The 57,671-nt window shown below is 71.1% G+C and carries 46 protein-coding genes and 3 pseudogenes (1 of these 49 running past the window's edge); 19 read left to right on the forward strand and 30 right to left on the reverse strand.

Going from position 1 to position 57,671, the window contains the following annotated elements:
* On the forward strand, nucleotides 1-987 hold a 987-nt coding region (locus tag ACY34I_RS27770), incomplete at its 5' end, for a hypothetical protein (RefSeq protein ID WP_462757972.1).
* Between the two features lie 188 nt (nucleotides 988-1,175).
* On the opposite strand, the pseudogene ACY34I_RS27775 reads toward ACY34I_RS27770, so the two are convergent.
* Nucleotides 1,176-1,519, reverse strand: a pseudogene (locus ACY34I_RS27775) (hypothetical protein).
* Complete coding sequence (amcA, locus tag ACY34I_RS27780; RefSeq protein ID WP_462757973.1) at nucleotides 1,516-1,683, reverse strand: multiple cyclophane-containing RiPP AmcA; 168 nt, start codon at nucleotides 1,681-1,683, stop codon at nucleotides 1,516-1,518. Before amcA ends, ACY34I_RS27775 begins: the two are co-directional and overlap by 4 nt.
* Before the next feature lie 375 nt (nucleotides 1,684-2,058).
* On the opposite strand from amcA, the gene ACY34I_RS27785 reads away from it, so the two are divergent.
* Nucleotides 2,059-3,285: a helix-turn-helix domain-containing protein gene (locus ACY34I_RS27785; RefSeq protein WP_462757974.1), complete on the forward strand. Its 1,227-nt coding sequence runs from the start codon at nucleotides 2,059-2,061 to the stop codon at nucleotides 3,283-3,285.
* 5 nt (nucleotides 3,286-3,290) lie between these two features.
* Here the strand turns inward: ACY34I_RS27785 and ACY34I_RS27790 are convergent, their stop codons facing one another.
* Both ACY34I_RS27790 and ACY34I_RS27795 read right to left on the reverse strand, forming a co-directional pair.
* Nucleotides 3,291-3,971 carry a YdcF family protein gene (locus ACY34I_RS27790; protein ID WP_462757975.1) on the reverse strand — a complete coding sequence of 227 codons (681 nt, stop codon included), beginning with the start codon at nucleotides 3,969-3,971 and terminating at the stop codon, nucleotides 3,291-3,293.
* Nucleotides 3,972-4,816: 845 nt separating this feature from the next.
* Nucleotides 4,817-5,362, reverse strand: a pseudogene (locus ACY34I_RS27795) (GNAT family N-acetyltransferase); the annotation flags it as partial.
* A 47-nt stretch (nucleotides 5,363-5,409) separates the two neighbouring features.
* Here ACY34I_RS27795 and ACY34I_RS27800 point away from each other — a divergent pair.
* Together ACY34I_RS27800 and ACY34I_RS27805 are read left to right on the forward strand one after the other, a co-directional pair.
* Nucleotides 5,410-6,006: a TetR/AcrR family transcriptional regulator gene (locus ACY34I_RS27800; protein WP_462757976.1), complete on the forward strand. Its 597-nt coding sequence runs from the start codon at nucleotides 5,410-5,412 to the stop codon at nucleotides 6,004-6,006.
* A gap of 395 nt (nucleotides 6,007-6,401) precedes the next feature.
* Complete coding sequence (locus ACY34I_RS27805; RefSeq protein ID WP_462757977.1) at nucleotides 6,402-8,210, forward strand: M14 family metallopeptidase; 1,809 nt, start codon at nucleotides 6,402-6,404, stop codon at nucleotides 8,208-8,210.
* A gap of 51 nt (nucleotides 8,211-8,261) precedes the next feature.
* Here the strand turns inward: ACY34I_RS27805 and ACY34I_RS27810 are convergent, their stop codons facing one another.
* The gene (locus ACY34I_RS27810; RefSeq protein ID WP_462757979.1) at nucleotides 8,262-9,779 is read right to left on the reverse strand and encodes an FAD-dependent monooxygenase; all 1,518 of its coding nucleotides are present in this window, start codon (nucleotides 9,777-9,779) and stop codon (nucleotides 8,262-8,264) included.
* Nucleotides 9,780-9,869: 90 nt separating this feature from the next.
* Between ACY34I_RS27810 and ACY34I_RS27815 the strand changes: the two genes are divergently transcribed.
* The gene (locus tag ACY34I_RS27815) at nucleotides 9,870-10,436 is read left to right on the forward strand and encodes a TetR/AcrR family transcriptional regulator (RefSeq protein WP_462757980.1); all 567 of its coding nucleotides are present in this window, start codon (nucleotides 9,870-9,872) and stop codon (nucleotides 10,434-10,436) included.
* Here ACY34I_RS27815 and ACY34I_RS27820 read toward each other — a convergent pair.
* The 7 genes from ACY34I_RS27820 to ACY34I_RS27850 all read right to left on the reverse strand — a co-directional run bounded on the left by ACY34I_RS27820 (nucleotide 10,350) and on the right by ACY34I_RS27850 (nucleotide 19,587).
* Nucleotides 10,350-13,457: an aminotransferase class I/II-fold pyridoxal phosphate-dependent enzyme gene (locus ACY34I_RS27820; RefSeq protein ID WP_462757982.1), complete on the reverse strand. Its 3,108-nt coding sequence runs from the start codon at nucleotides 13,455-13,457 to the stop codon at nucleotides 10,350-10,352. The genes ACY34I_RS27815 and ACY34I_RS27820 overlap by 87 nt on opposite strands.
* The gene (locus tag ACY34I_RS27825; protein WP_462757983.1) at nucleotides 13,454-14,293 is read right to left on the reverse strand and encodes an acyl-ACP desaturase; all 840 of its coding nucleotides are present in this window, start codon (nucleotides 14,291-14,293) and stop codon (nucleotides 13,454-13,456) included. The genes ACY34I_RS27820 and ACY34I_RS27825 overlap by 4 nt, the downstream gene beginning before the upstream one ends.
* Nucleotides 14,290-14,541 carry an acyl carrier protein gene (locus ACY34I_RS27830; RefSeq protein WP_462757984.1) on the reverse strand — a complete coding sequence of 84 codons (252 nt, stop codon included), beginning with the start codon at nucleotides 14,539-14,541 and terminating at the stop codon, nucleotides 14,290-14,292. Before ACY34I_RS27830 ends, ACY34I_RS27825 begins: the two co-directional genes overlap by 4 nt.
* 9 nt (nucleotides 14,542-14,550) lie before the next feature.
* On the reverse strand, nucleotides 14,551-15,405 hold the full coding sequence (locus tag ACY34I_RS27835) for a class I SAM-dependent methyltransferase (RefSeq protein WP_462757985.1): 855 nt from the start codon (nucleotides 15,403-15,405) through the stop codon (nucleotides 14,551-14,553).
* Nucleotides 15,405-16,970 carry an AMP-binding protein gene (locus ACY34I_RS27840; protein ID WP_462757987.1) on the reverse strand — a complete coding sequence of 522 codons (1,566 nt, stop codon included), beginning with the start codon at nucleotides 16,968-16,970 and terminating at the stop codon, nucleotides 15,405-15,407. The genes ACY34I_RS27835 and ACY34I_RS27840 overlap by 1 nt, the downstream gene beginning before the upstream one ends.
* 216 nt (nucleotides 16,971-17,186) lie before the next feature.
* Complete coding sequence (locus ACY34I_RS27845) at nucleotides 17,187-17,939, reverse strand: 2-keto-4-pentenoate hydratase (RefSeq protein WP_462757988.1); 753 nt, start codon at nucleotides 17,937-17,939, stop codon at nucleotides 17,187-17,189.
* Between the two features lie 127 nt (nucleotides 17,940-18,066).
* Entirely contained in the window at nucleotides 18,067-19,587 is a 1,521-nt protein-coding gene (locus ACY34I_RS27850) for an SLC13 family permease (RefSeq protein ID WP_462757989.1), read from the reverse strand.
* Between the two features lie 337 nt (nucleotides 19,588-19,924).
* Here ACY34I_RS27850 and ACY34I_RS27855 point away from each other — a divergent pair, with 337 nt between their 5' ends.
* Nucleotides 19,925-21,088, forward strand: a complete 1,164-nt coding sequence (locus ACY34I_RS27855; protein WP_462757990.1) for a pyridoxal-phosphate-dependent aminotransferase family protein — start codon at nucleotides 19,925-19,927, stop codon at nucleotides 21,086-21,088.
* A 51-nt stretch (nucleotides 21,089-21,139) separates the two neighbouring features.
* A complete protein-coding gene (locus ACY34I_RS27860; RefSeq protein WP_462757991.1) occupies nucleotides 21,140-24,070 on the forward strand; it encodes an FAD-binding and (Fe-S)-binding domain-containing protein in 2,931 nt (976 codons plus the stop codon).
* Nucleotides 24,071-24,137: 67 nt separating this feature from the next.
* Here the strand turns inward: ACY34I_RS27860 and aceB are convergent, their stop codons facing one another.
* Entirely contained in the window at nucleotides 24,138-25,739 is a 1,602-nt protein-coding gene (gene aceB, locus ACY34I_RS27865) for a malate synthase A (RefSeq protein WP_462757992.1), read from the reverse strand.
* A gap of 267 nt (nucleotides 25,740-26,006) precedes the next feature.
* Here aceB and ACY34I_RS27870 point away from each other — a divergent pair, with 267 nt between their 5' ends.
* On the forward strand, nucleotides 26,007-26,834 hold the full coding sequence (locus tag ACY34I_RS27870) for an IclR family transcriptional regulator (protein ID WP_462757993.1): 828 nt from the start codon (nucleotides 26,007-26,009) through the stop codon (nucleotides 26,832-26,834).
* Nucleotides 26,835-26,845: 11 nt separating this feature from the next.
* Here the strand turns inward: ACY34I_RS27870 and ACY34I_RS27875 are convergent, their stop codons facing one another.
* Nucleotides 26,846-27,379, reverse strand: a complete 534-nt coding sequence (locus tag ACY34I_RS27875; protein WP_462757994.1) for a gamma carbonic anhydrase family protein — start codon at nucleotides 27,377-27,379, stop codon at nucleotides 26,846-26,848.
* Nucleotides 27,376-28,164: a GntR family transcriptional regulator gene (locus ACY34I_RS27880; protein ID WP_462757995.1), complete on the reverse strand. Its 789-nt coding sequence runs from the start codon at nucleotides 28,162-28,164 to the stop codon at nucleotides 27,376-27,378. Before ACY34I_RS27880 ends, ACY34I_RS27875 begins: the two co-directional genes overlap by 4 nt.
* A 122-nt stretch (nucleotides 28,165-28,286) precedes the next feature.
* Here ACY34I_RS27880 and ACY34I_RS27885 point away from each other — a divergent pair, with 122 nt between their 5' ends.
* Genes ACY34I_RS27885 through ACY34I_RS27895 form a run of 3 tightly spaced genes read left to right on the forward strand, consistent with a single transcriptional unit; the run spans nucleotide 28,287 to nucleotide 31,768 of the window.
* Nucleotides 28,287-29,543 (forward strand): CaiB/BaiF CoA transferase family protein, encoded by a 1,257-nt coding sequence (locus ACY34I_RS27885; protein ID WP_462757996.1) that lies wholly within the window; start codon nucleotides 28,287-28,289, stop codon nucleotides 29,541-29,543.
* A gap of 3 nt (nucleotides 29,544-29,546) precedes the next feature.
* A complete protein-coding gene (locus tag ACY34I_RS27890; protein WP_462757997.1) occupies nucleotides 29,547-30,329 on the forward strand; it encodes an enoyl-CoA hydratase/isomerase family protein in 783 nt (260 codons plus the stop codon).
* A 5-nt stretch (nucleotides 30,330-30,334) separates the two neighbouring features.
* Nucleotides 30,335-31,768: an acyl-CoA synthetase gene (locus ACY34I_RS27895; protein ID WP_462757999.1), complete on the forward strand. Its 1,434-nt coding sequence runs from the start codon at nucleotides 30,335-30,337 to the stop codon at nucleotides 31,766-31,768.
* A gap of 1 nt (nucleotide 31,769) precedes the next feature.
* Here ACY34I_RS27895 and ACY34I_RS27900 read toward each other — a convergent pair whose 3' ends face one another.
* Nucleotides 31,770-32,558 (reverse strand): class I SAM-dependent methyltransferase, encoded by a 789-nt coding sequence (locus tag ACY34I_RS27900; RefSeq protein WP_462758001.1) that lies wholly within the window; start codon nucleotides 32,556-32,558, stop codon nucleotides 31,770-31,772.
* 168 nt (nucleotides 32,559-32,726) lie between these two features.
* Here ACY34I_RS27900 and ACY34I_RS27905 point away from each other — a divergent pair, with 168 nt between their 5' ends.
* Both ACY34I_RS27905 and ACY34I_RS27910 read left to right on the forward strand, forming a co-directional pair.
* The gene (locus ACY34I_RS27905; RefSeq protein WP_462758002.1) at nucleotides 32,727-33,326 is read left to right on the forward strand and encodes a TetR/AcrR family transcriptional regulator; all 600 of its coding nucleotides are present in this window, start codon (nucleotides 32,727-32,729) and stop codon (nucleotides 33,324-33,326) included.
* Nucleotides 33,323-34,951 (forward strand): acyl-CoA dehydrogenase family protein, encoded by a 1,629-nt coding sequence (locus ACY34I_RS27910; RefSeq protein WP_462758003.1) that lies wholly within the window; start codon nucleotides 33,323-33,325, stop codon nucleotides 34,949-34,951. The genes ACY34I_RS27905 and ACY34I_RS27910 overlap by 4 nt, the downstream gene beginning before the upstream one ends.
* Nucleotides 34,952-34,985: 34 nt before the next feature.
* On the opposite strand, the gene ACY34I_RS27915 is transcribed toward ACY34I_RS27910, so the two are convergent.
* Nucleotides 34,986-35,612: a YoaK family protein gene (locus ACY34I_RS27915; RefSeq protein ID WP_462758004.1), complete on the reverse strand. Its 627-nt coding sequence runs from the start codon at nucleotides 35,610-35,612 to the stop codon at nucleotides 34,986-34,988.
* Between the two features lie 159 nt (nucleotides 35,613-35,771).
* Between ACY34I_RS27915 and ACY34I_RS27920 the strand changes: the two genes are divergently transcribed.
* Nucleotides 35,772-36,452 carry a GntR family transcriptional regulator gene (locus ACY34I_RS27920; RefSeq protein ID WP_462758005.1) on the forward strand — a complete coding sequence of 227 codons (681 nt, stop codon included), beginning with the start codon at nucleotides 35,772-35,774 and terminating at the stop codon, nucleotides 36,450-36,452.
* 2 nt (nucleotides 36,453-36,454) lie between these two features.
* Here ACY34I_RS27920 and ACY34I_RS27925 read toward each other — a convergent pair whose 3' ends face one another.
* The 6 genes from ACY34I_RS27925 to ACY34I_RS27950 are packed head-to-tail and all read right to left on the reverse strand — an operon-like array spanning nucleotide 36,455 to nucleotide 43,760.
* On the reverse strand, nucleotides 36,455-38,242 hold the full coding sequence (locus ACY34I_RS27925) for a gamma-glutamyltransferase family protein (protein WP_462758006.1): 1,788 nt from the start codon (nucleotides 38,240-38,242) through the stop codon (nucleotides 36,455-36,457).
* Nucleotides 38,239-39,240, reverse strand: a complete 1,002-nt coding sequence (locus tag ACY34I_RS27930) for an ABC transporter ATP-binding protein (protein ID WP_462758007.1) — start codon at nucleotides 39,238-39,240, stop codon at nucleotides 38,239-38,241. Before ACY34I_RS27930 ends, ACY34I_RS27925 begins: the two co-directional genes overlap by 4 nt.
* Nucleotides 39,237-40,301, reverse strand: a complete 1,065-nt coding sequence (locus tag ACY34I_RS27935) for an ABC transporter ATP-binding protein (protein ID WP_462758009.1) — start codon at nucleotides 40,299-40,301, stop codon at nucleotides 39,237-39,239. The genes ACY34I_RS27930 and ACY34I_RS27935 overlap by 4 nt, the downstream gene beginning before the upstream one ends.
* Nucleotides 40,301-41,185 (reverse strand): ABC transporter permease, encoded by an 885-nt coding sequence (locus ACY34I_RS27940; protein ID WP_462758011.1) that lies wholly within the window; start codon nucleotides 41,183-41,185, stop codon nucleotides 40,301-40,303. Before ACY34I_RS27940 ends, ACY34I_RS27935 begins: the two co-directional genes overlap by 1 nt.
* A complete protein-coding gene (locus ACY34I_RS27945) occupies nucleotides 41,182-42,138 on the reverse strand; it encodes an ABC transporter permease (RefSeq protein WP_462758012.1) in 957 nt (318 codons plus the stop codon). Before ACY34I_RS27945 ends, ACY34I_RS27940 begins: the two co-directional genes overlap by 4 nt.
* Nucleotides 42,139-42,146: 8 nt before the next feature.
* The gene (locus ACY34I_RS27950) at nucleotides 42,147-43,760 is read right to left on the reverse strand and encodes an ABC transporter substrate-binding protein (protein ID WP_462758013.1); all 1,614 of its coding nucleotides are present in this window, start codon (nucleotides 43,758-43,760) and stop codon (nucleotides 42,147-42,149) included.
* A gap of 687 nt (nucleotides 43,761-44,447) precedes the next feature.
* Here ACY34I_RS27950 and ACY34I_RS27955 point away from each other — a divergent pair.
* Complete coding sequence (locus ACY34I_RS27955; protein ID WP_462758014.1) at nucleotides 44,448-46,283, forward strand: AMP-dependent synthetase/ligase; 1,836 nt, start codon at nucleotides 44,448-44,450, stop codon at nucleotides 46,281-46,283.
* Nucleotides 46,284-46,405: 122 nt separating this feature from the next.
* Nucleotides 46,406-47,308 (forward strand): IS5 family transposase, encoded by a 903-nt coding sequence (locus ACY34I_RS27960; protein WP_462758015.1) that lies wholly within the window; start codon nucleotides 46,406-46,408, stop codon nucleotides 47,306-47,308.
* A 49-nt stretch (nucleotides 47,309-47,357) separates the two neighbouring features.
* Here ACY34I_RS27960 and ACY34I_RS27965 read toward each other — a convergent pair whose 3' ends face one another.
* From ACY34I_RS27965 to ACY34I_RS27975, 3 genes are all read right to left on the reverse strand, one after another.
* Nucleotides 47,358-49,184, reverse strand: coding sequence for a serine hydrolase domain-containing protein (locus tag ACY34I_RS27965; protein ID WP_462758016.1), 1,827 nt, complete (start codon nucleotides 49,182-49,184; stop codon nucleotides 47,358-47,360).
* A gap of 8 nt (nucleotides 49,185-49,192) precedes the next feature.
* Nucleotides 49,193-50,992, reverse strand: coding sequence for a glycoside hydrolase family 3 protein (locus tag ACY34I_RS27970; RefSeq protein WP_462758017.1), 1,800 nt, complete (start codon nucleotides 50,990-50,992; stop codon nucleotides 49,193-49,195).
* 189 nt (nucleotides 50,993-51,181) lie between these two features.
* A complete protein-coding gene (locus tag ACY34I_RS27975; RefSeq protein WP_462758019.1) occupies nucleotides 51,182-52,654 on the reverse strand; it encodes a M1 family metallopeptidase in 1,473 nt (490 codons plus the stop codon).
* Nucleotides 52,655-52,786: 132 nt separating this feature from the next.
* On the opposite strand from ACY34I_RS27975, the gene ACY34I_RS27980 reads away from it, so the two are divergent.
* Nucleotides 52,787-53,101, forward strand: a complete 315-nt coding sequence (locus ACY34I_RS27980; RefSeq protein WP_462758020.1) for a DUF4326 domain-containing protein — start codon at nucleotides 52,787-52,789, stop codon at nucleotides 53,099-53,101.
* Between the two features lie 15 nt (nucleotides 53,102-53,116).
* On the opposite strand, the gene ACY34I_RS27985 is transcribed toward ACY34I_RS27980, so the two are convergent.
* Nucleotides 53,117-54,544, reverse strand: coding sequence for an MFS transporter (locus ACY34I_RS27985; RefSeq protein ID WP_462758021.1), 1,428 nt, complete (start codon nucleotides 54,542-54,544; stop codon nucleotides 53,117-53,119).
* Between the two features lie 86 nt (nucleotides 54,545-54,630).
* Between ACY34I_RS27985 and ACY34I_RS27990 the strand changes: the two genes are divergently transcribed.
* A complete protein-coding gene (locus ACY34I_RS27990) occupies nucleotides 54,631-55,158 on the forward strand; it encodes a winged helix-turn-helix transcriptional regulator (RefSeq protein WP_462758023.1) in 528 nt (175 codons plus the stop codon).
* Nucleotides 55,159-55,607: 449 nt separating this feature from the next.
* Nucleotides 55,608-56,093, forward strand: coding sequence for a hypothetical protein (locus tag ACY34I_RS27995; protein WP_462758025.1), 486 nt, complete (start codon nucleotides 55,608-55,610; stop codon nucleotides 56,091-56,093).
* A 509-nt stretch (nucleotides 56,094-56,602) separates the two neighbouring features.
* Here ACY34I_RS27995 and ACY34I_RS28000 read toward each other — a convergent pair.
* The 3 genes and pseudogenes from ACY34I_RS28000 to ACY34I_RS28010 form a co-directional block, all read right to left on the reverse strand.
* The gene (locus ACY34I_RS28000) at nucleotides 56,603-57,007 is read right to left on the reverse strand and encodes a DUF2267 domain-containing protein (protein WP_462758026.1); all 405 of its coding nucleotides are present in this window, start codon (nucleotides 57,005-57,007) and stop codon (nucleotides 56,603-56,605) included.
* Between the two features lie 324 nt (nucleotides 57,008-57,331).
* Nucleotides 57,332-57,581 (reverse strand): annotated as a pseudogene (locus tag ACY34I_RS28005) (hypothetical protein).
* Nucleotides 57,578-57,671 carry the final stretch of a DivIVA domain-containing protein gene (locus ACY34I_RS28010; RefSeq protein WP_462758027.1) on the reverse strand. 206 nt of this gene lie beyond the right edge of the window, so only the last 94 of its 300 coding nucleotides appear in the window; its start codon lies off the right edge, out of view; it ends in the stop codon at nucleotides 57,578-57,580. The pseudogene ACY34I_RS28005 and the gene ACY34I_RS28010 overlap by 4 nt, the downstream one beginning before the upstream one ends.

Raw genomic sequence — 57,671 nt, forward strand, 5'->3', positions numbered from 1 at the left:
TTAGCCCGCAAAGGGAACACGCAGGCGCACGAGGCGTTACGCGCGTATGTCCACGACGGGATCCGCTGGATCGACGCGCTGACCTCGCTGGCCCATAGCTGGCCGCCGGAGTGGTGGGACGACCTGTGGGAGACCGCCGCCAGGCGCATCAGGTCCGAAGACGCGGACGAGGTACTGCCAGCCTCTGAGCCATGGCTACGCTGGCGCGGTCGGGATTCCAGGATCGACACCGTACTGATCACCGCGCAGCGTAGCCGACGGGCTGCGCGAAATCGCCGGCCCGATCTGTCGACCGCCAGTGACATCGATCTGGTTGCGCTCCTGAAGGCGCCGGATACCGGCCGGGTCATGAAGGTATCCGCGCTGCACCAGATTCGACGCAGGGCACGGCCCGTACCGGAGTTGCTCGACGCGGTCGAGCGGTTGGCCGCCGAACGGCAAATCGGGCTGTTCGGTGCGCTCCGCGTCCTCGGCCCGAAGGTCGTCCCGGCTGCGCGGGGCTGGGCTGCCGACAGCGAACACCCGCTGTTCGGCGCCGCCGCACACCTCCTCGCCGAACATGGCGATGAGCAGGACATCCCGGCGATCCTCGCCGCACTCGATCGGCTCACCGACGAGTGGTGCGGCCACGACCGGCTCACCGAGGGGCTGGCCAGGATCCTTGTCGGATCCCCATCAGCCGCCCACGCTGACGTGCGGGCAACCCTGATCCGCCGGTTGCGCTGGTTGACCATGGCATCGCCGCACAGTTACGAGCGAGGCAGCTACCTGCGCACCCTGCTGATCCTCGATCCAGACAAGACGACAGGCGTACTGCCGTCGTATCTCCTCGACTGTGAGCCGGACGTTCGACTGTTGGCCGCTCAACACGCCCCGCTCACCGACCAGACGCGACGCTGGCTGCTCACGCTACGCGACGACCCTATCGAGGTGGCATCCGTGCGTCAGGCCGCAGCCGAGCGCCTGGGGCAACGGCTTATCGGATGACTGCTGTTCTGATGCGCGATCGATCCGGCGCACATCTGCGCGACGGGGAGTGATGAGGCGGGGGCCTGCGGTCAGGCAGGTAGCAGTAGGTGCGGTCGAGGTTTCAGAAGTTGGTTGGCTGGACCACAAGGGCGTGGAAGTGCTTGCGCTCGCCGGCTGATCGTTCTCGTTGAGGGCGCCAATGCCCGTCACGGTGACGTCTCCGCCCTGCGTGACTCGATCGTGTTGACCCGGTAGGAGCGGGTGTGCCGGGCGGGCCAGCCCAGGAACCGATCAAACATGTCACCGGCACTTCCCGTCTCACTCGGGTTGAGCCGGTGCAGATCGTCGATCGCGTCATGCAGGCAGCCGGCCAGGTAGAGGAACAGGCTCACCGGGCTGGCCTGGTACTCGGCGAGGAGTGCGAGTTTCGCCGCCCGCAGGGCCACGGCTGCCCGCACCGGCGGCACAGCCACAGCGGGCGCAACGGCAGATGCTCCACGGGCTCCCCCGCGATCGGATGCCCCACGATGCGGCGCTGGTCCTCGGTCATCGGCGTTCCCCTTCTCGGGCCTGCTGCTCGAACAGCCGACGCCACACGTGGGTGAGCAGCGGCGGATCAGCGGGCCGCGCCTGCTGCCGCCCTTGATCGTGCGTAAGCGGTTCAGACCGCCCGGGCTGGTCGGCCCTCGCGTTGCGCGAGACGTACACCGTCATGCCGGCACTCCCGCCTGAGCCGGTGAGCGGTCGGCTCGCCAGGGGAAAGGCGAGCCCACCGCCACACCACGGCGGCTGGGAGCAGCCCGCCGGTCACCCACCCACGCAGCCCGCACGGCAGTACGCAGGCGAGGAAAACGCACCCAGCGCGACAGATCGCTGCCCGGTAGCCGGGAACGGCGACCAAGGCCGTACTCCGGTGTGCCGGTCGTCGATCCCTCCATCTGCAGCTCCCTCCGAGGTGCTCGGACACCGGCATCGACATGCGCTGGTGATCTGATGTGAACTGAACGTAGGAGCGACCTGCATGGAGGACCGGGAAAATCCGTACCGGGTCCGGTGGCCATCAGCGGGCAAGGTGATGTTGTGCGAGGCATGACGGACGACATGACGATCGGCCAGCGCATCGCCTTCTACCGGCGGCGCCGCGGACTTTCGCAGGAGGTGCTGGCCGGCCTGGTCGGTAAGACCCACGAGTGGCTGCGCAAGGTCGAGACGAACCGCGCGGACCTGGACCGTCTCTCGGTAATCCGCGCGATCGCCAGAGCTCTCGACGTTTCCCTTGGTGACCTGATCGGCGCACCGAGCCTGTTCGAATGGTCCGACGAGTCAGGGCGCGACACGATCCCCGCGCTGCGAGCCGCGCTGCATGATTACCGACACCTCGCGCCCGCGCTGGCCAATCCGGCGGCCATCGAAGCTCCCGCATTGGAAAAGATCGAGACCGACGTCGCCGAGATCTGGAACGCCTACCAGCACTCCCGCTATGGCACCCTCGCGCGCCGGCTCCCCTATCTCATCCACGACTGTCTCACCGCCACCGAGGCCTACGGCGGGGACGAGGGTCGACGCGCCCATGCGATGACCGCCTACGCCCACCAGCTCGCCGCGCTGTTCCTCACCAAGCTGGGTGACGGCGACCTCGCCTGGACCGCCGCCAGCCGGGGACTGGCTGCGGCCAACGCCAGCAACGATCACGTGGTCATCGGCTCACTCAGCCGCTCCGCCGCGCACTCGCTCGTTTCCATCGGCGAGTACACCCAGGCCCTTGGCCTTGCCGCCACCGCGGCGCAGTTCATCGAACCATGGCTGGCCAGGCCCACCCCGCAGCTGCTATCGGTCTACGGCAGCCTGCACCTGGTCTGCGCGCTTGCCGCCGCCCGTGACGACGATCGCGCCTCCGCCGACACCCACATCACCGAGGCGGACGCCGCAGCGACCCGGCTTGGTGCCGACGGCAACCACCTGTGGACCGCTTTCGGGCCGACCAACGTGGCGATCCACAAGACGACCGTAGCCATGGAACTCGGTGACGTGCAGCGCGCCATTGCCATCGGCGCCCCGCTCGACACCACTGCACTCCCCGTCGAGCGTCAGGTCCGTCATGCCATCGAAACCGCGCGCGCCCTCGCCCGATGGAACCGCATCGACGATGCCCTCGCCGCCCTCCTGGACGCCGAGGCCATCGGCCCCGACCAGGTGAGCTATCACCAACTGTCCCGCGACCTCGTACGGGAGGTCCTCACCCGACCCCGACCACCCCGCCTGGCCGTCGAACTCAGCGAGCGAATGGGTGTCCGGCCAGGATCCCCCCGCTGGTAGCAGACTCAGACCAGCCTGCTCGTATAACCAGCCTCCACCAGGCGCTCGAAGGCCGTCCGGACCTCGTCCGGCATCTCCTGCGGGATCGCGAAACCGCGCTCCGCGTAGACGTCGATCCGCTGTGTGTCGCCGACCAGCATGTTCACCACCCGTCGCGGGTCGCCGATGCTGCGGACGTAGTCGTCAAGGCCCAGAGGATTCGACGCGCACACCACATCGACCTCTGGCCAGATCCGTTTGCAGGTGGCATAGGCACGACGCTGCTGATAGGGCCGGGACATGATCAGTACCGATCCCACCGAGATCCGTCGCTCAGCCAGCAACTGGCGCGAGTACTCGAGGTTCTGGGCGGTGTTTGTCGCGCGGGGCTCCAGGAGAATCGATTCCGCAGGCACCCCATGCTCGACCGCGTACTCCCGGTAGTGCACCGCCTCCCCACGTGGAAACCGTTCCACGGTCGTCGGCGCGTTCGCACCAGTGAACACGATGCACGGGAACAAGCCCTCGTGGAACAAGCGCGTCGCGATCACCGCGACACCGAGGTCGTGGCTGCCCAGCCCGATCCCGACGTCGCACGGGCGCAGCTCGTGGTGCATGTCGTGGTACTGCCACAACGTCTCCACGTCAGCCCGAATTTCCGGAGGGATGACCTCGGCCGGCATAGCAGTGTTCCGGTTCATCAGCACCGACCAGCGACAGCCGTCACCAGGTCTCCCCGTCGGGCCTCTAGCAGCTCAGGTAGCACGGCCGACATTCGGAGAATGGCTGGCTTCGCGTGGGTATGGTCCGAGCTGAGGTCCCTCATCCCGCAAGCGTAGGTGTATGGACGCCACAGGGCGACGCGCCCCCACCGGCCCCCACAATCCCGAGCAACGTTCGACACCAGCCCATCAGCAACGCCGCCGCGCCCAGGCCGAGCAGCAACCCGTTCAGCGTGGCGTCGGTCGCTCGCCTCGCGGCCAGGATGTCGGCGATCGCCTCGGCTCGACCGGACTGGGCGGCGCCGGGCTGATCACCGCCGCCATCGCGCTGAACACCCGCAGCGCACCTCAGCTCAAGCAGCTGTCGTGGCGGGCCGGAGGGCGGGCTCGTCGTCCCAGGCCAGTGAGCTCATTTTCCAGCCCGATGGGGTTTTGACGAACTGGCTGGTCTTCACGCCCCGGCCCTCGAACCACTCGCCGTTGAGGTAGCCGGACTTGCGGTACTCGCTGATCCGGTGGGCGATCGAGCCATGGATTTCGGTGGTCTCCGACGTCTCCCATTCCCGGAACTCGGTCAGCGTCCCGTCGGTGAGGATCTTCTCGCGAGGATCGACGAACTGGCGCAGGTCGTAGACCACCGGGGTCGCGCCGATGTTGCTGATGATCATCCCTTCGGGGATGAACACCTCGTAGATCGCCTCGACGTTCGGCCTGGTGCCGCCGGGATTGGCGAAGGCGCCCAGGAAGGTGGCCATCAGGCCGTCGAGTTCAGCCTTCACCTCGGCGGACATGCTGCCCCGGGCGGTGGGAGGGGCCGGTCGGCCGGCGTGTCGGGCCCGCCACTCGTCGGCCAGCACCGACCAGATCTCGAGGTCGATCCGTCCGCCCGCGCCGTCCGGGTAGACCTGGCGCAGCGTTCCGTCGCGGCTCATTCCCAGCCGCTGCGCGACCGCGATGCTGCGGGCGTTGCGGGCGTTGGTGCGCCATTCGACGCGAGCAATGCCGCGTTCTTCGACGGCCCAGTCGATGATCCGCTCTGCGGCGCGGGTGATCAGCCCGCGGCCCTGTGCGCCGGGCTCCAGCCAGCAGCCCGCTTCGCAGACGCCGAGCGCGGTGTCGAAGGCGACGAACATGACGCCGCCGACCAGGCGGCCGTCCAGCCAGATGCCCCAGATGCCGCCGCCGTCCTGAGCCCGCTTGTCCGCGTAACGCTGCAGTACGGCGCGAGCCTCGCCGAGATCGCGGGCGACGAAGGCGGGCGAGACCCACGGCGTGATGTGCTCGCGCGCCCGGTCCAGGTGGGCGAGGAACTCCTCGGCCTGCCACGGTTCCAGTGGGCGCAGCACGGCCGAGTCGGCGAGCGGCAGCGCGAACATCAGGACCTCCGTACATAACAAACGTTTGGCACGTACGCTAGCAGGCCATGAGTCCCGCACGCACCGACCACGACTCCCGACGCCAGGACGTCTCGGAGGCGGTGTGGCAGGTCCTGGCCGAGCATGGCTTCGGCGGCCTCACCATGCGCGCCGTAGCTGCGGCCCTGGGCTCCTCGACCGGACTGGTCACCCACTACTTCGCGGGCAAGCGCGAACTGATCGCCCACGCCCTCGACATCCTCGAGGTACGCACCGCGCAGCGCCCCCGGCAGGCCGCGCCCGCACCCGGACTGGCGGCGCTGCGCACGCAGATGCTCAACATCCTCCCGTTGACCCCCGACGCAGCAGCGATGAACCGGATCTGGGTCGGCTCCTGGGACGTCGCCCTGTCCGACCCCGACCTGTTCGCCGCCCAGAGCCTCCGCTACGAACGCATCCGCGCAGGCCTGCGTACCTCCATCGAGGACGCCCAACGGCTGGGCGAGCTTCCCGACGGGGACCCGGCCCAGCTCGCGACGATCGTGCTGGCGTTCACCCACGGCCTGGTGGTCCAGGCGCTGTTCGACCCCGAGCGGCTGCCGGCCGCGACGCAGACGCGGCTGGTCGACGACTTCCTCGCATCGCTGACCCACGGAACCGCCTGACCACCCACCCGCGCCGGCTCTCGCCCGCCCGGTAAGGAGTCAATTCTGCTTAGGCATTTACATCTATGCAATGATCGACTACGGTGATCGGAACTCGAGTACCCGTTGGGTGGCGGCCCCCTTACACCGCGTGACTCCCGCGCCTGTTGCGCATGGGAGAGCATCGAAAGTGACAGTGGGAGATTGCCTTGGGTTCCGACCCCGCACAGAGTCCATCCGGTCAGCGACAAGCCTCCTCGCACGACGTACCGATCCAGCACCCGCCGGCGAAGCAGCATTTCCTCCGGCGCATCCGCCCCGCCTCCGTACTGGTACCCCTGGCTGCGGGCGCCCTCGTCCTGGGCGCCACGCACCTGTGGGGTCCGGACGCCGCGCATCGACTTGACGGCGCCGCCATGTCCGCGGCCCCCGCCTACACCGTCGGCCTACAGCCGCCGCAGGATCCGGGGCCGTTCCCCGGCAGCGTGACGCCCACCTCCGCCACCATCACGATCGCCGGTCAGCGGGACGGAGACAGCACGTTCAAGGTCGTCAAATACGACCAGGTGCAGCCGAAGACCCCGGGCCAGATGGACTTCGCGCACTTCCACACCGGCATCGAGATCCAGTGGTGGCTGAAGAAGTGGGCCCACGAGCGTCCCGACCTCGTCGACCTGCACATCGTCGGCGAGAGCTACAGCGGTCAGCCGATTTACCAGCTGACCATCACGAACAAGTCCACCGGCGCGGACACCGACAAGCCGGCCGCCTACTTCGAGGGGAATCGCCACTCGGGCGAGATTTCGTCGGCCGAGAGCTCGCTGTGGCTGGCGCACCACCTCATCACCCAGGCGGGCAAGGACGAGACCGTCGACAAACTGCTCGATGAAAAGACCGTGTACATCCGACCGGTCAACAATCCCGACGGCCACGACATGTACCTGTACACGGCCCAGACGAACCGGTCGACGGTGCGGCCGGACGACAACGACGGGGACGGCAAGCGCGACGAGGACCCGGGTGAGGACCTCAACGGTGACGGGTACCTGAGCCAGCTGCGCCAGTACGTCGGCGCGGGCAAGGGAACCCACGTCGTCGACGAGCGGGACCCCGCCGGGAACGCCATGCTCAGCGTCGGCGCGGGCAAGGGCGACTACCTGATGTTCTCCGAGGGCATCGACAACGACGGTGACGGCCGCTACAACGAAGACGGCATCGGCGGCCTCGACCTGCACCGCAACTACCCGTACAACTGGCATGTCATGCCGGCGGACGACGCCACCGGCCGGAACCTGACCCAGGGTGGTGCCGGCGCATACCCGTTGTCGGAGCCGGAGACCCGGCACGTGTACACCTGGCTGATGTCGCACACCAACATCGGTGCGGTGAACAGCATGGACACGCGGGTGCCCATGCATCTGCGGGGACCGTCGACCTGCGACCCCGTCGAGTGCATGTACGCCAGCGACCGCAAGCTCTACGAGCACTTCGACAAGGCGGGTGCCTCGTTCACCGGCTACCGGAACACGGGAAGCGTCTACATCGACTACGCCACCCGCAACGGTGGCCAGCCGACGCCGCTGTTCGGGCACGGCCCTGACTTCGGCTACTTCCAGTACGGCGCCGTCTGGTACGGCGACGAGATCTGGAACGGTGGGGACTACGTCGACTTCGACAAGGATGGCAGGTACGCCGACTGGGAGCGGTCGCGGTGGTGCACCGAGAACGGCCGCACGAACTGCTTCCTGCCGTGGACCGAGGTGCAACATCCCAAGCTGGGGAAGGTCGAGATCGGCGGGATCAACCCCAAGTTCTGGTCGCAGAACCCGTCGGCTGATCTGATCGGCACCTGGGCTGCCAACCAGGCCCGGTTCAACCTGTATCTGATCGAGTCGCTGCCGCAGGTCGACCTGACCGAGGTCACCGCCAAGAAGCTCACGGGCACCCAGAGCGACGGCGCGACGCACGAGATCACGGCGACGGTCAGGAACACCGGCCGCATTCCGACTGCGCTCGAGCAGGCGAAGGAGATCAAGATCGTCGCTCCGGACACCGTCAAGGTCGACGGCGCCCGCGCCGTGGGGGCCGCGCCGCAGTTCTACCTGGACGGTGACGACAAGCAGAAGGTCCGGCTTCGGGTGATCAAGACCGGCACCGACTCCATCACGGTGAAGGCGGTCAGCGTTCGTGGCGGTCTGGACACCGCCTCCGTACGCCTGAGCTGATCGCCGGCGGTGTCCCCGCTCCGCTCGCCGGGGCGGGGACACCGTCGTGAGCTACTCCTGCCCGGCTCCGGTCCGGGCCGCAGCGGATTCCTGCGACGCGACCGGCGCGCCACACCACTCGCCGAGCGCGACGCGCAGCTGGTCGGCGCGTCGGCTGGGATTGGTCTCTTCCGACACCCAGGCGATGTAGCCGTCGGGGCGGACCAGGGTGAGCGGTGTGCCGGCCGCCGCCGGGGTGGCCACGCGGACCCGGTCGCCCCAGGCCTGCGCGGTCGCCGCGTCGGCGCCGGTCGGCGTGAGGAGGACGAACGTGCCGCCGCGCAGCGCCTCGGCGAGCCGTCCGACGGGCCGGTCACCGGTGAGCGGCAGGTCCGCCGCCCGGGTGCCGACCAGCGGGTGCGCGCCGCGCGGGGCCTCGTACCGGACGCCGACGCCGGAGATCATGCCGGCCATCCTCCGCCTGATCGGTCCGAGCCGCAGCGCGGTGCGGAGGATTCTCGTGCGGGCCGCCTCGGCCGGCCGTGACCGGATCAAAGCCAACCGGAGGATCGCGCCGCTGCCGCGCAGCACCATCCGGCCGACCGGGTGCCGTTCGGCGTGGTAGGTGTCCAGCAGCCCGTCGGCCGCCCAGCCGTGCACGGCGGCGGCGAGCTTCCAGCCGAGGTTCGCCGCGTCCTGCAGGCCGGTGTTCATGCCCTGGCCGCCGGCGGGTGAGTGCACGTGTGCCGCGTCGCCGGCGAGGAAGACGCGACCCACCCGGTATCGCGGGGCCTGCCGCTCGTCGCTGTGGAAGCGGGACATCCAGCGTGGGTCGTGCATGCCGAAGTCGCTGCCGAGCGCCTGACGGGTCACCTCCCGTAGCTCGGTGAAGTCGACCGGGACGCTGTCCGGCTGCTGGTTGCGGCGGTTCCAGGCGAAGACGCGGTACCAGCCGTCGCCGAACGGCGCGATGAAGGCGAAGGCATCGCCCACCGCGTTCACCATGAGCACGTCCCGGGGCGGTTCGGCGAGCCGTACGTCGGCGAGCATGAGCGAGGTGACCACGGCCTTGCCGGGGAACGGCAGGCCGAGCGCCTCCCGGACCCGGCTGCGGAGGCCGTCGGCCCCGACGAGGTACGACGCCCGCATGGTCGCCGGCCCGTCCTGGGTGGTCACGTCGATGTCGACGCCGTCGGCGTCCTGCCGCAGGCCGGTGACCTCGGCGCCGCGTGCCAGATTCGCTCCCGCCGCCACGGCCCGCCGCTGGAGCAGCCGCTCGACCTGGTACTGCGGCGTGATCAGCACGAACGGGTGCCGGCTGGGCAGCGAGGAGAGGTCGACCCGGACGAAGCCGAACAGGCGCAGCGACGGCACCTGGGCGCCGGCGGTGATCAGCTCGTCGGCCAGTCCCCGCGCGTCGAGTTGCTCCAGGGTGCGGGCGTGGACGGCGAAGGCGCGGGTGAGGTTGGACTCCGCCGATCGGCGTTCCAGGACGGTGGTGCGTACGCCCGCAGCGGCCAGGTCGCCGGCGAGTAGGAGACCGGTGGGGCCGGCGCCGACGATGACGACGTCGTTCTGCTGGCTGATCATGGCAACTCCCCGCGAGTCAACAACTGTTGACATCAACGGTAGGCCCACCCGGGAGCCGAAGTCAACACCTGTTGGCCTACAATCGTTGGCATGACCGCTCCCAGCCGGCCCCGCCGCTCCGACACCACCCGCGAGGCCATCCTGCGCGCCGCCCGGGAACGTTTCGCCGCCGACGGGTACGAGCGGGCCACCATCCGGGCGATCGCCGCCGACGCCGGCATCGACCCGGCGATGGTGATGCGCTACTACGGCAACAAGGAGAAGCTCTTCGCTGCGGCGGCCGAGTTCGACCTCCACCTGCCGGACGCCCGCCAGCTCCCACGAGAGCAGCTCGGCGAGGCGCTGGTCCGCCACTTCCTGCAGCGGTGGGAGGTGGACGAGTCACTGGCCGCGCTGTTGCGGGCGGCCGTGACGAACAACGCCGCCGCGGAGCGGATGCGGCAGATCTTCGCCACCCAGGTCGCCCCGGCCGTCGCCGCCGGCTGCCCCGACCCGACCGAGGCCGCGCGGCGGGCCGGCCTCATCGCCAGCCAGATCCTCGGCCTCGCCCTGTGCCGGTACGTCGTGCAGCTACCGCCCGTTGTGGCGATGACGTCGGACGAGCTCGCCGCCCGGGTCGGCCCGGTCGTGACCGGCTATCTCACCGGTGCCAGCTGAGCTCGGTTCTCCGGGGGGCGTCACCACCGCCCCGTATTCCTGCGCCAGCGCCTCGACCGTCGACTCGATCTGCGCCTGGGTGTGGGTCGCGTTGATGAAGAAGCGCAGCCGCGCGGCGGTCTCCTCGACCGCGGGATACAGGATGGGCTGGACGTTGACACCGCGCTGCCGCATCCGGTCCGCCAGCACCAATGCGACCTCCGACCCGCCGGTGATGACCGGTACGACCGGCGCCGACCCGGCGCCCACCTCGAGGCCCGCGCGGACGGCCAGCCGCCGGAACAGTTGGGCGTTGTCGCGCAACCGCACCACCCGCTCGGGTTCGTCGCCGAGTTTGCGCAGCGCGGCCAGCGCCGCCGCCGCGGACGCCGGCGGAAGACCGACGCTGTAGAGGAATCCCGGACAGGTGTAGCGCAGGTACTCGATGAGCTGCGCATCGCCGGCGACGTAGCCGCCGCAGCTGGCCAGCGCCTTGGACAGCGTCCCCATCCAGACGTCGACGTCGCACGGGCGCACCCCCCAGTGTTCCCCGGCGCCGCGGCCCGTCGCGCCGAGCACCCCGAGGCTGTGCGCCTCGTCGACATAGAGCAGGAACCCGTGCCGGCGGCGCAGCTCCACCAGGGCGGGCAGGTCGGCAAGGTCGCCGTCCATGCTGTAGACGCCCTCGACCGCCACCAGCACCCGGCCGTGGCGCGGTGCGAGCTCGGTGAGCAGCCGGTCGAGCGCGTCGAGGTCGTTGTGCGGGAAGGACCGGCGGTGAGCCCGGGACAGCCGGATGCCCTGCAGGATGCTGTCGTGCGCCAGCGCGTCGTGCAGGGCCAGGTCGTCGCGTCGCAGCAGGTGTCCGAGCACGCTCACGTTCGTGGCGTGTCCGCTCACCATGGCCAGGGCGGCCTCCGTACCGAGAAAGGCCGCCACGGCCTCCTCCAGGTCACGGTGCAGCGGCCGTTCGCCGGAGGCGACCCGGCTGGCCGAGACGGAGGTGCCGTAGCGGGCGAGGGCGTCGGTGGCGGCGGCGACCACGGCGGGATGCGTGGCGAGGCCGAGGTAGTCGTAGCCGGAGAAATCGACCAACTCGGTCCCGCGGATGCGGGTCGTGGCGCCGAGCGCGCCATCGTGCGGCACGAAGTACGGGTTGGCCACGCCGATGCGTTCCGGGAGGGAGAGCCGCTGCTGGAATGCGGCGAGTTCGGGCGGCACCGGGCTCCGCTCGGCAGAAGAGGCCTGGCGGGCGGTGACAAGGCCGGGACCAGCGGCCGGGTCGGTCGCGTCGGTGGGCGCTCCGGTCGGGTCGGTTGCCGTGCCGAAGGTCGCGGTCAGCCAGGCGTCGATGTCGGCGATCGTCGTGGTGCGCCGCAGCAGATCCTCTGGCAGCTGATCCAGCTCCGGATGCGCCGAGATCAGCTGTTCCTCCAGCTCGATCAGCATCAGCGAGTCGAAGCCGAGGTCGTCCACGAGGGCCTGGTTGGCACGCAGCGAGTCCGGCGGGTAGGACCCCGCCTTCGCGACGGCGGCGAGCAGGGCCGACCGTACCGGCGGCGCGGCGGCCGGAGCGAGGTCGACGGCGACGGGCGCGGCTGCGCGGGTGGGCGGTTCCGGTGCGGGGCCCCGCCGGACGGCCCAGTAGCGCACCGCATCGCCGGCCGGGGCCGGGACGGCCGCCGGTCGCGGCAGGCCGGCGGCCTGCTCAAGAACGACGTGCACGTTCGTGCCGCCGAAGCCGAACGAGCTGACCGCGGCCCGGTGTGGCACGCCGTCGCCGCAGGTGGGCAAGGGCTGGGCGGTGGGGGCGATGCGCAGGGCGCCGAGTGCGGGTTCGGGGTCCTCGCAGTTGACCTGTGGTGGCACGGTCGCGTGCCGGAGCACCAGGACCGCCTTGAGCAGGCCGGCGATGCCTGCGGCGGACATGGTGTGGCCGATGTTCGCCTTGACTGAGGACACGTGCACTGGAGTGCCGTCGCCGAGCACGGTGCGCAGGGCGGCCAGTTCGACGGCGTCGCCGGTCGGAGTGGCGGTGCCATGGCACTCGACGAATCCCACGGTCGCCGGGTCCACGGCGGCGTCGGCGTACGCCCGGCGCAGGCTGATCACCTGGCCGTCCAGGCGCGGGGTCATGGGTCCCTCGGCGCGGCCGTCGTTGGCGCAGCCGGTGCCGCGGATGACCGCGTACACCTGGTCACCGGCGGCGAGGGCGTCGTCGAGGCGCTTGAGGACGACGACGCCGACGCCCTCGCCGAGCACGAAGCCGTCGGCGCGCCGGTCGAACGGGCGGCACACGCCGGTGCGGGAGACCGCGCCGATGCGGGAGAAGCCGATCAGGTTGTCGGGTACCAGGTTCAGGTAGACGCCGCCGGCGACGGCAAGGTCGCACTGGCCGGCGCGCAGGTGGACGACGGCCTCGTGCACCGCGACGAGCGCCGACGCGCAGGCGGCGTCGACGACGAAGCTGGGTCCGCCGAGGTCGAACACCGCGCTGACGGTGGCAGCGGCCATGTTCAGCAGGGTCCCGGGAATGGTGTACGCGCGGGGCGGCGCCACCCCGGCCACCGCGGCTTGTGCGGCCTGCGGGTCCAGTGGCGTGCCGAATTCGCCGGCGGCCATCTGCCGGGCCCGGATCCGGCTGGTCAGCAGGTCCTTGTACTCGCTGACCGAGGCGCCCACGTAGACGCCGGTGCGGTCGCGGGGCAGGTCGACGTCGGCATGGCGCAGTGCGTCCTCGGTGACCTGGACCAGCAGCCGGTGCTGCGGGTCGGTCACCTCGACGCGGCGCGGCGCGAGGGCGTACCGGGCGGCCGGGAAGGTGTCCACCTCGGGCAGGTGGGCCACGACGTCGGTGTACGCGAAGTCCGCCGCCCGGGCGTCGTCGGGGTCGTGCATCCAGCCGTGCCGCCAGCGGTGCGGCGACACCCGCCCGGTGGCGACCCGGCCGGTGCGGATCAGGTCCCAGTACGCATCGAGGTTTGCGGCGCCGGGGAAGCGGCAGGCGGCGCCGACGACGGCGATCGGGGCGGCGGTGGTCATCCGGCGGATCCGGCGGCGGTGAGCAGCCCGGGTGGCCCGGAGATCTCGGTGACCGCCTGGGCGGGCACCCGGGGCAGGTCGTGCCGGGTCAGCTGAAGGGCGCGCAGCAGCGGCAGCACCACCTCGGCGAGGAAGACGCCGCGGTCGATGCCGGCGGCGCGCATCACCTCGATGCGGCTGGCGTAGTCGGGCAGCAGGTCCTCCGCGGGCATCCGGAAGGTGCGCAGCACGTACGCGAGGTCGGCGAGGGTGCCCGACCGGTCGTCGGCCAGATGTAGGCGGATCATCTTCAGGTAGAAGCGGGAGTGGGCCATCTCGTCGCGCCCCACCAGGCGGTAGATCTCCGGCAGCACCGGGTCGCCGTGCCGGGTCGCCCACTGGCGCTGCTTGCGGTAGATGACGAACGTGGTCAGCTCCTGCAGGGCGCCGTAGATGGTCATCCGGCGGCCGTCGTCGTAGGGCGGCTCCCAGCGGCGGGCCAGTACGGTGTCGGCGTAGTCGTGCAGCTGCGCGTCGGTGCGGGCGCCGCTGCGGCGCAGGTACTCGCGGAGCACCAGGGAGTGTCTGGCCTCCTCGTAGCCCCAGTTCGCCGCGAACCAGGCGCGGCCGTAGTCGCCGCGCATCAGGTCGAGGTGGGCGCGCAGGTAGTCCGGCAGGTACATCTCCACGCCGCAGAACGTCTCCGCGGAGAGCGCCAGCCGCGGGTCGGGGTCGTGGCCGGCGAGGCGGTCCCAGTCGATGTCGGTGAACACGTTCCAGCGGCGGGTCCGTTCGGCCTGCTCGAAGAAGGTCATGAACTCGCGGTGGAACGCCTCCCGCAGCGCCCGGTCGGTCATGGCGTACCGGCCGGCAGTCGGGCGGCGAGCACGCCGGACAGGTCGCCGATGCTGCGAACGGTGGCCAGTTCCTCGTCCGGCACGCGGATCCGCAGCCGCTCCTCCGCCCAGGCAACCAGTTCCAGGGCCTGCAGGCTGTCCAGCCCTAGCGCGGCGAGGTCGGCGTCGACCGTCAGCACGGGGGCGGGACGGCCGGTCACGTCGGCGATCCCGGCGGCGATCAGGGCCAGCAGCTCATCGGTGGACACGGGGTACTCCTAGATCTCGTCGATGCGGCGCAGCGACCACTGCGCGAGTGACTGGTAGTGCATCTCGAAGGCGCGGATGCACGCAGTCAGGTAGCGGTCGTAGTCGGCGAAGATTTGCCCGCCCCAGCGGTCGCGGATCTGCTGCTCGTGGGTGCGCAGCCGGTCGCGCCAGTGCGCACAGGTGCGCCGGTAGTCCTCCCGCCGGGTGCGCACCTCCACGATCTCCCAGTACGGGTTGACCGCGGCCACGATGTCCTCCATGCGCGGGGTCATGCCGCCGGGGAAGATCTGGTACGTGACCCAGCCGACCTCGCGGATGTCGGCGGGGATGCGCGGCGCGCGGTTGCGCAGGATCGACTGCAGCGCGAGGTGGGCGCCCGGACGGCTCCATTCCCAAGCCCGCCGGAAGTAGTCCCGGTAGCGGGCGACCGACTCCCCCGCGCGGGCCTGCTCTGGGGTGCAAACGTGCTCGATCATGCAGATGGACATGATCGTGTCGAAGCGCACCGGCGGCGTGTAGTCGCGGTAGTCCACGCAGGACGGGGTGACGCCGGGCAGGTCACGGCGGCGGATCTCGGCGTACTGGGCCTCCGACAAGGTGATGCCGTGGACGTCGCGTACGCCCCGATCGACGGCCAGGTATTCGAGGTTGGCGCCCCAGCCGCAGCCGATGTCCAGCACCCGCGAGTCGGGCGTGACCCGGCCGTACCGGTGCAGCAGCTTGAGCTTGGCGACCTGGGCGGCCTCGAGGTCGTCGGTGTCGTCGAAGACGGCACACGTGTAGTTCATCCGCTCGTCCAGCCAGAGCCGGAAGAACTCGTTGTCGACGTCGTAGCTCACGGCCACCTGCGCCCGGTCGGACATCAGCGCACCAACTCCCCGGCGAGGTAGCGCCGCCGGGTCTCCTGCCGGCGAGGCTTGCCTGAGGTCGTCTTCGGCACCGCCCCGGGGCGCACCCGGACCACGTCGGCGACGGACAGCCCGAGCCCCTCGGCCACCGCCGCCCGCACCGCGTCGGGCACGCCGCCGGCGGCGTTCGGCGCGCACTCGACCACGACCACCACCTCCTCGGTCTCCTCTCCCGGCCGCGTGAACGCCACCGCGCCACCCTCGCGGACCCCCGGCACGGTCGCGGCCGCCCACTCCACTCGCTGCGGATCGGTGTTGGCCCCGCGCACCACCAGGAGGTCCTTCGCCCGGCCGGTCACATAGAGGCCGCCACCGTCGTCGAGGTAGCCGAGGTCGCCGGTGCGCAGCCAGCCGTCGGGACGGAAGGTGTCGGGTGCCGGTTGGTCGAGGTAGCCGGCGGCGACCGAGGGCCCGCGTACCCAGATCTCGCCCACCTGCCCGGCCGGGCGCGGTGCCCCGGCCGCGTCGACCACGGCCACCTCGTGACCGGGCACCGGACGGCCGCAGTCGACGGTGCCGGTGGCGTCCGCCCGCAGACCGGCCGCGAAGCTCACCGCGAGCGTCGCCTCGGCCAGCCCGTAGCAGGGCGTCAGCGCCGTCCGGTCCAGACCTGCCGAGGCGTACGCGGCGACGAAGCGCTCCAGTGTCGGCGTGTTGATCGGCTCGGCCCCGCAGCCCAGGACGCGCAGGGCGGACAGGTCCAGCGCGGCGACGTCGTCGGGGCGGGCGCGCCGGGCCGCCAGCCCGAAGGCGAAGCTCGGACCGAACGTGACCGTCGCCCGGTACGCCGACACCGTACGCATCCACAGCCCCGGGTCGCGCAGGAACGAGACGGTCGGCAGGTACACCACCGGGACGCCGGCGGTCAGCGCGGCGCAGCCGAAACCCACGAGGCCCATGTCGTGGTGCAGCGGCAGCCAGCACACCCCCACGTCGCGGTCCGGGTCGAGGCTGATGCCGGCCCTGATCGCGGCGCTGTTGGCGGCGAGGGAGCCGCGGGTGACCAGCACCGCGCGGGACTGTCCGGTGCTGCCGCTGGTGAACTGGGCGTACGCGGGCCTTTCCGGCGGCAGCCGCACCGGGGCGGGGTGGACGGGTCCGTCCGCCATCGCCGTGACGGCAACGGCGACCGTCCCGGCTCCGATCGCGTCGACGGTTTCCGGCGGGCCGCACACCAGGCGCGGGCGGACCAGCGCGAGCGCCTCCTTCACGGTGGTGCGCCAAGCGTCGCGGCGGCCGACCGGCGGTGGCGGCGGCAGCGGCACCGCCACCGCGCCCAGCCACAGCGATGCGAGGAACACCGGCAGGAACGCCTCGGGATCGCCGGCGAACACGCCCACCCGGTCGCCGGCCCGCACGCGGTGAGCGGCGAGGGCGCCCGCGCGGCGGCTCACCGCGTCGCGCAGCTGGCCGCGGGTCAGCGTCACCGACGTGGCGTCGTCTCGTCGATAGATGTGCGCGGGACGGTCGTCACCGGCGTACGAGTCGATGACGTCCGCCACCCAGCGCGGGCCCCGCATGACAGCTCTCCCCCAGTCCACCGGCACCCGCCCGGCTCGGGATGAGCATCGTCAACCGGGGCTGACAGGGTCAATCATGCAAATGTATGGCCGCGGGAGGCTGGTCGGCGGCGGTGCGCCGACCGCTGGGCAGATTCGTCCGGCCTGCCGCTCACCGGTGACGAAGTCCTCGCACGTGCGGCGGGCGCACGGCTTGGTCATGTCAGCGATCGGCAGTCACGTGAACCGCACTGTCACATCTCCTACAGTGGAGAAGACGGCACGCCAGGTCCCCGGACCTTGCACGCTTTCGTTGCAGAACGATCCCGTGATCACCCGCTGGCCGGCGTCGAGTCCGCGGCCGTACCGGTGCAGCAGCGCGCAGAGGCGCGACAGCGACAGGAACGGGTCGTCCATCGACGCACCGGGGGTTCGGGTCGCGACCTTCCTGTCGTCCTGCCACAGGTCGACCGTGGTCCCGCTGAGGGTGGACGGCACGGGCGTCTCCGGGCCCACGACGATCCCCCAGTTGCCCAGGCCGTCGGCGATGGTGGTCGGGTCGTCCGCGTGCGCACTCAGCCGACGTTCGTTCAGTTCGAACGCCGGCGCGACCGCCCGCACGGCGGACCTCGCGGCTGCCGGATCGATGTCGCCGCGCAACGGCGCGCCCAGCACGAGGCACAGCTCCGGCTCCAGGTAGCCCGACCTGATCCGGTCGTGCCCCAGCGTGTCCCCGGAGCCGAGCGTACGGCTTTCGAGGAGATAGCCGAACGGGCGAAACCCCTTCCCCATCACATCCCGGCGGGGCCCGGAGGTGAGGCCCACCTTCCAGCCGGACGATCGATCGCCTGCCGCCACCAGCCGGTCGAGGACGGCCAGTTGCAGGCCCAGCGCGTCGTGGCGGTCGTAGGCGGCGGCGTTCGCGCCGGGGCCGGCAACCCCGTCGAGTCGGGCGTCGACGAACGCCCTCACCAGTTGCTCGTCGTACACGTCGCGTCCTTTTCGGGTCGGTGCATCGGATGTCCGGGCCGTCAACGGCGGCAGGGAGGGAGCCGCCCGTCCCTCCCTGCTGCCCTGTCAGGCCGGCCTTCGGTGTGCCGCGGCGTTCGGGTGTGGGTCAGAGCCAGCCGGGCACGACGAAGATGAGCCAGGTGACGATCGGGATGATCACCACCATGCTGAAGCCCCAGCGCATGAGGCCCTTGTACACGTAGTCCCGCTGCTCCTCGGTAGCGTTGGCCACGGTGAGCGCGCCGCTCGTGGAGTACGGGCTCGAGTCGACGATGGACGACGAGAGTGCCAGCGCGGTGATCAGTCCGACTGCTCCGACGGAGTTGCTGCCGGTCAGGAACGGGACGGCGAGCGGAATCAGGGCGCCGAGGATGCCGGTGGTCGAGGCGAACGCCGAGACCGCGCCGCCGATGAAGCAGATGACGAGCGCGGCCATCAGCGGGGCGCCGATGCCGGCGACCTCCTCACCGAGCCACTTGATCGTGCCGATCTCCTGCATGACGCCGACGTACATGACGATGCCGCAGACGAGCAGCACGGTGGGCCAGGCGACGTGGTTGACGGCGTTGCGGGCCGACTCCGGCGAGAGCAGGGTGAGGATCGCGGCCACGGTGACGGCGACCAGGCCGACGTTGAGGTCGAAGAAGAGCGCGGCGACAGCGAGGCCCAACAGCCCGACCAGCGTCATGATGCGGTCGCGGTCCAGGCGCAGCGGCGCCTCGGCCTCGGTCGCCGGCGGCGCGGTGGTGGTGGCCCCTCCACCGGACCTGGCCGCCTGGGCGGGCACGGGCCCGCCGGCCGTCCCCTCGCTGACCGCGACGGCACCGCCGGCCGGTCGGGCGGCGGCGGCTCCTTCGTTGGCCAGGCTGATGCCGGAGTCCGAGGCCGCCTCGTTGTCGGGGTCGGAGGCCGGCTCCGGACGCCGGTCCCGGGTCGTAACGGCGCGGGCGTCAGTGGCCAGCTCGGCCTCGTCGAACGTGCCGAGGCCGGTGTCGACGGCCCGGCGGGTGAGCAGTTCCCGGCCGCCCCACATGAAGAAGGCGACGAGACTGATGGCGAGGTTGACGAAGAAGGAGGCCAGGAAGAGCAGCGTCGGGTTGCCCGGCAGCCCCGCCTTCTCCACCACACCGTTGGTGATGCTGCCGAAGATGCTGATCGGTGAGAAGCCGCCGGCGCTGGCGCCGTTGATGATCAGCAGGCCCATCATCAGCGGGTTGATCCGGTACCGCCGGGCGAAGCCCAGGCCGATCGGGGCGATGATCGCCACGGATGCCGGGACCACCGCGCCGATGGCGGTGAGGCAGGCGGTCACCAGAAACATGATCCATGGGATCAGGCCGACTCGGCCGCCGACGAGTCGAACCGCGGTCTGGACGAGCCAGTCCACTGTGCCGTTGGCCTTCGCGATGGCGAACAGGTACGTGACGCCGACGAGGATGACGAACAGGTCGCCGGGGAAGCCGGCGAAGATCGCATCCGTCTTGTCGCCGAGGTCTGCTCCGTCGAGGACGGTGATGCCGACGATGAACGCGGCGACGATCGCGAGCGCGCCGAGATTCACCGGTCGAACCGTGGCTATCAGGAAGATGACGGCTAGGACGAGGATCGAGACGAGTTCTACCGACATGGGAACCTCCCGGTTGGGGGTGCATCTCGACGCCGACCACTGGGGTGGGGCTGGGGGCGGCACCCACCGGGCAGGGTGAGGTAACACGGGCTTGTTTCCACGATGCGAAAACCAAATTTCGTTTCCGGGAGTATGTGCCATATCACATCGACGGTCAAGGTTCTGTCGGCCCGGAACGCGAGACGTCCAATCGGGACAGACCGCGGAGCTCGGGCGGACGGGCGGCACCCGGGCTTCCGATGCTTGCGCTCTCCCACCTGTTCGTTGGTACGGTCTCCGTCATGCGGTAGCTGATTTCCGCATGGCGGACTTTTCTGAACTGAGAGGCAGCCTCGGTATGACCCCCACCGGCCGTCACTTCCTCCAGATCCCGGGCCCCACCAACACGCCGGAGCGGGTGCTGCGCGCCATGGCCGCGTCCACCATCGACCACCGCGGCCCCGCGTTCGCCGAGCTCGCGCGGGAGGTGCTCGAGGCCGTCAAGCCGGTCTTCGGCACCACGCAGCCCGTCGTGGTCTATCCGGCGTCGGGCACCGGCGCCTGGGAGGCCGCCCTGGTCAACACTCTCAGCCCCGGCGACCGGGTGGTGTGCTTCGAGACCGGCCACTTCGCGACGTTGTGGCAGGACATGGCGCGCAAACTGGGCTTGGAAGTCGACTTCGTGCCCGGCGACTGGCGGCACGGCGTCGACCCGGAGACCGTGGCCGACAAGCTGCGCGCCGACGCCGCCCACCGGATCAAGGCCGTCCTGGTCGTACACAACGAGACCTCGACCGGCGTGACCAGCCGGGTGGCCGAGGTACGACAGGCGATCGACTCCACCGGCCACCCGGCACTGCTGCTCGTGGACACCATCTCGTCCCTGGGCTCCATCGAGTACCGGCACGACGCGTGGGGCGTCGACGTCACGGTGGCCGGCTCCCAGAAGGGCCTGATGCTGCCGCCCGGGCTCAGCTTCAACGCGGTCAGCCAGAAGGCGCTGGAAGCGTCGAAGACCGCGCGGTTGCACCGGTCGTTCTGGGACTGGCAGCCGATCATCGAGGCCAACACGCGGGGCTTCTTCCCTTACACGCCGGCCACCAACCTGCTCTACGGGCTGCGGGAGGCGCTGCGCATGCTCGAGGAGGAGGGCCTGGCCAACGTGTACGCCCGCCACCAGCGGCACGCCGAGGCGACCCGGCTGGCGGTGCGCGGGTGGGGGCTGGAGGTGCTGTGCGCGGACGAGCGCGAGCACTCGGGCTCGCTGACCGCCGTCCTCGTCCCCGACGGGCACGACGCCGACAAGATTCGCGCGCTCATCCTGGACCGGTACAACATGTCGCTCGGTGCCGGACTCGGCAAGCTCGCCGGGCGGATCTTCCGGATCGGCCATCTCGGTGACTTCAACGATCTGATGCTCGCGGGCACCCTCGCCGGCGTCCAGATGGGCCTCGTCGCCGCCGGGGTACCGATCGACACCAGCGGGATCAACGCCGCCCTCGACCGCCTGCAACATCCCTGAGCCGCCTCCCGGATCTTGTTCGCGCCCGGCCCGCAGAGGAGGTCAGCAGCCTTGACCGTCAGTGACAATCGCATCGGCCGGGACGTCGAGGAACTCGGCCGGGACCTGGCGCGGGACCTTGCGCACGCCCTCGACGGCGAGACCGGCTTCGACCCGTACACCCGGCACCTGTTCTCCCGCGACGCGAGCATGTACGCGATCGAACCGATCGGCGTGGTGTTCCCCCGGCACGCCGACGACGTCGCGGCGGCCGTGTCACTGGCCGGCCGGTACGGCGTACCGGTGGTGCCGCGCGGCGGCGGCACGAGCCTCGCCGGACAGACGATCGGACCCGGCCTGGTGCTCGACCTGTCCCGGCACATGCACCGCATCATCGACATCGACCCCGATGCCCGGACCGCGCGGGTGCAACCCGGGGTCGTGCAGGACCAGCTCAACCGGGCGGCCGCCCCGCACGGCCTGATGTTCGGGCCGGACACGTCCACCAGCAACCGCGCCACCATCGGTGGGATGCTCGGCAACAACTCCGCCGGCAGCGGGTCCGTCCGCTACGGCATGACGGTCGACCACATCCGGGAGCTCGACGTCGTGCTCTCCGACGCCTCCCGGGCCCACTTCGCGCCGCTGGACCCGGCGGAACGGACCCGCCGCGCCGACCTGCAGACCCGCGAGGGCGACCTCTACCGGCAGCTGCCGCCCCTGCTGCAGACGTACTCGGCCGCCATCTCGACGGACTTCCCGGCGTACTGGCGGCGCGCCTGCGGCTACCGCCTGGACCGGCTCGCCGGCGACCCGTCGTTCAACCTCGCCCCGTTCGTCGTCGGGTCGGAGGGAACCCTCGTGATCGCCACCGAGGCCCTCGTGGACCTCGTCCCCAAGCCGCGCCGAACGGTGATCGCGGTCGGTCACTTCACGTCGGTCCTCGGCGCCATCGAGGCGACCGAGGACGCGCTGGCCTGCGACCCGGCGGCAGTCGAGATGATGGACCGCACCATCCTCGACCTGTCCCGGCAGAAGATCGAGTACGCCGACCTCGGGCGGACCCTTGAAGGCGATCCGGAGGCGCTGCTCTTCGTCTCGTTCAGCGGGGACGACGAACGGCAACTCGTCGGTCAGCTCGACCGGCTGGCCGCGCTGTGGCGCCGGCACGGCCACGGCTACCACACGCTGCGCGCCGAGACGCCCCAGCAGCAGGCGCCGCTGCTCAAGGTACGCAAGTCCAGTCTCGGCCTGCTGATGGCCGCGGGCAGCGGGACCCGGCGTCCGCTCGCGTTCGTCGAGGACACCGCGGTCGACCCGAAACACCTCGCCGACTACACCCGCCGCTTCCGGCAGGTCCTCGACCGGCACGGTCTCCAGGCCGGCTTCTACGGGCACTGCTCGGTCGGTTGCCTGCACATCCGGCCCTTCGTGGACGTCAGCGAGCCGGAGCAGGTCGCCGCGATGCGGGCCGTCGCGGAGGAGATCAAGGATCTGGTCCGGGAGTACGGCGGGGTCAACTCCAGCGAGCACGGCGACGGCCTGGTCCGCAGCGAGTTCAACCGGGAGATCTTCGGCGACGAGCTGTACGAGGCGATGCGCACCGTCAAGCGCATCTTCGACCCGGAGAACCTCATGAACCCAGGCAAGATCGTCGACGCGCCGTCGATGACCGAGAACCTGCGGGACGCCGCGCTGCCCCCGGCGCCGCCGATCCGGACCCGATTGGCCTTCGACGTCGTCGGGGGTATGCGCGGGGCGGCGGACCGCTGCATGAACATCGGGCTGTGCCGCAAGAGCGCGACCGGGGCCATGTGCCCGTCGTACATGGCCACGCGGCAGGAGGAGCACGCCACCCGGGGGCGGGCCAACGCGCTGGTCAAGGCGCTCTCCGAGCCGGACCCCGCAGCGGCGCTCGGTGACGAGCGGCTGCACGAGATCCTCGACCTGTGCCTGATGTGCAAGGCGTGCAAGAGGGAGTGCCCGCTCGGGGTGGACATGGCCTCGCTCAAGGCCGAGGCCCTCGCGCACCATCACGACGCGCACGGCGTGCCGCTGCGGTCGCGGCTCTTCGGCGCCATCCGCCTGCTCAACCGCCTCGGCTCGGCGGCGGCTCCGCTGTCCAACCTGCCCGGCCGCGCCCGGCCGCTGCGCCTGCTCCTGGAGCGCGCGGTCGGCATCACCCCGAACCGTCCGCTGCCCACGTTCCAGCGGCGCAACCTCGTCCGCTGGTTCCGCCGCCACGCCCGTCCCGCCCACTCGATGGCGCCGCAGGGTCAGGTGACCCTGCTGGCCGACTCCTTCACGACTTTCACCGAGCCGGGCATCGGCCGGGCGGCGGTCGAACTGCTGGAGGCCGCCGGCTGGGCGGTCCGGCTGGAGAGCGGCGGTTGTTGTGGTCGGGCCAGTTTCTCCAAGGGCCTGCTCGACGATGCCCGACACAAGGCGGGATCGCTGGCCAGGAGGCTGGTCCGCTCGTCGGAGCCCGGATCTCCGATCGTCGGGTGCGAACCCTCGTGCATCCTGACCCTGCGTGACGAACACCGGCAACTGCTCCCCGACGACCCTGCCGTGCGGGACGTCTCCGGCCGGGTGCGCCAGATCGAGGAACTGCTGGTCGAGGCCATCGACGCCGGCCGGCTGCGGCTCGGCGAGTCGGAGTTGTCCGGTCGGCGCATCCTCTACCACGGCCACTGCCACCAGAAGGCCGAGGTCGGGACGGCGGCCACCGTGGCGTTGCTGCGCCGCATCCCGGGCGTCGAGGTGGTCGAGCTGGACGCCGGGTGCTGCGGGATGGCGGGGTCGTTCGGGTTCGAGTCCGAACACTACGACCTGTCGATGGCGGTGGGCGGCGACCGGCTCTTCCCGGCCATCAACGCCGAGTCACCCGACACCGTGATGGCCGCCACGGGCGTGTCCTGCCGCCAGCAGATCCGGCACGGCACGCAGCAGGTCGCCTGGCATCCGCTCGAGCTGGTCCGCCGGTCGTTGTCCCCGCGGTGACCACCCACCGTCGCGCGGGCCGGCCCCGGTGGGCCGCCGTGGCAGCCCACCGGGGTTCGGCCCGGGCTCACTTCTCGGCGGAGACCTGGTAGGCGGGGAGGGTCAGGAAGTCGGCGTAGTCGTCGGCGAGGGCGACCTCGAGCACCAGCCGCCGGGCCTGGGCGAACCGCTCCTCGTCGAACTGCTCCTTGCCCAGACCCTCGCGGATCGTGGCCAGCTCCTCGTCCAGGATGCGCTCGACGAGGCCGCGGGTGACCGTGGTACCGGTGTCGAGCGTGACGTCGTTGTGCACCCACTGCCAGATCTGCGAGCGGGCGATCTCGGCGGTCGCCGCGTCCTCCATCAGGTTGTTGATGGCCACCGCGCCGTTGCCGGCCAGCCACGAGGCGAGGTACTGCAGCGCGACGCTGATGTTGTTGCGCAACCCGGCTTCGGTGACGGCGCCGGGCGTGCTCCGCACGTCGAGCAGCTGGTCCGGGGTGACGACGACCTCCGCACGCAGCCGGTCGAGCTGGTTCGGTCGGTCGCCGAGCACGCGGTCGAACACCTCCTGGCAGACGGGCACCAGGTCGGGGTGTGCCACCCACGAACCGTCGAAGCCGTCCCCGGCCTCCCGCTCCTTGTCCTCGCGGACCTTCGCCAGCGCCACCTGGTTGACCTGCGGATCGCGCCGGCTGGGGATGAACGCCGCCATCCCACCGATGGCGAAGGCGCCACGCTTGTGGCAGGTGCGCACCAGCAGTTCGGTGTAGGCGCGCATGAAGGGGGCCGTCATGGTCACCGAGTTGCGGTCCGGCAGCACGAAGTCGGCGCCGGAGTCACGGAAGTACTTGATGATGCTGAACAGGTAGTCCCACCGGCCGGCGTTGAGGCCCGACGCGTGCTCGCGCAGCTCGTAGAGGATCTCCTCCATCTCGAACGCCGCCGGCATCGTCTCGATCAGCACGGTCGCGCGGATCGTGCCGTGGGCGATGCCGAGCCGCTGCTGGGCGAAGGTGAACACCTCGTTCCACAGCCGCGCCTCGAGATGGCTCTCCATCTTCGGCAGATAGAAGTACGGCCCGCTGCCCCGGCGCAGGAGTTCCGCGGCGTTGTGGAAGAAGTACAGGCCGAAGTCGACCAGGGCGCCCACGACCGGTCGGCCGTCCACCAGCAGGTGGGGCTCGTCGAAGTGCCAGCCGCGCGGGCGCACCACGATCGTCGCGAGGCGGGCGTCCTGGCGCAGCGCGTACTCCCGACCGTCCGCGGCGGTGAAGGCGATGGTCCGGCGCACCGCGTCGTGGAGGTTGGCCTGCCCGCCCACGACGTTGCCCCAGTGCGGAGTGTTCGCGTCCTCAAGGTCGGCCAGCCAGACGCGGGCGCCGGAGTTCAGGGCATTGATGCTCATCTTGCGCTCTGTGGGACCGGTGATCTCCACCCGGCGGTCCCGCAGGTCGTCGGGGGCCGGGGCGACCGACCACGCCGCCTCGCGGACCTCCCGCGTCTCCGGCAGGAAGTCGAACCGGTGGCTGCGGGCCACCTCCGCCCGGCGCCGGCGGCGCAGGTCGAGCAACTCGTCACGACGGACACCGAACCGCTCCTGCAGTTCGGCGACGAAGGCCAGGGCCTCGGGGGTGAGAATCTCCTCGCCGCGCGGCACGGGGCCGCCGGTCACCTCGATCTCGGGCATCCGGATCACCTTCCTCTGTCTCCCCCGGCCCGTGCGGCCGGCATCGTCATCCCGGCAAGAGCGGACGCGGGGCGGTGACGCGTAGGCCGGCCCGCGCAGGTCGATCCGCCCTCATCATTCCTTCACCATAGTGGATACTAATTTCCGCTTTACGGAAGTCAAGCGCGGCGAGGCCTGACGCGGCGGGGGCTAAACTTCTGCGATGCGGAAATAGCGCGGACGTGACCGCCACCCGTCCCCGCGGATCCGGGGAGAAGGAGGAGCCGAGTGACCGAGTCGAATCTGGGCGTGGCTGCCGACGGCACGCAGCCGAAAGGCCGGGTGCCCGGTGGGGTCCAGTCGCTGGAGCGGGCCTTCGAGCTGCTCGAGATCATGGCGGACGCTGGCGGCGTGATCGGGCTGTCCCGGCTCGCCCAGGAGTCCGGGCTCGCGCTACCCACCATCCACCGGCTGATCCGCACCCTGGTCGACCTCGGCTACGTCCGGCAGGAGCCGTCCCGGCAGTACTCCCTGGGCCCGCGGCTGATCCGGCTCGGGGACAGCGCGAGCCACCTGCTCGGCACCTGGTCGCGGCCGTACCTGTCCCGGCTCGTCGACGCCCTCGGGGAGAGCGCGAACCTCGCGATGCTCGACGGTGACCGGGTCGTGTACGTGGCGCAGGTCCAGTCCCGGCAGTCGATGCGGATGTTCACCGAGGTCGGACGACGCGCCTTCCTGCACTGCACGGCTGTGGGGAAGGCGCTGCTCGCCCACCTGCCGCCGGGCGACGTGCACGCGGTCCTGCAGCGCACCGGCATGCCGGCGCAGACCGAGCACACCATCACCGACCCGCGCCGGTTCGCCGAGGAGATCGACCGGGTACGGAGCCAGGGCTACGCCATGGACGACGGTGAGCAGGAGATCGGCGTACGGTGTGTCGCCGTACCGGTGCTCGGCACCTCGAACCGGCTCGCCGTCTCGGTCTCCGGGCCGGCACCACGGATGACGCCCGACGTGGTCGAGCGGGCCGTGCCCCTGCTCCGGCAGGCCGCCGAGGACCTGGCCGTCGAACTCAGCGTGCCCCGCGCCGCGGAAGCGGACCGCGTCGCCGGTTGACCACCCGGTCGTCAGCGCCGGGATGTCGCCGCGGCGTGCGCGCGGGCCCGTTCGGCGTACCCCGTGGCATTGCGCACGATGCCCGCGCGTTCCTCGGCCGAGAGGTCGCGGCGCACCCGCGCGGGCAGACCCGCGACGAGCGACCCGGGCGGGACCACCGTGCCCTCCAGCACCACCGCACCGGCGGCCACCAGCGAGCCGGCGCCGATCCGGGCGCCGTTGAGGACGACGGCACCCATGCCGATCAGCACGTCGTCCTCGATCGTGCAGCCGTGCAGCACGGCGCGGTGCCCGACGGAGACCCCGGCGCCCACGATCGCCGGAAAGCCTGGATCGGCGTGCACGACGCACCCGTCCTGGATGTTGCTGCCGGCGCCGATGCTGATCTCCTCGGTGTCGGCGCGCAGCACGCAGCCGTACCAGACGCTGGCCCCGGAGGCCAGCCGCACGGAGCCGACGATCGTGGCGCCCGGCGCCGCCCATGCCGTGGGGTGAATGTCCGGTGTGCGGTCGCCGAAGTCGACGACCAGCGGTTGGCTGCTCACGGTCGGGGTGCCTCCCGTCCTGCGGCCGCGTCGGTGTGGGCTCGGCCGAGGCGGGCCAGCCAGGCCTCGGCCTCCGCGGAGCGACCGCCGAGCGAGTGGCCGAGTTCGCGGACGAAGGTGTGCTGCCCGTGGTCGGCGAGCAGGTCGAGGACCTCCTGCGGGTTCCCGCGCTCGACGGTCTCCAGGATCGCGCGGTGCCGTTCGACGATTCCCCACAGCCCCTCACCGGCCACCCTGGCCCGTTGGTTCATGCCCATGCACAGCCGCATCTGCAGGGACAGGGAGCGGTAGGAGTCCTCGAGCCTGCGGTGCCCGGCCAGCCCCACCACGGCCAGGTGGAAGTCGAACGCACGATCCGTGACGGTCGCCGCGTCGCCGGCCGTAGCGGCTTCCTCCAGGTCACGTAGTGCCGACCGGCAGCGCTCGATGCGCTCCGGCGCTCGCACGGGCACCCCGAGCTCGACGGCCATCCGTTCGAGCTGGTCGCGAAGGGTGAAGATCTCGTACACGTCGTGCAGGGTGATCGGCACGACGATCACGCCGCGCCGGGGTTGTTGCACGAGCAGGCCCTCCTGCTCCAGCACACGCAGCGCTTCACGCAACGGCGGGCGGGACACCCCCAGCTGGTGGGTGAGCTGGTTCTCCACCACGCGGTCACCGGGCTGCAACTCGCCGGTGAGGATCATCTTCCGCACCGCCTCGGCGGCGAGCAGCGACAGGCTCGGCGGAGGCGTGATCCGGCGGGCCGTCCCGTCCGGCGTCGTCGCGGTCGTCCTCTCCGCCATCCGAACTCCTCGTCGCCAACGCTTGTCTTCTGTAGACAACAGGGCACTCTACCGGTAGCTTTCGCATCCGAACACCTGCTGCTTCCGCGTGAGCAGCTACCGGCGCCGACGGAGGTGGATCGATGACCGACCAACGCATGCCGCCCCTCACCGGAGTGACCGTGCTGGAACTCGGCTCGTTCATGGCCGCGCCGTTCGCCGCCATGCAACTCGCCGACCTCGGCGCGGAGGTCGTCAAGGTCGAGCACCCGGCCGGCGGGGACCCGGTACGCCAGACCGGTCCGTTCCTCGGGACCGAGAGCTCGCCCTTCGTCCGCATCAACCGCCACAAGCGCTCGGTCGCCCTCGACCTCAAGTCGCCGCAGGCGCGTCCGGCGTTCCTCCGGCTGGTCGAGCGGGCCGACGTCCTGGTGGAGAACCTCCGCCCCGGCGCCATGCGCCGGCTCGGTCTCGGCTACGCGGACCTGCGGGAGATCAACCCACGCCTGGTATACGCCTCCGCCTCCGGCTGGGGACAGGACGGACCGCTGGCGGACCTGCCGGGGTTGGACATCATGGCGCAGGCGCGCAGCGGCCTGATGAGCATCACCGGCCATCCCAGCGGTCCACCGGCGAAGGTGGGGGTGCCGATCTGCGACCTGGTCTGCGGCCTCTACCTGGCGCTCGCGGTCACCGCCGCGCTGCGCGAGCGGGACCGCTCCGGCGCGGGGCAGTACATCGACGTATCGCTGTTCGAAGCCGGCACGTCCTTCGCCGTCTGGGAGGCCGGGAAGTACTTCGCCACCGGCGAGGTGGGCGCTCCACTGGGCTCCGCCCACCAGAGCAACGCCCCGTACCAGGCGGTGCACAGCAGCGACGGGTACGTGACGATCGGGGCCACCACCCCGCGCAACTGGCGGGCGTTCTGCGAGGCCCTCGGGCTGACCCGACTGCTCGACGAGCCGCGCTACGCCGACGCGTTCTCCCGGCTGCGGAACCGCGCGGAGTTGATCGATACCATCGAGACGGTGACGAGCACGCTGAGCACGGCGGAGATCGTCGAACGGCTCAACACCGCCGGGGTGCCGTGCGCGCCGATCGCGGACTACGGCGAGGTGTTCACCGACGAACACCTCACCGCCCGCGACTTCTTCTGGGACGCCCCGCACCCGACCCTGGGCCCGGTACGGCAACTCGGCTCGCCGATGCGACTGTCGGAGACCCCGGTGCAGCGCGCCGGCGCGGGACCCGTCCTCGGCGCCGACACCCAGGAGGTGCTGCTCGCCGTCGGGTACAGCGCCGCGGAGATCGACCGCCTCGTCGCCTCCGGCGCCGCCCGGACCGAGGACCTCGACGGCACGCCCGCCAGCCCCGCCGCGACCACGACGCCCAGGAGGTAGCCCGTGTCCTCGTCGCCCGGATCCCACTCCGAGCTGCTCGTGCAACGGCAGGGCCCCGCCCTCACCGTGACCTTCAACCGCCCGGCGCAGCGCAACGCGATGACGTGGGCGATGTACGACGGCCTGTACCAGGCGTGTGAGCGCGCCGACGCGGACGACGACGTGCGGGTGCTCGTCCTGCGCGGGGCCGGCGAGGAGGCCTTTGTCGCCGGCACCGACATCAGGCAGTTCGCCGACTTCACCGGCGGGGACGACGGGGTCGAGTACGAGAAGAAGATCACCCGGGTGCTGGACCGGCTGGAGGGCGTCAACGTGCCCACGGTCGCGGCCGTCCGCGGCTGGTGCGTCGGCGCGGGCCTGGCCATCGCCGCCGTGTGCGACCTGCGGCTGGCGGCTCCGGACGCCCGGTTCGGCGTACCCATCTCCCGGACCCTGGGAAACTGCCTGTCGATGCCCACCTACGCGCTGCTGCTGCACCACCTCGGGCCGGCCCGGACGCTGGATCTGCTGCTCAACGCGACGTTCTACTCCGGGCGGGAGGCGCACGCGGCGGGCTTCGTGGCCGAGTCCACCGAGGACCTCGACGAGGCGGTCACCCGGACCGTCGACCGCCTCGCCCGGCATGCCCCGCTGACGATGTGGGCGACGAAGGAGGCGATCCGACGGCTGCGCCGGGGCACCGCCGACGGTGACGACATCGTCGCCCGGGTGTACGGCAGCGACGACTTTCGCGCCGCCGTCCACGCCTTCACCAGCAAGCAGCCGATGACCTGGACCGGACGGTGACCACGATGCGACGAGGAAGCGGAGACCTGCTGCTGCCGGCCCTGTCCGGGGCGTTCGGTGACGACGCCGACGCGATCCGGGTCGCCGACCAGCGGGCGTCCCGGGAGGAACTGCTGTCCGCCGCGACGGCTCTCGCCGATCGCGTCGCCGGTAGCGACGCGGTGGCGGTCTGGGCGACGGCCAGCATGGAAACCGTGGTCGCCGTGGTCGCCGGCCTGCTCGCCGGGGTCCCGGTCGTACCGGTGCCGCCGGACTCCGGTCCCGCCGAGCGGGACCACGTGCTGCGCGACTCCGCCGCCTCGCTGCTGCTCGTCCCGCCCACCGCTGCGGACAGCCCGGCACTGGCCGATGTGCCGGTCCCCGTCGCCGCGGTCGACCTGAGGGCCCGCTCGTCCACCAGCTATGCCGAACCGGCGCCGGAGCGCACCGCGCTGATCCTCTACACCTCCGGCACGACGGGAGCACCGAAGGGAGCGCTGATCCCCCGACAGGCGATCGCCGCCGACCTGGACGCCCTCGCCGACGCCTGGTCGTGGACACCCGACGACCTGCTGGTGCACGGCCTCCCCCTGTTCCACGTGCACGGCCTCGTGCTGGGCGTGCTGGGCGCGCTGCGGCTCGGGTCCCGGCTGGCCCACACCGGCCGCCCCAAGCCGGACGCGTACGCCGCCGCCGGCGGCAGCCTGTACTTCGGCGTGCCGACCGTGTGGTCGCGGGTCTGCGCCGATCCCTCCGCCGCCCGCGCGCTGTCCTCGGCCCGGCTGCTGGTCTCCGGCAGCGCACCGCTGCCCCTGCCCGTCTTCGCGCAACTCGCCGAGCTCACCGGTCAGCCGCCCGTGGAGCGCTACGGGATGACCGAAACGCTGATCACCGTCAGCGGCCGCGCGGACGGCGAGCGCCGCCCCGGGTTCGTCGGCACCCCACTCGCCGGAGTGGAGAGCAGGCTGGTCGGCGAGGACGGCAGCCCGATCGCGCCCGACGGCGAGTCCCCCGGCGAGCTCCAGATCCGCGGGCCGATGACGTTCAGCGGATACCTCAACCGGCCGGAGGCCAACCGGGAGTCGTTCACCTCCGACGGCTGGTTCCGCACCGGGGACATCGCCACCATCGGCGCCGACGGGTGGCACCGGATCATCGGCCGCGCCTCCATCGACATGATCAAAAGCGGCGGCTACCGGATCGGCGCCGGCGAGGTGGAGAACGCCCTGCTCGCCCACCCCGCGGTGCGCGAAGCCGCGGTGATCGGCGCGCCGCACCCCGACCTCGGGCAGCAGGTCGTGGCCTACGTGGTCGCCGACGCGGCGACCGAGGCGCAGCTCATCGAGTTCGTGGCCGGCCGGATCTCCGCACACAAACGCCCCCGGCAGATCCACCTGGTCGACCAGTTGCCCCGCAACGCGATGGGCAAGGTGCAGAAGAAGCTGCTCGCCGGCGGGTGAGCTACCGCGCCACCACGGAGATGTGGGCCCACGTCTGGGTGAAGCAGAGCTCGCCGTCCACCATCAGCGGGCGCAGGCCGGACGGGGCGTCGCCGGCCAACTCCCGGCCCAGCTCCTCCTCGATCTGACGGGCGGCGTCGCCAGGCGTACGGGCCTGTTCGAGCCAGGGGCGAAGCGGACGCTGCACGTCGAAGACGTCGGCCGTCTCCAGTACGGCCCCGGCCGAGGTGAGCAGCCCGACGATCGCCTCCACAGCGAGCATCGTGCCGTGCGACGGGTCCCGCAGCCGCTCCATCCGATCCGGGTCGCCGGGCAGCTCCGGCCTGACCACCATGTCGGCGACCACGACCCGCCCGCCGGTGCGGCACACCCGGACCATCTCGGCCGCGACCTGCTCCGGCTCGGCCACATGGTGCAGCGAGAACCGGGAGATCACCAGCGAGAACGAGCCGTCGAGGAAGGGCAACCGGGCCGCGTCGCCGCACTGGAACACCACGTTGGACACGCCTTCGCCGTCGGCCTGCGCCTTGCCGGTGGCCAGCATCTCGGGAGTGGTGTCGAGCGCGGTCACGTGCCGGGTGCGCACCGCGAGCGCGCGGGCCACCAGCCCGGTGCCACAGGCGACGTCCAGGCAGACGTCCTGGGGGCCTGGCTGCGCGAAGTCGACGAGGCGCCGGAGATGCCGGGTGAAGGCGGCGTTGAGCCGCGGGTCCTCAAAGGTGCGAGCCTGCCGGGCGAACTCCCGCCGGATCAGGCCATGGCGGGCCACGTCGTTCTCGGTCGACCGCATCGCAGACGCTTCCTTGTCAGCCGGGACCAAACCGGAGACATCAACGGTACGGGTGTTCAGCGGCCCGATCCACCCTCTGCTCGCGCGGAAGGCGGAAGCAGCGGTCGAGGTGCCGCGCGCGTGACGTGCACCTTGCCGTCAAGGATTGAATGGTGGTTCAATCCTTGCGTGGCCTACCGGAGCACGGAGCGGGTGAAGGCTCGGCTGAACGCCTCCCGGCAGCGGATCATTGCCGCGGCGCTGGGCATCATGGCCGAGGACGGGTATGCCGGCTGCTCGGTCGCCGCCGTCGCCGAGCGGGCCGGCCTGGCGACCGGCAGCGTCTACCGCCACTTCCCGACCAAGGCCGACCTGTTCGCCGAGGTGTTCCGGACGGCCTCGCAGCGCGAGGTCGACGCGGTCGCGCGGGCCGTGGCGCTGGAGACCACGGCCGCCGAGCAGCTGGCCGCCGTCGTCGAGACGTTCGCCGGGCGGGCGCTGCAGGCCCCGCGGTTGGCGTACGCCCTGCTCGCCGAGCCGGTCGACCCGGCCGTGGACGCCGAGCGGCTGGTCTTCCGCCGCGCGTACGCCGAACTGATCGCCGGCCACGTCGCGGACGGGGTGGCGAGCGGTGAGCTGCCCCCGCAGAATCCCGACCTGACCGCGACCGCGCTGGTCGGCGCCCTGGCCGAGGCCATGGTCGGTCCGCTGGCCGCCGGGGTCGCCGGCCCGGACACCATCCCCGCCCTGATCGCCTTCATCCATCGCGCGCTGGGAGTATCGCCGTGACGACGCACGAGGTGTTCAACCAGGTTCCCCCGCTGGCCGGTTACGACGCGGCGGACGACCCGGCACTGCTCGACGGGCTCGAGCGGGAGGGCGCCGGCTGGGCCGCCGCCGGGCTGCACGAGCTCGGCCGGTTGGGCGGCAGCGAGCAGGCCATCGAGTACGGGCGGCTGGCCAACGAGCACGCGCCCATCCTGCGCACCCACGACCGCTACGGTCATCGGATCGACGAGGTGGAGTTCCACCCGGCCTGGCACGAGCTGATGCGCACCGCGGTGACGCACGGCCTGCACGCCGCGCCGTGGTCGGACGACCGACCGGGCGCACACGTGGCCCGGGCCGCCCGGTTCTACACGTGGCGTCCCGACGCCGGCCACGGCTGCCCGATCTCGATGACCTACGCGGCGGTGCCGGCGTTGCGGCACAACCCGGAGCTGGCGGCGCAGTACGAGCCGCTGCTCGCCGCCACGACGTACGACTTCGGGCTGCGTGCGCCGCTGACGAAGCAGGGGCTGCTGGCGGGCATGTCGATGACGGAGAAGCAGGGTGGCTCGGACGTGCGCGCCAACACCACCACCGCCCGGCCCGAGCCGGACGGCACCTACCGGCTCGTCGGGCACAAGTGGTTCACCTCGGCGCCGATGTGCGACCTCTTCCTCACCCTCGCCCAGGCGCCGGGCGGGTTGACCTGCTTCCTGGTCCCGCGCGTCCTACCCGACGGCACCCGCAACCCGATGCGGCTGATGCGGCTGAAGGACAAGCTCGGCAACCAGTCCAACGCGTCGGCGGAGGTCGAGTACGAACACGCGGTCGCCTGGCGCGTCGGCGACGAGGGACGCGGTGTGCACACCATCATCGACATGGTCAACGTGACCCGACTCGACTGTGTGATCGGCGCGGCGGCCGGCATGCGCCAGGGCGTCATCACCGCCGCCCACCACGTCACCCACCGGCAGGTCTTCGGCCGGTACCTCGTCGACCAGCCGCTGATGCGCAACGTGCTCGCGGACCTCGCGGTCGAGTCCGAGGCCGCCACGGTCCTCATGATGCGCCTCGCCGGAGCCACCGACCGGTCCGCCCGCGGTGACGCCAGCGAGACGGCGTTCAAGCGCCTCGCCCTCGCGGTCGGCAAGTACTGGGTCTGCAAGCGCTGGCCGGCACACGCCGCCGAGGCCCTCGAATGCCTGGGCGGCAACGGCTACGTCGAGGAGTCGGGCATGCCGCGGCTGTTCCGCGAGTCGCCACTGAACTCGATCTGGGAGGGCTCCGGCAACGTCGCCGCGTTGGACGTCCTGCGCGCACTCGCCAAGGAACCCCAGGTCGTGGAGGCGTTCCAGGCCGAGGTGGGCGATGCCGTCGGCGCCGACCCGCGGCTCGACGCCGCGGTCCGCCAGGTGCGGGCCGACCTGTCCGACCTCGACGACCTCGAACTGCGGGCCCGGCGCGTCGTCGAGCGGCTCGCCCTGGTGCTGCAGGGTTCGCTGCTGGTGCGGCACGGCCACCCCGCGGTCGCCGACGCCTTCTGCGCGTCCCGGCTCGGCGGCGACCACGGTCAGGCGTACGGCACCCTGCCGGCCGGCGTCGACTTCGCCGCGATCATCGCCCGCGCCGTACCCAAGGTGGGCTGACCGACAGCGCCGAGCCGACGGCCGGTCACCCGCCCTATTCCGCCATGCGCGCGGACACGCCGATGACGAACACGAGTGGCACGATCAACAGCACCGGCGACCATGCCGGCAGGTGCATGGCCAGCAGGGCACCGACAGCGGCGCCGGTGATCAGGGCCAGCAGGACGTGGACCTTGGGTCGCAGGCTGTGCCACGGGCTGCGGGCAGCGACCCCGGCGATCAGGCTCGTGAGAGTGCCGGTCAGGTACGTGGAGGACAGGCCTGGTACGCCGAAGCGCTGAATGGCGCTGCTCTGTACGCCCAGCGCCGCTGCCGACAGCATCAGCAGTCCAAGATCGACATGCTCGGAGCGGCTGGGCAGGGTGACCACCCAGACGACGAGAAACACGACGAACACCAGGAGTTCCAGGACGAGCGCCCGGGTGACCCGGCGTGGCCAGACCGGGTCGGTCGGCTGCGCCGATCCGGCGAGGCGGGCGCCCGCGAGAACGCCGGTGATGAAACTGACGATGGCGCAGCCTGAGGTAAGGGCAAGGCCGGCGTCGCCTCTGCCCGCCGAGAGCCCGAGCAGAACCATGTTGCCCGTCATGACGCTGGAGAAGGCTCCGCCGAGGGAGAGGAAGCCGACGGCGTCGGCGCTGCCGGTCAGGAAGGTGAGCACGACAACGAGGGCGTGCCGTCGCCGCAGGAGATTCTCGTTGCCCTTCGCCGCGGCGCGAAGGCGGATGACGGATGGCACTGTTCTCAGCACTGTCGGCTATCCTCTGCAAATTGTTCTTCGTATACGCTTCGTTGGACGGTTCATGGAGAGGCGGTCAGGTTGGCTGGAGACCTGCGAGGCAAGCTCGGCACTCAACACCTGCCGCTACGCGACCAGGTCCTCGCCGCACTGCGGACCGCGATCATCAACGGCGACTACCTTCCCGGCGAGCGGCTGACCGAGGATCGGCTGGCCGAGGACTTCGCCGTCTCTCGTAACCCGGTTCGGGAGGCGCTGCGGGTCGCGGAGGCGGAGGGTTTCGTCGTGATCCTGCCCCGCCGGGGGGCGGTGGTCGCTTCCCCGAGCAGCGCGACCATCGCCGACATGTTCGCCGTCCGCCAACGCCTGGAGGCGCTGGCTGCCCGGCTGGCGGCCGAAAGGGCGACGGCGGCGGACGTGGCCGCCCTGCGGGCACTGCTGGACCAGGGCCACGAGGCGACCGAGCAGCAGGACCTGGCCCGGGTCGCCGAGCTGAACAGCTCCCTCCACCTGCGGATCCTCGAGATCAGCGGCAACCCCTGGCTGTCGTCGATCGCCAAGGCGCTGTACCTCCATGTGCAGTGGGTCTTCCGGCTTGGAGCCGCGGAACGGGCACCACACTCGTGGGCCGAGCACATCCAGCTGGTCGACGCCATCGAGTCGGGTGACGGTGACCGGGCCGAGCAAGCCGCGCTGGCCCACCTCGATGCCGCCTCCGCGGCGGCACACGAGAACGCCGAGGCCGGCTATGGAGCCCGCTAGAGTCAACGGCCGCAGGCGTAACCCTGCATGCCACGCGGGTTCGCTCCTGCCGCGAGCACGCCCGTGCCCGGATCGCGGGTCACCGCACAGAGGCGGCCCAGGCTCCACGCGCCGGACAGCCGCACCTCGTGCCCGTACGCACGCAGTGCCGCCAGTACGTCCTCGTCGAGTCGGTCCTCCACCACCAGCACGCCGGGCTCGGCGTCGCGCGGGTAGAACGACGCCGGCTGGCTGACCGTGTGCCACGCAGGCGCGTCGATGGCCTCCTGCAGGGATTGACCTCCGACGAGATGACGGAGCAGGAACAGCAGCTGCCACTGGTCCTGCTGGTCGCCACCGGGAGTGCCGCAGGCCATCACGGGCTCCCCGTCGCGGTGCACCATGGTCGGGCTCAGTGTGGTGCGCGGCCGGCGTCCGGGAGCCAGCGACGAGGCGAGACCGTCCTCCAGCCAGAACATCTGGAGTCGGCTGCCGAGGGGGAAGCCGAGTTCCGGGATGGTGGGAGAGCTCTGCAGCCAGCCTCCGCTCGGGGTGGCGGAGATCATGTTGCCCCAGCGGTCGACCACGTCGACGTGACAGGTGTCGCCGCGGGTCACCCCGTCCGCCTTCACCGTCGGCTCCCCCGTCGTGGGGTCCGCCAGGTCGGCACGACGTCCGGCAGTGTGCCGCACGTGAGCCGGAAGGCGTGGCTCCGCACCGTCGGGGCGGCCCGGTCGCAGCTCAGCTGACGCGCGTTCTCCGATCAGGCCCGCCCTGTCCCGCGCGTACTCGCGGGAGAGGAGCGCCTTCGCGGGCACCTCGACGTCGCCGTACCAGGCCTCGCGGTCGGCGAAGGCGAGTTTGAGCGCTTCGGCCTGGGCGTGGATGCCGGCCGCGATCGACGGGTCGTACGCCCGGGGGTCGTCGAGCGCATCGAGGACCGCCAGGGTCTCCAGCAGCACAGGCCCCTGGCCCCAGAAACCGGTCTTCGCCACCGAGTATCCGTGCCAGTCGAGGGTGACCGGTTCCTCCCAGCTCGCCGAGTAGGCAGCCATGTCGACACCGGTGACGAGGCCGGGATGGGGACGTCCGCTGGAGTCCTGGAACGGTTTCCGGCTGAACCGGTCGACCGCCTCGGCGACGAAATCTTCACCCCAGGCGCGGCGCGCGGCCTCGATCTGCGCCTCGCGGTCGGAGCCGGCTGCCCGGCCGGCGTCGACCAGTCGCTGCAGGGTCTGCGCGTAGGCCCGGTTGGTGAACAGCTCGCCCGCCGCTGGCGGCTTGCCGGTGCGCAGCCAGAGCTGCGCGGAGGTGTGCCAGTGTTCCTCGAACAGCGACTGCACGGTCGCCACCGTTTCGCCGACCCGACCGACCAGCGGGTGGCCGGCGCCGGCGTAGCCGATCGCCGGTTCCAGCACCTCCTCCAGCAGGAGCGTGCCGTGGTCGCGCAGCAGCAGAAGCCAGGCGTCCACGGCGCCGGGCACGGCTGCCGCGAGCGGGCCGGACCCGGGGATGAGTTCCATCCCGAGGGATCGGAAGTGCGCGATGGTGGCACCGGCCGGTGCCGGCCCCTGCCCGCAGAGCACCTTCGGGGTCGGGTCCTGCGCCGTTGCCACGATGGCGGGCACCTCACCGCCCGGCCCGTTCAGGTGTGGTTCGACGACGTGCAGGACGAACCCGGCGGTGACCGCGGCGTCGAAGGCGTTTCCACCGCGCTCGAGGATCCCCATGGCGCACTGGCTCGCGAGCCAGTGCGTCGAGGACACCATCCCGAACGTTCCCTGCAGCGTTGGCCTGGTGGTGAACGTCATGACAACACCTCACTCGTGTCGGCGGCCCGGACGTCGGGCCGGGTGCCGTCGGGCTGGACCAGGTGGCAGGCGGCCATGCCGCCACCGAACTCCACGTGCGCGGGCACCTCCGTCGCGCAACGGTCGAACGCGAGCGGGCACCGGGTGCGGAAGCGGCAGCCGGACGGCGGGTCCAGCGCGGACGGCAGGTCGTCGCCGAGCAGCACCGGTTGACGCTGCCGTTGGCGGACCGGGTCGGCCACCGGCGCGGCCGCCAGCAGCGCCTGGGTGTAGGGGTGGGCCGGTCGCGTGAAGATCCGCTCGCGGGGGCCCTTTTCGACGAGTTGGCCGAGGTACATGACGGCGATGTCGTCCGCCAGGTACTCGACCGCCGAGAGGTCGTGGGTGATGAAGAGGCAGGCGAACCCGATGTCCCGCTGCAGGTCGGCGAGGAGGTTGAGCACCGACGCCTGCACGGACACGTCGAGGGCGCTCGTGGGTTCGTCCGCGATGAGCAGCATGGGCTCGGAGATCAGTGCCCGGGCGATGCTGACCCGCTGGCGTTGACCTCCGGAGAGCTCGTGGGGGTACCGGCGGGCCACTTCAGCCCGCAGGCCGACCCTGCCGAGCTCCGTGGCAACGCGGGCCTCCCGGTCGCGCCGGGAGATCCGCTCACCGGACAGCCGCAACGGCTCGCCGACGATCTCCCCGACCAGCATGCGCGGGTCCAGCGAGCCGGCGGGGTCCTGGAAGACGATCGACACCGCGCTGCGGTGCTGGCGTAGCTGTCGCCGGGACAGGTGCGTGACGTCTGTCCCGGCGATCCTGACCACGCCCGCGGTGGGTCTTTCGAGCCGCACCACGCATCTGCCCACGGTGGACTTGCCCGAGCCGCTCTCCCCCACCAGCGCGGTGACCCGACCCTTGGGGATGGTGAGGGACACGCCGTCCACGGCTCGTACCGGCCCGAAGTGCATCACCAGGTCCTCGAGTTCGAGGGCGTTCGGCTGCGGCGTCATGCGCTGGTCTCCTGGGGCTGCGTCCGGGGCGTGGGGCAGGGATGCCAACATGCCGCAAGGTGGCCTGTCGACGGGACCGTGGACCCGGTCCTGGCCACCTCCAGGGGCGGGGCGGAGTCGCGGCACTGCGCATCGGCGGCAGGGCAGCGATCGGCGAAGGTGCAGGCATCGGGCTGGGCCGACAGGACCGGCACGAGACCGGGTATCTCCTGCAGCCGCTGGGCGCCGGCGTGCCTGCCGGGCGTCGGTGAGGCGGCCAGGAGCCCGGCCGTGTAGCGGTGGTGCGGGTGCGCGAAGAGCTCGGTGACCGACGCCTGCTCCACCACCCGCCCGGCGTACATGACGACGACGCGGTCCGCGATGTCGGCGATCACGCCGAGGTCGTGCGTGATGATGAGGATGGTGGTGCCCAGCCGGTCCCGCAGGTCCCGGAGCACCTGGAGGATGCCGGCCTGGACCGTGACGTCCAGGGCGGTGGTGGGTTCGTCGGCCACCAGCACCTTCGGGCCGCAGGCCACCGCCATCGCGATCATCACGCGCTGGCGCATGCCGCCGGAGAGCTGGTGCGGGTAGTTGTCGACGCGTTTCGCGGCGGACGGGATCCCGACGAGCGAGAGCAGCTCGACGGCGCGGGCCCGGGCGGCCCGCTTGGACATCCGCTCGTGGACCTGCAGGACCTCCCCGATCTGGCGTCCGACGGTGAGCACCGGGTTCAACGACGTCATCGGCTCCTGGAAGATGTAGGCGATCTCCTTGCCGCGCACGCGGCGCAGCACCGACTCCCGGGTGCCGACGAGCTCGGTGCCCTCCAGCCGCACCGAGCCTGAGACCCGGGCGCTGTCGGGCAGCAGCCCGGCAATGCTCATCGCCGTGACGCTCTTTCCGCAGCCGGACTCGCCCACCATCCCGACGATCTCTCCGGGAGCGAGTTCCAGGCTCACCCGGTCGACCGCGGAGACGGTTCCGCCCTCGGTGCTGAACGAAACCGAAAGGTCGCGTACTTGCAGGACGGACGTGCCGCGCGCGGCGGCGACGGCGCCCGCCGGTTCGACCGTGGTCATCACCGGTCCCCCTTCGGGTCGAGGGCGTCCCGAAGGGCGTCGCCGAAGACGTTGAACGCCAGCGCCAGACCCATGATCACGACACCGGGCAGGACGGCTGCCCACGGGGCGCGGGCGGCGAACTGCTGGGCGGTGGCCAGCATGGTGCCGAGGCTGGGGGCCGGGGGCTGGATGCCGAGGCCTAGAAAGGAGAGCACCGCCTCGCCCAGGATCGCGGCCGGGATCGCGACCGTGGCCTGCACCAGGATCACCGACGTCGCGTTCGGCAGGATGTGCCGGGCGAGCACCCACAGGTCGCTGGCGCCCTCCACGACGGCCGCGGCCACGAAGTCCAGCGACTTGAGCCGCAGGGTGTCCGAGCGCACCACCCGGATCACTCCCGGGATCTGCGCGATGCCGATGGCCACGGCCGCGTTGGTGAGACTGGCGCCCCGGATGGCGGCCAACCCCACCGCCATGATCAGGAACGGGAACGCGAGCAGCAGATCGGTGAAGCGCGAGATCACCGCGTCCCAGGCCCGGAAATAGCCCGCGGCCAGTCCGAGCGGGACGCCGATGAGCAAGGAGGTGGCCACCGCCAGGAGCGCCACCTGGAGGGAGGCCCGGGCCCCCAGCATGATGCGGGACAGGACGTCACGGCCCAGGTCGTCGGTCCCCAGCACGTGGCCGGGAGTGCCCGGAGGCGCGAACGTGTGGGCAAAGTCGGTCTGCTGGACCGCGTAGGGGGCGATCCAGGGCGAAAGCAGGGCGACGACGGCCGCGAACGCGAGCACGACGAAGCTCACGACGGCGAGTGGGTTCCTCCGCAGTCGTCTGAGGACCCGGGTGCGCCGGCTGATGCTGGCGGGACCGACCTCCGCGGTCGGAACGGCGACGACGGTCATGCCGGCTCCCCCGTCACGCGGATACGGGGGTCGATGACCGAGTAGAGCAGGTCCACCAGGAAATTGATCACGATGTACGCCGTGGCGGTGAGCAGGACGACCGCCTGGATCACCGGGTAGTCCCGCTGGAACACCGCGTCGATGGTCATCTTGCCGAAGCCCGGCAGCCCGAAGATCTGCTCGGTCACGACCGCCCCGGAGATCAGGCCCCCGAGCTGGAGGCCCACGATCGTCACCACCACGATGAGGCTGTTTCGCAGCGCGTGCCGGGTGATGACGGCTCGTGGCCGAAGACCCTTCGCCTTCGCCGTACGGACGTGGTCCGACGAGAGCGCGTCCAACATCGCGGACCGTGTCTGCCGCATGATGATGGCGGCGAGGCCCGTGCCGAGAATCACCGCCGGCAGGATGATGTGGTGCAGGTTGCCGACCGGATCCTGCAGCAGTGGCACGAATCCGGAGGCCGGAAAGAGCCCCGTCGCCACGGCGAGGTAGAGGATCGCGAGCAGGCCGAGCCAGAAGTGCGGAACGGACAGGCCCACCAGTGCCAGTCCGTTGGCCAGCCACTCCGCCGGGTGCCCGCGGCGTACCGCCGCGAGCACCCCGGCGCCGATGCCGAGCGCCGCGGCGATGAGGATCGCCAGGACGGCGAGCTCGGCCGTGACGGGCAGGGCGGTCGTGAGCATCGACGAGACCGGTATCCCGGTTCGGATCGAGACCCCGAAGTCGCCCTGCACGAGGCGCTCCACGTACTGCGCGAACTGCAGTGGCAGCGGCTGGTCCAGGCCGTAGTGGTGGCGGATGGCCTCCAGTGCCTCCGGTGACCGGTCCTCGCCCGCGAGGGCGAGGGCCGGGTCACCGGGAAGGGCCCGCACACCGAGGAACACCACGACCGTCGACAACAGCAGGGTCAGCGCTGACTGCCAGGCGCGCGTGAGCAGATACCGTGCCACCGGTCGACCTACTTCGCGAACCCGGCGAAGGCTGCGCGGATCACGCCGTCCGGGAAGACCTGCAAGCCCTGGATCTTCTTGGAGACGGCGGTCAGGTTCCGCTGCCGGTAGAGGTAGATCAGCGCGTCGTCCTGCTGCAGGATCGTCACCGCCTGCCCGTACAGCTTCTTGCGCGCCTCGATGTCGTTCGCCTGGCGAGCCTGGGTCAGTACGTCGTCGAGCTGTGGATTGCTGTAGCCGGCGACGTTCTGGCTCCCGCCGGTACCGACGAAGTTCGTGATGTTGGCGTCCGGGTCGATCCGGCCGCTCCAGCCCAGCTGCAGCAACTCGAAGTTGCCGCGGTCCTGCTCGTCGAGGAGGGAGGAGTACTCCACCGGGTTGATCTTGAGGTCGAATCCGCCGTCCTTCACCATGGCCTGGAGCGCCTGCGCGAGGCGCAGCGAGTCGGGCGTGTTCGAGATGAGCATCGCCACCGGGTACGGCGTCTGAACGCCCGCTTCGGCAAGCAACTGCTTGGCCTTGGCGGGATCGTGCGCGGGGCACGCCTGCGCTTCCGGGGACGAGAACGGGCTCGCGGGCGAGACCGGCGAGCAGGCGGTGGCGAAGAGCCCGTTGAAGACGGCCTGGACCAATGCCTTTCGGTCGATCGCGTGCTCGAAGGCCTGCCGGACCTTGGCGTTCTGGGCGATGGGGCGGTCGATGGGCTTCGGTGTGGTGCCGACGCCGTCGACGTTACCGATGTTGAACGTCAGCCCTTGGTAGCCGAGAGACTGGGACTGCAGGATGCTGAGCGAGGCATCTCCCCGCAACGCGGCGTAGTCCTGCGTGGAGATGGTGTCGGCGACCTGGGCATCGCCGGAGCGCAGGTTCGCGGCCCGAATGCTCGCGTCGCTGAGGATGCGCCAGGAGATGGCGTCGAGGTGGACCTTGGCGGCGTCGTAGAAGTTCGGGTCCCGCTGGACGTCGATGGAGTTCTGCGGCACGCGCTTGGCGAACTTGAAGGGCCCGACGCAGACCGGCGCGGTGGCGAAGTTGTCGCCCAGCTTCTGCAGCGCCTTCGGGCTCATGATCATGCCTGCGCGGTCCGCCAAGGCGCCGATCAGGGGTGCGAACGGCTGCTTCAGGTGGACGACGACGGTGTGTGCGTCGGGCGTGTCGACGCTGTCGATGGGACCGAGCTCGCTCTTGCGCGCGGACCGGGCGTTGGTCAGGTGTCGTTGCAGCGTGGCCTTGACCGCGGCGGAGTCGAAGGGCGTTCCGTCCGCGAAGCGCGCGTCCTGGCGCAGCGGAATGGTGACCGTCCTGCCGTCGCTGCTGGTGCTGGGGAGCGCGGTCGCCAACTGTGGCACGACCTGCGCCTGCTCGTTCACGTCGTAGAGCTTCTGGCACATGGCCTGGAAGACGTAGCGCGAGTAGAGGCTGCGCGACAGGGTCGGGTCCAGCGCGTCGGGCTCGGCGGAGAGGGCGATGACCAGCTTGCCGCCGTCCTTCACCGCGGCGGGGTCCGCCGGCGTACCGAAGAAGTCCTGGCCTGCCGCCTGGTCTTCGCCGGATTTGCCGCCCCCGCTGTCCGACACTGGCGAGCAGGCAACGACCGTGCAGGCAACAGCGACCGCCGCCACAGCGGCCCGGAGTGGACCGAACCTCCGCGGACTCGTTTCGCTGAAGGAGTTCGTCATTCTTGGCTCCTCGACTGGGCAATTCGGGGAGCGTATGTTGTATACGAAGGCTGCGCAAGACCTCCGTCGATGGCCGCCGAGCGGCGGATACACCCGACAGTCGAGGAGAAATCGGACCGTCACGCAGCGCGAGTACACGATCGGCTACGGGACGCAGTCGGCTGCTTAGTCGGCGTGGTCCCTGTCGGGCGCGGCGCGGAGATGGATGAAGTCCGCCACGCCGATCACCCCGACGATCTGCCGGACGACCGGCGGCATGTCCCGGCGGGTGGGGTCATGCGCGCCAAGCCCGGATGGCCGTCGGGTGCGGGTTACCCGCCAGCCGGAAACGAGGACCCCGGGCGGGACCGGGACGTTTGCCCACGTACGCCACGGGCAATCGCGCGGCGGAGGGCTGTCACACGGGGAGGAAGCAGGTAGTGAAGATCCGGCCGCAGGACAAGCGGATGGACTTCGTGCACGATCCCGCCCAGCTCTAGAAGAAGCTGAGGAGCCGACAGTGCGTCCGCAGGACGCGTCGGTCATCACGGCGGCCGGGTCACGCCGGAGGACCGCTTCCAGCGCGGCCCGGTACGCCTGCAGCCAGCACAAGCAGGGACATCGCATCGGCCTACAGGGGGCGTACGGGGCATGCGGCGCAGCGTCGCGGTGAAGCCGGAGGTGACCGGCGGCGAGTCGGTGGGGCTGGCCGATGTGGTGTGGGAGAACGCACGGCGGAAACCCGACGCCGTGCAGTTCCTGCGCCCGAACCCGGACGTCCGGTCGTGGCCCGCGCGGCAGTCCGGCGTCGGCGGGGCGGGTGCGGTCACCTGCCGACAGTTCCGCGACGACGTGCTGGCGTTGGCGCGCGGACTCATCGCCGCAGGGCTCGAGCCAGGGGCCCGGGTGGCACTGGTGAGCCGCACCCGGTACGAGTGGACGCTGGTCGACTACGCGTTGTGGACGATCGGCGCGGTGACCGTTCCGGTGTACGACACCTCGAGTGCCGGGCAACTGGCCTGGATCCTCGCCGACTCCGGCGCGGTGGCGTGCGTGGTGGAGACAGGTGATCACGCCGCGATGCTGACCGGCGTGCGGGACAGGCTGCCGGCGCTGGGCCAGGTGTGGCAGATCGACGCCGGTGACCTGATCCAGGTCGCCGATCGGGGCCGAACCATCGACGACGAGCAGGTGGCGAGCCGGCGTGAGGCGGTGTCGGGCGGGGACGTGGCGACGATCGTCTACACCAGCGGGACAACGGGCCGGCCCAAGGGCTGCATGCTGACGCACCGCAACATCCGCCTCGACGTCGGCAACGCGGTCGCGGCGTTGCCGGAGCTGTTCAACCAGGGCGCCTCGACCGTGCTCTTCCTGCCGTTGGCGCACGCGTTCGCCCGGATGGTCCAGGTGGCGATGGTGCACACCGGGGCGACGATGGTGCACAGCGCCAGCATGGGCGGGGTGATGGACCAGCTACGGCAATTCCGGCCGACGTTCATCCTCGCGGTGCCACGGGTGTTCGAAAGGGTGTACAACCGGGCACGGCAGAAGGCCGTCGAGGAGCACCAAGGTCGACTCTTCGCCGTCGCGGACCAGGTGGCGGTGCGGTACAGCCTGGCGCTCGACCGCCCGTCCGGCCCTGGCCCGCTGCTCCGGCTGACGCGGCGCCTCTTCGACGCGTTGGTTTACCGGAAGCTGCGGGCGGCGCTCGGCGGGCGGTGTCAGGTCGCGATCGTCGGCGGCGCCCCGCTCGGTCAGCGGCTCGGGCACTTCTTCCGGGGAGCCGGCTTGACCGCGCTGGAAGGATACGGGTTGACGGAGACCTCGCCGGCGCTGGCGGCGAACCGGCTGTCGGCGATGCGGATCGGCACTGTCGGCCGGCCACTGCCGGGCGTGGAGTTGGCCATCGCCGACGATGGGGAGGTCCTCGCCCGCGGCGACGTCGTGTTCCAGGGGTACTGGAACAACGCGGCCGCCACCCGCGAGACATTCACCGCCGACGGCTGGTTCCGCACCGGTGACCTCGGCAGCCTCGACGACGACGGCTATCTGCGGATCACGGGACGCACGAAGGAGATCATCGTGACCGCGGCGGGTAAACACGTGATCCCCGGACCCATGGAGGATCGGGTCCGCGCGCACCCGCTGGTCAGCCAGTCCATGCTGGTCGGTGATGCCAAGCCGTACGCCGCCGCGCTGGTCACCATCGACCCGCGGGCGTGGTCGCGGTGGCGGAGCGAGCACGGTCACCCGGACGCCTCGGTGGCGGAACTGCGCGACGACCCCGCCCTGCGTGGCGAGATCCAGGCCGCGATCGACCAGGCCAACAGGTCGGTCTCCCATGCGGAGGCGATCAAGACCTTCCGCATCCTGCCGGACGACTTCACCGAGGCCAACGGCGAGCTCACCCCCACGTTGAAGATCAAACGCGAGGTGGTGCAGCGGCATCGGGCCGCCGAGATCGACGCCCTCTACACCGGCCACTAGCCCGTGTTTCGTAAGGGCTTCCGGACGGTGAGGTAGGCCCGGCGTGGCGGTGATCGATAAAAGTTGAGGTCTCCGGTAGATCGGTTAGCGACCAAGCAAACCGAAGACCGACCGGAGACCTCGTGCCCAGGGTAGCGGCAGCGAGGCGGCACGACCTCACCGACGCTCAGTGGGCAGGGCTGCAGCCTGTCCTGCCTACGGAGTCGGGCCGGGGACGTCCGCCGCGGTGGACGAAACGGCAGATCATCGACGGGATCCGGTGGCGGGTCCGGACCGGAACACCGTGGCGGGACGTGCCCGAGGTGTACGCGCCCTGGCAGACCTTGTACCGCTGGTTCCGGCGCTGGCAGCGGGACGGCACCTGGGCGAAGGTCCTGGCCGGGTTGCAGGCCAGCGCTGACGCCGGCGGGAAGATCGACTGGACGGTCAGCGTCGACTCCACGATCAGCCGCGCCCACCAGCACGCCGCCGGCGCCCGCCGCAACGGCCACCAGCAGAAGGAACCACCCGGTGGTGTTGCCACCGAGCCTGACGATCATGGGCTGGGCCGATCGCGGGGCGGGTTCACCACCAAGACGCACCTGGCCTGCGAGCAGGGCCGCAAGACCCTCGCCGTGGTGATCACGGGTGGGCAGCGCGGAGACAGCCCGCAATTCATCACCGTCCTGGAACGGATCAAGGTGTACCGGGTCGGCGGCGGCCGGCCCCGCACTCGTCCCGACCTGGTCCTGGCCGACAAGGCGTACACCAGCCGCGGCAACCGCGGGTACGCCCGCCGCCGAAAGCTGCGGGTCTGCATCCCGAGCAAGGCCGACCAGGACGCCCACCGCAGGGCCAAGGGATCCAACGGCGGCCGGCCGCCCGCCTTCAACCCAGACCTCTACCGGCTACGGCACGCCGTCGAGTGCGGCATCAACCAGCTCAAGCAGAACCGTGCCATGGCCACCCGCTACGAGAAACTCGCCGTCCGCTTCGAAGCCACCGTCACCATCGCGGTCATCAACCAGTGGCTCCGCGCCTTATGAAACACGCGCTAGGCGTCAGGTGGACCGACGACGGGCGCGACCCGATTCGTCAGGTGCGGGCGGGTGACCACCCGTCGGCGACCAGGCGCGCGGCATCACTGCCCTCGCCGTGGAAGAGCACACCGTCCCGGTCCGCCGCAGCGATCCGGTCGACGTAGACGCCACGGCCCTGGCTGGAGGCGTCGGCGGTGCTGCTCCAGCGCAGGTGGGTCGCCTGGCCAGGCAACTCCACCGAGACCTGCCACCAGACCCGGCCGCCGTAGCCGGTGACGGTGCCGTCGCTGGTCCACCGCCGGTCACCCGCGCGCAGCAGCATCCGTCCCGGCGACCAGGTCCGCCCTCCGTCTGTGGAAACCTCGAACCGGGCGCTGTCGTAGCGCGGCTCGGTGTCGTACCAGAGCAGGAAGCTCGCGGTGCCACCCTGCGCGGCCCGGCGCAGCGGGGCGGTGAGGGTGACTGTGGCAAGGTCGCGGGGGTCGGCTCGCCAGGCCGCGTAAGACCGGGGCCGCACCGGGATCGCCTCGGCGAGGTCGCGTGCGACCGCGCGCCGGGCGACGTTGTTGCTGCCCCAGCCGCGATCGGGGTGCACCCGGTTGCTGAGCAGGATGACGAACGAGTGGGAGAGCGGGTCGATCACCAGGGAGGTGCCGGTGAAGCCGGTGTGCCCGAACGCCACGGGTGAGGAGAGCCCCATCATGTACCAGTGCTTGTTGAGTTCGAAGCCGAGTCCTCGATCGCTCTCCGGGTAGGCCTGCTCCAGCGGCGAGTTGTAGTTGACCAGCATTGTTCGCACCGTGTCGGCCCGCAGGATCCTTCGGCCGCGATACTCGCCGCCGTTGAGCAGTGACTGGCAGAGCACGGCCAGGTCGGCGGCGGTGGAGAAGATCCCTGCGTGCCCGGCCACGCCGCCGAGCGACCACGCGTTCTCGTCGTGCACCTCGCCCCAGACCATCCCGCGCCCGGCGTACGGCTGGTATTCGGTCGCGGCGATCCGTGACCGCAGCTCCGGCCCCGGGTTGTAGCCGGTGTCGACCATCCCCAGCGGTGCGGTGACACCGTCGCGGACCAGGTCGGCCAACGGCCGGCCGGTCACCCGTTCCAGCAGGACGCCCAGAGCGATCAGCCCGAGGTCGGAGTACACGTACTGGGCGCCGGGCGTGGCCCCGGCCGCGAGCGGCGTGGCGAGGGCGGCGGCGAACCGCTCGGCCGGCGTCGGGTAGCGGCTCCACAGTGGCGTGAAGGCGGGCAGCCCGGAGGTGTGGGTGAGCAGCATCCGTACGGTGACCGACGCCTTGCCGCCCGCCGCGAACTCGGGGACGTACCGGGCGACCGGCGCGTCCAGGTCCACCAGCCCCCGCTCGACCTGCTGCATGACGACGATCGTCGTGAACAGCTTCGACACCGACGCCAGGTCGAAGATGGTGTCGGGCCGCATCGGGAGTTGCTGGTCGTCGGGAAGCTCCACTGCGGCCATTGCGGGCGGCGGCCCAACGGCGGAGTAGCGCACCGCCGTCCCCACCGCGGCGTGCTGCACGACCACGCCGTCCTTGGCGGCCAGGACCACGGCACCCGCGAACGTGGGATGACCTGGGTGGTCCTGGGTCGGCTCGAGGTATGCCGCCAGGTCGGCGGGCATCCGGTCCACGTGCTCGGGGAGCAACCCGACCTCGCTGGCGCTGCCAGGCCGCAGCGTGTCGTCGCGGAACTGGATATCGGCCGGGGTGACGGCTGGCGGCGCGGACCCGGCCGGGGGCCGCTCGGCGGCGGCCGTCCGGGTGGCCGGGAGCGCTGCGCCCAGCATCGCCGCGGCCAGGCCGAGCGCGACGGTTCGCCGTGGCCGTTTGGCCGCCGAGACGGTGCGGAGAATACCCGTCATGGTCCCTCCTACCAGGTCAGGCCGTGGCCGTAGGGGTAAAGAACCGCCCCGTCGGCCGTGGGGATTGTGACGGGCAGCCGTCCCCGGGGAGACAGCTCGCCGTGCAGCGCGCGGACGAGCGAGTCCATCGCCGCCCGGGTGTACGAGTAGGACGCCAGGTAGGTGGATACGCCTGGCAGGTACGCGATGTCGTACGGGTCCCGGACCGCTGCCACGACCACGGGCTTGCCGGTCGCCAGTAGCGCCGCGACGAGCCGCCGCTGACTGGCCCGTGGGTCGGTGACCTCGATGTCCCATGCCTTGCTCACCAGCACGACGGTGAGGTCGTGGCCGGCCGCCGCGGCGGCGGCCGCGGCGATCGCCTGATCGGATGGCAGGGTCGCGGGCAGGGCGGTGGCGCGGGCACCGCGGGCGGTGAAGCCGTCGGCGACCGCCGCGACCGGCGCGAAGCCGGCGCTGTTCCAACCGGTGACCAGCACCGACCGGTCCGCGCGGGCAAGCGGCAGCAGCCCGGCGTCGTTGCGGATCGCGGTGAGGGTCGGGTCGGTGACCCGGGTGACGGCGGCCAGGTGCTGGGGCGCCCCGACCGTGCGTACCGTCGCCTCGACGTCGACCAGCGGCGACCGGGCCAGGCCCTGCCGGTACTTCATGGCCAGAATCCGCCGGACCGACTCGTCGATGCGCCCTTCGGTCAGCTCGCCGGTGGCCACGGCCCGCAGCACCGCGTTTCGCGCCAGCCGAAGGTCCGGCGGCATCAGCAACTGGTCGGCCCCGGCCTTCAACGCAAGCACGGGCACCCGCTCGTCGCCGTACTTCTTGCGTACGGCCGCCATGTTGAGCGCGTCGGTGACGATGACGCCCTGGAAGCCGAGCTCCCCGCGGAGCACGCCGGTGAGGATCCTCGGCGAGAGGGTCGCGGGATCGCCCGACGGGTCGAGCGCGGGCACCACGATGTGCGCGGTCATGATCGATTCGACCCCCGCGCTGATCGCCCTTCGGAACGGCGGGGCGTCGATCTGCTCCCACTCCTGGCGGGTGTGGTTGATCACCGGCAGGTCGGTGTGGCTGTCGTTGTCCGTGTCGCCGTGGCCGGGGAAGTGCTTCGCCACCGCCGTCACGCCGGCGCCGTCCTGGAACCCGCTGACCTGAGCGGCGGTCAGCTCGGCCACCAGGGTCGGGTCGGCGCCGAAGGACCGGACGCCGATCACCGGGTTGGCCGGGTCGACGTTGACATCGGCGATCGGCGCGTACGGCTGGTGGATGCCGACGGCGCGCAGCTCGCGTCCGGTGATCTCCGCCGCCGTCTGTGCCAACTGGGGTGACCGGGCGGCGCCCAGGGCCATCGAGCCGGGGAACTGGGCGGCGGGCGCGGGCATCCGCAGCACCACGCCCTGCTCCTGATCGGTGGAGATCAGCAGGGGCACCTGGTCCTTGCCGCCGTCGCCGAGGGCGGCTCGCTGCAGGCCGTTGGAGAGGGTGGCGATCTGGCGGGGGCTGTCCAGGTTGTGTGACCAGGAGAAGTAGCAGACGGTACCGAGGTGGAATTCCTCGATGACCTCGGCCGGCGTCTCGACGCCGAACGCTGCCCGGTTGGCCGCACGGTCCGCGGCTGTGGGCTCGGTGGCGTCACCGCCGTAGACGTAGGTGGCGAAGAGCTGGCCGACCTTCTCCTCCAGGCTCATGTGCCGCAACGTCGAGGTGACCCAGCCATGCTCGGCGGCCGGCGGAGATACGGCGGTGGTGGCGTGGGCGGGCAGCGGCGCGAGGGTGGCCAACAGGGCGGCCGCGGTGACGAGTCGGGTCTTCATAGACGACGACCTCTCAGTCCGGATGGCCGAAACTTAGCTACATATCGATGAATCGTCAAGAAGGTTAGCTACAAGCAACCGGTCAATCCCATGCCCAGGAGCACACCATGCTCGACAGAGGCAGAAAGGCCGGGAGCTCCCGGGTGGCGAGGGCGCTGACGGTGGCGGGCGGGAACGCGGCCGCCCGGCTCAGGTCACGGTGATCCGCTTCGGCGTGGTCTTCGAGTCCAGCCAGGTGTTGATGAGCTTGGTGAAGTCGCGCCCGGTCTGCTTGTTGACGAAGGCGATGAACGACGCCCGGTCCTGCTGGGTGTTGCGCTGTTCCTGCACCCAGGCGCGGGCCAGCGCGAAGAACGCCTTGTCGCCCAGTTGTCGGTGAATCTCGTGGAGCATCGCCTCCGGGCACAGGTAGACGTTGCCCTCGGCGAAGTTCTTCGGGTTGGGCTTGCCGGGCGGGCCGAGCTTCTTGCGCATGGCGGTGTCGGCGTCGCGCAGGTACCGGTCCAGGCTGGCGTCGCTGAGGTGCCGGGTCTCCTTGGTGTACAGGTCCTGGGCGTACTGCGCCCAGCCCTCGTTCAGCCACAGGTCGGTCCAGGTGGTCGGGGTGACGGAATCTCCGAACCACTGGTGGGCGTACTCGTGCAGCAGGTCGCTCCCCCAGCGGTCCCGGCGGGCCTTGGTGTTCTCGATCTTCCGGCCCATCGTGATCATCTGCTGGGTCTCCATGCCGGACTCCGAGTCCACCACCACGACGCCGCCGGAGGGGAACGGGTACGGCCCGAACTTCTTCTCCAGCCAGGCCAGATACTGCGGCGACTTCTTGAGGTACGGCAGCAGCTTGTCGTCGACGCCCTTGCGGTACCAGTAGGTCAGCGGAACGCCACGGGGCCCCTTGGCGGTCAGCTTCTGGTACTTCCCGACAGCCAGGGTGGTCAAATATGTCGCGACCGGATCTGTGCTGCGGTAGGTGAACGTGTTCCCGGACTGCCCGGCCGGGGTACCGCTGGCGATCGCGGACCAGCCCGCCGGGACGGTCATCCGGATGTCGTAGAGGGCCTCGTCGGAGGGCTGGTCGTTCGCCGGGTACCAGGTGAATGCCCCGAACGGCTCCTGCATCGTCCAGAGGCCGCCCTCCTTGGTGACGGTGAGACCGAGATCCTCCACGTCCTTGCGGTGCGATGGCATCGGCGTCGCCTTCGGCCGGCCGTGGTACTTCACCACCAGCGTCACCGGCTTGTCGGCGACGACCGGGCCGGTCACGGTCAGCTTCTCCTTGGCCACGGTGCCGGTGACCGTCGTACCGTCCAGCGTCACCCCGTCGACCTCGTAGGGCATGAAGTCGAGGACGAGGTCGGGGGCGTCCTTGGTGGGCCGGATCCGCAGGGTGGCGGTGCCCGTGAGGGTCCTGGTCGCCGGTGCCCAGTCCAGCGCCAGGTCGTAGTGCAGAACGTCCAGCACGTCCGTGCCCCGGGCGGGATAGATGGGATCGGCCACCGGTGCGGAGCGCCCGGCCTGCCAGACGGTGTAGTCGACGGCGGGGACGCTCGGGCTCGGCGCGGCCGTGGGGGCGGACGAGCCGGCGGCCGGGGCGGCCGGATCGGTGGTGCACCCGGTGACGAGCAGCGGTCCGAGGAGCAGGGCCAGTGGTACGCGACGACGCATCAGCGCACCATACGGCAGGGATCGGCTTCCGCGGAGGGCCTGGTGCTGCCGAACGTTGGTCGCCGGACTGATGCTTCGGGGCGTGCCCTCGCCGATACTGACGGTGCGAGCGGGAAGCTGAGGAGCCGGACGATGCGGGCAACTACGGTCGTCAGCCTGAAGGGCCACCGGGACGACCCGGCCTACGCGGATGTGGTCTACGTCGGGCGGGCCATGTACCGCGGCGGCTGGCGTCTCGCGCAGTCCCCGCTCGCCAGCCCGTACCGCCCCGGCCCGGACGGCAGCCGGGATGAGGTCGTCGAGAAGTACCGCGCGTACCTGCTCGGCCGCCCCGATCTCCTCGCCCTCCTCCCTGAACTGCGCGGACGCAGGCTCGGGTGTTGGTGTACGCCGGAACGCTGCCACGCCGAGGTGATCGCCGAGCTCGCCGACTCGCCACCGGCGTAGAGACTCTGCGTACAGTCAGGCCAGGGCCGGTGCGGTGACTCGGCGGCGGATCAGGGCCGCCGCGGCGCCGAGCACGGCCACGCCGGTGCCGAGCAGCAGGACCGCGTCTGCGCCGTGGGCGGAGAAACCGCCGGCCTGGCCGGCCGGCAGCAGACTGGAGGCCACGGTGATGCTGGCGGCGACGCCGAGGGAGGCACCGACGTAGCGGGCGGTGTTGTTGGCGCCGGAGCCCATCGCGACCCGGTCCGGGGGCACGCTGGCGACGGCGAGCCGGGCGAGTGCCGCGTTGAGCAGGCCGCTGCCCGCCCCGGAGATGAGCAGCCCGGGGATGGTGCGGACCCATGAGTGCGCGTCGGCGTAGCCGAGCATGGCCAGGTAGCCGGCGGCGGTGAGGGCGAAGCCGAGGGCGAGTTGCCGGGTGGGCGCGAAGCGCGTCCCGTGGTGGCGCATCTGGTTGCTGACCACGTACGAGGCCCCGGCCCAGAGGAAGGCCAGGCCGGCGGCTCCCAGGGCGTTGACGCCGATCAACCGTTGCACGAGGGTGGGCAGGACGGTGCTCGGGCCGAGCGCGGCGAGCCCGGTGAAGAGCGCGCCGAGGGTGGCGACCCGGAAGTCCGGCCGGCGGAACAGGGCCAGGTCGAGCATCGGCGCCCGGGTGCGGGCCTCGGTCGCCACGAAGGCGGCGAGCAGCAGCACCGCCAGCACCAGGGGGATCAGCACCGTGGGCCGCAGCCACCCGGTGCGTCCGGCGGTGACGGCGATGAGCAGCAGGGCCAGGCCAGCGCCGAGGGCCAGCACACCGGGTACGTCGATGCGGGCTGCCCGTTCGGCCCGGGACTCGGCGAGCAGTCGCCCGCCGGTCGCCGCCAGTACGGCGGCCAGCGCCGCGAGGAGGAGGTAGAGCCAGCGCCAACTGCTGAGTGCGGTCAGCGCGGCCGAGGCCAGTGGGCCGACGGCGATGCCGGCGCCGATCATCGATGCCCAGAGCGCCGTGGCGTGGGCCCGGCCCTGGTGGGTGGGGAAGGTGTGCGCGAGCAGGCCCAGGCCGACGGCGAGGATGGCGGCGCTGGCGACGCCCTGTGCCACTCGAGCGGCGATGAAGGTGCCGGCGCCGGGGGCGACGGCGGCGCCGAGGGTACTGGCGGCGAGCAGCGCGAGGCCGGCCCGGAAGATCCGCCGCCGGCCGAAGTCGTCGCCGAGGCTGCCAGCGACCAGCAGGGTGGCGGCGAGCCCGAGGGTGATCGCGTTGATCAGCCAGGTCTGGGTGGTGAGGCCGGCTCCGAGGCTGCGGGCGGTCTGGGGCAGTACGGCCACGGGTGCGGTGTAGTTCATGAGGACGAGCAGGGTCGCGGCGCAGACCGCGAACAGGGCCCGGGCGCCGGAGCGGGCGGCGTCCGGGGCCGGGGCGGCGGACGGCGCGGTGGCGCTGGCGGGGGTCGACATGCGGAGGGCCTCTCAGTTCGGTGAGTGAACCGACACTAGCAGAGATGGTTCGCTGAATGAACCGACTGGGAGGTAGGATCCATTCCATGGCGCTGGGGAAGGGCTACGAAGGGCAGAACTGTTCCCTGGCCAGGGCGTTGGAACTGGTCGGCGAGCGGTGGACGCTGCTCGTCGTCCGCGACGCCTTCTACGGCGTACGCCGCTACGGCGACTTCCTCAGCCACCTGGACATCCCCCGAGCCGTGCTCGCTGACCGCCTCAACACCCTCGTCGACGCCGGAATCCTGCAGCGCAATCGCTACCAGGAATCCCCACCCCGGGACGAATACCTGCTCACTGAGCGCGGCACCGAACTCTGGTCCGTGATCTACCCGCTGATGCGCTGGGGCGAGCGGCACTTTGCCACCGGCGAGCCGCTGCGGACGTTCCGGCACGCCACCTGCGGCACCGAACTCGACCCGGCCGGCCGCTGCCCGGCCTGCGGGCAGGCCGACGTGCCACCCGGAGACGTCGAGGCCCAACCGGGCCCGGGCATCCCTGCCCAGCCGCGCCAGGACCCGGTCAGCGTCGCGCTGCGTCAGCGCCCGCACCGACTCCTCCAACCGCTGCTCTGAGCCGCCGCGGCCGCAGGCTGCCGATGGGCGGTCGCCAGGGCGCCATCGGGTCGATGGTGGTGCTACTCGACAATGCTTTCGGCGCCGCTGTGCTGTTCGCCAGGTTTGGCGCCGTGTTGGTCGGCGCGGAGCAGGGAGCGCCGACCTCCGATCGCAGCAGACCCGATGGCGTACGTTCTGGCCGTCCTCGGCGCAGAGGTGGTCTCCCCCGTTTCGCTTTGCGGCGGTGACCGACCGGTTGGACTGGGAAGCTTCTCCCAGGCGTCGCAGCTCGCCTATCACAGCCCTCTGTCCCCGGAGGGAAGAAGCTGGATTCTCGCAATCGGAACCCGCCATCCGTGGTTACCTGGCACCGGGTCGCGCCCCACTTCACAAGCTATTAACAAAATTGCGTCTTCCTGGGGGGGATTTCGTTGACCAAACCATTCACCCGCCTTGCGGGAGCCACCATGCTGGCCGCCGCGATCGGCCTGGGCTCCGCCGCACCAGCGTGGGCTGACACGACGATCAACATCAATCCGGCGGACACCGGCACGACGGCGGCCGCGTTCAGAACTCACCAGTGCGACCCCAACCTCGGTGGTGGCCCGTTCCAGGCGGAGGACGTCTGGGTCTTCGCCCTGCCTGCCGCAGTGCAGCAGGGCACCTTCACGTCACTGACCATCGACTTCGCCACAGAGGGTGGCCCCGCCAGGGAAACCATCACGACCACACCTGCCGCTGACCGCGCAATCGTGGGCGACAAAGCGTGGATCAGGACGCCGGCCGGCCTGTCCTCGTCCGGGCAGTTGGTGAATCCGTTCACCCTTACCAGCGCCACGGCGATGATCACGGGCACCGACGGAACATTCAACCTGGCGCAGACCTGCCCGGCGACGGGCGGGACACCTAGCCCCAGCGCCTCTGCTCAGCCAAGCGACCCTGCCTCGGACTGACCTTCCGGGATCGTTTCCCACCACGGTGGGGATGCCTGGGCGTGGCGGTCACATGCCGCGCCAAGGGCGGCCCCACGTGGAAGGTGCGATACGGCCCTGCCGGGTTGCCAACCCGGCAGGGCCGGTCAGCAACCGCCCATGACGGGATCTGTCCCCGGCCGACACCCGAACATTCGGGTGTCGGCCAGGGACTGTCGTCCAGGTCACCGCCCAACTTGCCTCGGAGCGGGTGGGCGCACCGGTCGGCGGGGTCCGGGCGGGCTCGCACGCCGCAACAGCCCATCCTCGGCTTCAGCCAGGTCTCCGAGCTGTGGTCGGAGTGGAGAGCCACCGAAACCCGGGCCGGCATCGCGATGACTCGGGACCTACCGCGCGCCGTCGCGGCGGTGCGCGCCGCCCGACGCACGGGTCGACCCGAAGTCGCCAGCGGGGAGGACGGGGCCCGGATCCGCCGGGAGTACGCGGACCTGCGCGGACACACACCCCTGCTGCTGCCTCAACGGTGCGTGCTACGAGCCGGGGCGCCGCCCGGCACCCACCGGTTCGATCACCTGCCAGAACTCTTTCGAAAGCTGAGCCACCGCCTTCTCGAACTCGTCACGGGTGACAGCCTCACGTAGCGTGGTGAGCACCGCGCTAACCCCGGCACCGGCGAGCGCGCGGTCGACGTTCGGGCTGTCCCCCACCCGCCGCACGAACTCGTCGAGCCCGAACGACGTGGCCCGTTCCCGTCCGAGCGGTGTGCGCAGGTGATCGGCCAGCGCGTCCGGAAGCTGGTAGGCAAGGTCCTCAGCCTGGCCGGCGCTGATCCGATCCGCCAATGTCGCCAACGTCGCGCCGGTCAGTGTCTCCGCCTGATCAGTCGGCACCTTCGCCCGCGTGGCCACCGCGTTGATGAAATCCTGGTATTCCACCTGATTCTCCTCTCCGCCCGGATCGCCCTCGAATCGCCAGTTGCGAGTCCCTGACCTCAATGCGCCGCGGTTGGGTTCAGTACCTCGACAGCTTCCTGGGACGGGGGGTGACCCTGCCTCATCCCCATCGGGCGAATCGCCAGGGCGTGTCACGGCGACATCCGCGACGTTCCGATGAACCTGGACGGGCGGGCGAGCTGTTGGCGAAGCCGTGCCACCCCGGCTACGAGGTAACTGGCGAAATCATCAACTGCTCTGGGTTCGCTGGTCGACTGAGGGCAGGTGTGCCCGCCGCGAGCTGCCAGACAGGCATCACCGGGCCGGTCAACGGCGCAGCCGGCGGGTGCAGGGGCCGTCGTGGTGTGCGCGGAGCAGCAGCGCCGACCGCCGGGCATCAGCGCATCGCAGAAAACCGATGCCGTACGTTCTGATCGTCCTCGGCGGAGACGGTGATCTCCCCCGGGTCGGTCTGCGGCAGCACCAGCAGCCAGCGGCCGACCACCCGCGCGAGGCGCTGCGCGGCGGGCAGGTCGGCGGCGGCGATCGGCAGGTGGATGACGTACCGCTGGGTCACCGCTCGTGTCCCCGGGCGTCGCGGGCGCGGGCCTGGTCGGACTGCCAGCGGCGCAGGGCGTCCTTGATCACGGCGGTCTCCCGGCGGCTG

This window comes from Micromonospora sp. RTBAU3-60 (assembly GCF_054963695.1).

Coding starts and splice junctions, on each gene's coding strand:
- amcA (WP_462757973.1), bottom strand. CDS start 1,683: ATGACGGTGTACGTCTCGCGCAACGCGAGGGCCGACCAGCCCGGGCGG.
- ACY34I_RS27785 (WP_462757974.1), top strand. CDS start 2,059: ATGACGGACGACATGACGATCGGCCAGCGCATCGCCTTCTACCGGCGG.
- ACY34I_RS27800 (WP_462757976.1), top strand. CDS start 5,410: ATGAGTCCCGCACGCACCGACCACGACTCCCGACGCCAGGACGTCTCG.
- ACY34I_RS27805 (WP_462757977.1), top strand. CDS start 6,402: ATGTCCGCGGCCCCCGCCTACACCGTCGGCCTACAGCCGCCGCAGGAT.
- ACY34I_RS27810 (WP_462757979.1), bottom strand. CDS start 9,779: ATGATCAGCCAGCAGAACGACGTCGTCATCGTCGGCGCCGGCCCCACC.
- ACY34I_RS27815 (WP_462757980.1), top strand. CDS start 9,870: ATGACCGCTCCCAGCCGGCCCCGCCGCTCCGACACCACCCGCGAGGCC.
- ACY34I_RS27820 (WP_462757982.1), bottom strand. CDS start 13,457: ATGACCACCGCCGCCCCGATCGCCGTCGTCGGCGCCGCCTGCCGCTTC.
- ACY34I_RS27825 (WP_462757983.1), bottom strand. CDS start 14,293: ATGACCGACCGGGCGCTGCGGGAGGCGTTCCACCGCGAGTTCATGACC.
- ACY34I_RS27835 (WP_462757985.1), bottom strand. CDS start 15,405: ATGTCCGACCGGGCGCAGGTGGCCGTGAGCTACGACGTCGACAACGAG.
- ACY34I_RS27840 (WP_462757987.1), bottom strand. CDS start 16,970: ATGCGGGGCCCGCGCTGGGTGGCGGACGTCATCGACTCGTACGCCGGT.
- ACY34I_RS27850 (WP_462757989.1), bottom strand. CDS start 19,587: ATGTCGGTAGAACTCGTCTCGATCCTCGTCCTAGCCGTCATCTTCCTG.
- ACY34I_RS27855 (WP_462757990.1), top strand. CDS start 19,925: ATGACCCCCACCGGCCGTCACTTCCTCCAGATCCCGGGCCCCACCAAC.
- aceB (WP_462757992.1), bottom strand. CDS start 25,739: ATGCCCGAGATCGAGGTGACCGGCGGCCCCGTGCCGCGCGGCGAGGAG.
- ACY34I_RS27880 (WP_462757995.1), bottom strand. CDS start 28,164: ATGGCGGAGAGGACGACCGCGACGACGCCGGACGGGACGGCCCGCCGG.
- ACY34I_RS27885 (WP_462757996.1), top strand. CDS start 28,287: ATGACCGACCAACGCATGCCGCCCCTCACCGGAGTGACCGTGCTGGAA.
- ACY34I_RS27895 (WP_462757999.1), top strand. CDS start 30,335: ATGCGACGAGGAAGCGGAGACCTGCTGCTGCCGGCCCTGTCCGGGGCG.
- ACY34I_RS27900 (WP_462758001.1), bottom strand. CDS start 32,558: ATGCGGTCGACCGAGAACGACGTGGCCCGCCATGGCCTGATCCGGCGG.
- ACY34I_RS27925 (WP_462758006.1), bottom strand. CDS start 38,242: ATGACGTTCACCACCAGGCCAACGCTGCAGGGAACGTTCGGGATGGTG.
- ACY34I_RS27930 (WP_462758007.1), bottom strand. CDS start 39,240: ATGACGCCGCAGCCGAACGCCCTCGAACTCGAGGACCTGGTGATGCAC.
- ACY34I_RS27935 (WP_462758009.1), bottom strand. CDS start 40,301: ATGACCACGGTCGAACCGGCGGGCGCCGTCGCCGCCGCGCGCGGCACG.
- ACY34I_RS27940 (WP_462758011.1), bottom strand. CDS start 41,185: ATGACCGTCGTCGCCGTTCCGACCGCGGAGGTCGGTCCCGCCAGCATC.
- ACY34I_RS27955 (WP_462758014.1), top strand. CDS start 44,448: ATGCGGCGCAGCGTCGCGGTGAAGCCGGAGGTGACCGGCGGCGAGTCG.
- ACY34I_RS27965 (WP_462758016.1), bottom strand. CDS start 49,184: ATGACGGGTATTCTCCGCACCGTCTCGGCGGCCAAACGGCCACGGCGA.
- ACY34I_RS27970 (WP_462758017.1), bottom strand. CDS start 50,992: ATGAAGACCCGACTCGTCACCGCGGCCGCCCTGTTGGCCACCCTCGCG.
- ACY34I_RS27975 (WP_462758019.1), bottom strand. CDS start 52,654: ATGCGTCGTCGCGTACCACTGGCCCTGCTCCTCGGACCGCTGCTCGTC.
- ACY34I_RS27980 (WP_462758020.1), top strand. CDS start 52,787: ATGCGGGCAACTACGGTCGTCAGCCTGAAGGGCCACCGGGACGACCCG.
- ACY34I_RS27985 (WP_462758021.1), bottom strand. CDS start 54,544: ATGTCGACCCCCGCCAGCGCCACCGCGCCGTCCGCCGCCCCGGCCCCG.
- ACY34I_RS27990 (WP_462758023.1), top strand. CDS start 54,631: ATGGCGCTGGGGAAGGGCTACGAAGGGCAGAACTGTTCCCTGGCCAGG.
- ACY34I_RS27995 (WP_462758025.1), top strand. CDS start 55,608: ATGCTGGCCGCCGCGATCGGCCTGGGCTCCGCCGCACCAGCGTGGGCT.